The organism is Pedobacter sp. AJM, from assembly GCF_002197755.1.
GTDB lineage: Bacteria > Bacteroidota > Bacteroidia > Sphingobacteriales > Sphingobacteriaceae > Pedobacter.
On sequence record NZ_NHOT01000002.1, the window covers coordinates 1 to 57,671 of the forward strand.

Sequence of the window (57,671 nt, forward strand, 5' to 3'; positions counted from 1 at the left end):
GCACCATTGTGCCAGCGTCTTCTCGACTGGAGCGTAGCGAAATGGAGAGATCTTTGAACCATACCATTCTTCAACCTGAAAAGATTCCTCCACTGCGGTCGGAATGACAACGATGCTGATAGCGGAACTACAACCATCGCGCCACCGTCCTCTCGACTGGAGCGTAGCGAAATGGAGAGATCTTTGAACGTATTATTAATTGATCATTACCAGCAAAGTATCTCTGGAGATAAATCTTTCCATTCAGCATTTTTAGCATGAATCAATGTTTCTTTTTTTGATCGGTTCCACTTTTTTAACTGCTTTTCTCTGGAAATAGCCTCTTCTATTGAAGGGTAAATCTCATAATAAATACAAACTGAAAGATGGTATTTAGCAGTAAACGAATTTGGATTAAATTTATCGCGATGCTGAACAATTCTAACAGCTAAATCAGATGTGACACCAATGTATAATGTTGTTCTTTGATAATTGGTCATAATATAAATACAACCTCCTCTTTCCATTAGCTTTTTATTTCAAGATACGAAAAACTATAATTTTGGGATTAGGAAATAAAAATTGTTATCGTAATTAGCACTTTTCGAAATCATATGAACTAGAGCATTTGCCTCTTTTCAAGGCCACAGCGAAACGGAAGTGATATTTAAGACTAGGTTTAATGTTCAAAGATTCCTCCACTGTGGTCGGAATGACGAATAAGTTAATGTTGGCATAATGATAACAGTATAACTTTATGAACAAATACCCCCCTAATTCCTGATATTCAAATTCGATAAAATTACCGCGCAGGCACCCGCGCCGATCACCAGCATAATCACCGAAACCAAAATCAACATTAAACCAGGTTTTAGCGGTTCATTCTTGACCGACTTAACGATCACCAGAATAACACCAACAACAAACAGCACGGCAACAGCAAACCAATAGATTAGAATAAGTCCCATTTTAAGAATTTGCTAACATAACCGCACAGGCACCTCCGCCAATCACCACCAAGACAACTGAAGCAATCAGCATTTGAACCCCAAGTTTCACAGGCTGACTATTTGATGATTTTACGATAATGGTGATGATCCCTGCAATGAATAAACCTACAATGGCCAGCCCGTAGAGAAAAAACAAGATGACAATCATACTAATTCATATTTAATTTTTCCCTGATGGCATCAATTTTATGGTCACGATAAAAAATATTCATCGTTTCAAAAGGCACCATCTTATATTGATCACTCACAATATGAACACAGGACTTCTTCACCGCCCGAACATCAAAATCAAGGGGATCCATAAAGTTCATAATAATAATGCGAAACAGGTTATCATAGCTCAGATTATCCGATTTCACCCTCGGCAAACAGCACATCAGTTCACCAAAAGTATCTTCAGCACAATCAACAGAAACGCCGGTGCTAAATAAATTAAGCATATGTTCTTTCAATTTCTCGTCATGCTCAAAAACAATGGTATTTTTAGAATTATTCAGCAAATCTTCCGGATTGATCAAATGTGTCATCGGAATAACCTCCTCCCCGATCTTTAAGGCGTAAGCCATACAAAGCGCATCGGGATTGCAGGGTACCGGGATTAAGTCCTGCGGTGTAAAGGTTGGGTATTGTTCGTAAATTTTGCGTCTCACCTCAGTTAAGGTAATCCGCCCCTGCTGGTCATTGTAATCATCATTTCTGCCGGCTACCTGTGTAGGCTGAAAGGTTACCCCGCGAACACAACGTTGCTTCAAGGCATAATCCAGGATATCACCAATTTCATGATCATTTAAACCGTTTTGCAGCGTCACTACCAATGTAGTTGATACATTAAACTGATTTAAATGGTCAATGGCTTTCTTTCTCACTTCAGTCAAATCCTCACCCCTCATTTTGGTTAATACCTCCGGACTAAAACTATCGAACTGCAGATAAATCTCAAAATCAGGCATGTACGAAGCCAGTTTCTCTACGAAGTTGATGTCTTTGGCCATCCTGATGCCATTCGTATTTACCATCAAATGCTTAATGGGCTTCGTTTTAGCCAGATCAAGTATTTTGAAAAATTCAGGATGAACGGTAGGCTCACCACCAGACAGCTGAACCACATCAGGTTCTCCTTCATTGGCTACCACCACATCCATCATACGCTCAATTTCAGTTAAGGTCCGGTGTCTACCATAATGAGGTGATGACATGGCATAACAGGTGGGGCAGGCCAGATTACAGCGATCAGTCACTTCAATCACGGTCAGACAAGAATGCTGTTCATGATCGGTACAAAGCCCGCAATCATACGGGCAACCGTAATGCACTTTGGTATTAAACTTCAGTGGCATTTCTGATTGCTTATTGTAATTGCGGATTTGTTTATAATACTCCACATCATCAGCAATCATTACTTTGCTATCGCCATGCGTTCTGCAGTTTTTTAACATAAACACTTTTGCATCCTGAAAAACAATTTTTGCATCGCAAAGCAGGAGGCATTCCGGACAAAGGCTTTTTGTATAATCGTAGTATATGTAATCTCTTGTGTTGGCCATATCCTTTTAAATGAAAATAGTTCTTGTTAACCTGATCATGAAGGTATAATAATACGCAAAAATTAGCATTGCCGACCAATGAATGCTGCTTAAATTTAAAAATAAGGATTGATATGGTTTAATAAATTCGATCAGAAAACGGAACAAAAAGTACAGTACCATAAATAACTTGAAGCGGTCACCATTGATCAGTGTTTTGTTTTTAATTGCTATAAAAAAGCAAAACAGCAACACCAGATAAACCATTTCATATAACATAATCGGATGTCTCAAGATACCATCGCCCAAATCCATTCCAGAAAACAAAGTAGTTGGGATCCCATAGGTGGGCTCATCAATTCCCATTGAAAAACAACCGATGCGTCCGATAAACAAAGCTATGATGATGGGAATCACATAAATATCGCCCGACGCAATGTTAACACCGATGATCTTTTTAATGATTTCCACGCCGAACAAGCCTCCCAGCAAACCACCTATAATGGTTTTACTTTGATAAAGCACCGAAAAACTCAAATGATGCAATACCTCAGGTGTTTCCAGTACGGCAACCACACGCGAGCCAATGAGTGCACCAAGCATGGCCCCCAGCATAATCCACAAACGGTGTTCATCAGAAATGGGATCGGCAATGCCTTTCTTCAAGTAATAATAAACCCGCACACCCATAATAAAAGCAAGCGTTTCAAAAATATAATGGTAATGATATAAGTTACCAAAAAGTTCAAACTGAAACGGAAACGGACTATCCGATTTTGTGATCATCGATATTAAAACCAAAGCCTGGCGAAAACCGGCAGGTGATCAGAAAAATACCTCTTATCTTTACTATCGGTGAGTACCGCAAATTTCTGCACCTTAAAACCTTTATTGACAAAAATATAATCGATCCTGTTTGGAAGATCACTGTTAAAATCGAAATCATTAAAGGTCCCATTTGGTCCGTAAGGAGTTTCCCGGCTGATTTCTTTCGCATCTGTCAGAAATGATTTGATGGTGCTAATGGCCTCAGTTTCGGGCGTCACATTTAAGTCGCCTGTAAAAACCACCGGCAATGCCGGTGCAATCTGCTGTATTTTTTGTTTGATTAATTTCGCAGATTCGATTCTGGCTTTAACGCCTTTGTGATCATAATGTGTATTAAACACCAAAAATTCCTTCTTATTCAGCTGATCATATAACCTTACCCAGCTACATACCCTGTTGAGCGCAGCATCCCAGCCTTTCGACGGAACATCAGGTGTTTCGGAAAGCCAGAAAGTTCCGCCATCTTTTTTAGTAAAGCGGTCTTTATCAAAATAAATGGCCGCAAATTCACCTTTCCGCTTCCCGTCTTCACGACCTACCCCTACTACATCGAAATTGGAATTTTTTAATAAGGCATCAAATTGTTCAGGCAACGCCTCCTGTACACAAAGCAAATCGGCATCATGAAATTTCACCAGGGCTTTTACATTTTGCGCCCGGTTTGGCCATGCATTTACCCCGTCATCCGGATTGTTATACCGGATATTGTAAGTGATGATATTGATAGGGCTTCCCTTCGACTGGGCAAAGGCTAAGGTAGAGAGCAGCAATAAGGAAAAAATAAGCTTAACAGATTTCATGGAATAATAATTTTCAATTTGTCAATATTACTCATTTCATGTTAAATGAATTTTAAGTATTAAAGTTGTTATACAACACAATCCAATAGAAGCAAATTCAAGCAAAAACCCGCAAACTATTTACACTGCTCTCATTTACTCGCTTTATAAGCGATTACAGATTTAATTGCATTACCTGTAAATGCTATCAAACTTAAGAATGCTACGCTACAAACCTGTATCCTGCACATCCAGCTTTAAATCATGTCTTCGTCTTTATAACTGAAATAATGGTTCCGGGCAAAAATTAAATGATCCACCACGTACAATCCCAACATGAGTCCGGAGGCGACTAAATCCCTGGTCAGTTTGTTATCACTTTCACTGGGTTTCAGGTTTCCTGAAGGATGGTTATGTGCCAGCACGATATTGGCGGCATTGTGTTCAAGCGCAATTTTAAAAATAATCTTCGGATCAGCCACTGTTCCTGCCTGCCCGCCTTTACTGATGAGGTGCCGGCCAATAATGTGATTGGAGCGGTTAAGCAGTAAGATCCAGAACTCTTCATGATTGAGGTCTGCAAAAGTGTTGTAAAGATAATTGTGAACATCACTGGAAGCGGTAACCTGCAATACCTGTTCGTCCTGTGTTTCCTTTCTGCGCAGCCCAAGTTCTAAAGCGGCAATGATGGTGATGGCTTTTGCCTGACCAATGCCCTTAAACTTGGAAAGCTCCTGAATGGATGCTTTTCCGATGTTAGATAAGTTGTGCCCGTAGAAAGATAAAATCCTTTTACTTAAATCCACAGCCGTTTCATTCCTGTTGCCAGAGCCGATAAGGATGGCAATCAATTCGGCATCTGTTAAATGCCTGCGGCCATGCTGCAGTAATTTTTCCCTCGGGCGGTCTTCTTCCGCCCAACGTTTAATACCCAATTTCTGATCGTAATTTTCCATTTTTTCGACAAAAAAAAAGCATCCCAACGTTTGGTTGGGATGCCTGGTACTAATATCGTAAAAAAAATGGATTATGCTAAACCGTTAACGAATTTCGTTAATTTTGATTTATTATTAGCCGCTTTATTTTTGTGGATGATGTTCTTTTTAGCTAAACGATCTAACATAGAGATTACTTTAGGCAATAAATCTGAAGCAGATTTTTTATCTTCTGCAGCACGTAATCTTTTAATAAAAGTACGTGTGGTTTTTGCCTGATATCTGTTACGTAAACGTTTTGTTGCGTTTGCTCTAATTCTCTTTAATGAAGATTTATGATTTGCCATTTCTATTTAGCCTTTTATTTTTCTTAATCGTTTCCTTTAATTCGGGTTGCAAATATAGAGTTTATCTTTTTATAATACAAAAGAATTTTAAATTTTTATTCACTCACATCTGCTATCGCTTCCGAACTGCGAAAATACGATAAATTTATTCATTAACAACACGTTAACGGCAAAGAATAAAATTTAACTTCCATACAGAAAACATACGTAAAAATACTATTTTTGGGGAAATACATTCTGAGTGAAAAAACGAATAGCCATCTTTGCATCCGGTTCTGGCTCCAATGCCCAAAAACTAATGGAGCATTTTAAACGCAGTAACGACATTGAAATTTCGCTGGTGCTGACCAACAATGCCGATGCTTATGTGCTGCAAAGAGCGGATAATTTTGAAATCCCCAGTCACATTTTCGATAAAAATGAATTCTATAAAACGGATGAGGTGATTGACCTGCTTAAAAACCTCGACATCGATTTTATAGTACTGGCCGGTTTTCTCTGGCTCATTCCTCAAAATTTAATTGCGGCCTATCCCGGCCGAATCGTAAACATCCACCCAGCCATTTTACCCAAATTCGGCGGCAAAGGCATGTACGGCGACCATGTGCACCATGCCGTAATGGCTGCCGGAGAAAATGAAGGCGGCATCACCATCCATTATGTGGATGAGCATTATGATGAAGGGGAATACATTTACCAGGCGAAATATAAAATTGAAAAGGATGATCACCTCGAAATGATTAAATTTAAAGGCCAGCAGCTTGAACACCAGCATTACCCCAGGATTGTAGAAAGCCTGGTTAAGAAAATTAAGAAATAGGAATCCGCCTGCTCATCCATTTAAACACCCTGTTGCAGGGCCTGGCAGCCTGAAGCATGAATGTGGATTTGTCGCGTTTACTTACACCAGCATAATGACGAAACATTTGTTCCGGCTTTATTTTTTATTAAACGGCAGAAAATAAATATTACATGATAAAATTTATTTCTATGCCATCAACATCATCCATGAAGTGGGTGCTCTGCCGGAAAAATCAAAACCAATCTAGCGTAAAAACCCGAAACCATTCCTGGCCGCATCGTAATATGTGAAGAGCCAAATCATGAAAGCGCTGCCTCAGCTTGCCATAGAGAGAAAACCTCCACAATCCCTGCTTGCAAAAACCATGCTGCGCATTGCAGGCGAGATTAATCATGATTTACAGATCTCCACGACCTGAAATTTTATTTAGACAATCGGAGCGGATTAAGTGCTCTTGGAACCAGGCCAAATTTCTTTTTAAAAGAATGAGAGAAATGCGACAGACTTTCGAAACCTAAATCTAAATAAATGGCGGAAGGCTTTTGATGCTTATTTTCAATTAAAAACTTTGCAGCATCCAGCCGTTGCGAGAGCAACCATTGGCGAGGTGGGAGGTGGAAAGTTTTTTGAAAATCGCGTTTAAATCCTGCCAGACTGCGACCGGTGAGTTGCGCAAATTTTTCAACCGGAACATTAAAATGAAAGTTATTGAGCATGAATTTTCTCAAATCAATTTTATGGGGTTCTGAATAGTCGAACAAAAAGCTTTCCAATGCCGGAAGTGCAAGAAGTAATAGCTTAACGCCCTCTTTTACTTTCAGGATGCCCATTTCATCTGTCATGGTTGCGCCTGAACTTCTGGCATACGGAACAATAGACTGAAAGTAGCCCTGCAAAAATTCATTGGAGGGAATCAGCAGGTTGGGCAAGCCCATATACTTCTTCGCGGATTCAAGCTTTTCCTCCAATGCAATTTTACGCATCAAATCTTCCTGGAGTGAAATCACAATGGTTTCGTAGCTGCCCCCGGCACCAGGTGTTTTGGTCAGCATCCCCAGCTGATTTTTACCAATCAGCAGCATTTCCCCTGCACCCATCGAAATCGTTTGAGCAGAGGTTTCCATGGTAAATTGACCTGAAACCTGCAGCACCAGGGTATGGTGGTTCCAGAAGCATGCTTTCTGTTTCCTTTCGGTAGACAGGTAGGAATAAAAGATGACACCAGGAAGAATTTCTGCCGGACTTTCCATTTATCGTGCTAGGTAGGTACCACCTTTAATGGCGCCTATCGCAAAAGTAGTATTTAATGCGCTCATTTCTGCTGTGGTAAACTCAATTTCTGTCGCTGCGATATTTCCGGGCAGACGTGATCTCTTGCTCATGCTCACTAAAGGCATGATTTGATCTCCCTGCTGTTTTACCCAGGCAATGGCAAGCTGTGTGGGTGTACAACCCTTCTCTGATGCCAGCTGCTTTAAAAGCGCCACTTTTTCAAGATTATGGACTAAATTTTCATGTTGAAAACGGGAAAAATGGTTCCGGTAGTCATTGTCGCTAAGTGGTGCGGTCATTTCCCCGGTCAGTAAACCCTCAGCAGTATTGGCGAAAGCGACAACGGCAATCCCCAACGCCCTGGCTGCAGGTAGCAATTGGTCTTCTATTTGTCTATCTGCCAGTGAATAGCCAATTTCTAATGCACTTATAGGGTAAACGGCATGGGCTTTTTGAAGCTGCTCAGCAGTAATTTCAGACACACCAATGTGACGGACTTTGCCTTCCTTCACTAAATCGGCCACCGTTCCGATGATCTCTTCCACAGGAACGCTATTGTCCATTCGGCTCGGCTGATAGAGATCAATCGTGTCAATGCCAAGACGGGTGAGGGAGTAATTGATAAAATTCTTAATGGAATTCGGTCTGAGGTCCAACCCGATCCATTGACCATTATGAAAGATGGCGCCAAACTTAACGCTGATAAAGGCATCATCACGCCTTCCCCTGATGGCTTTTCCGATCAGCATTTCATTGTGTCCGGCACCGTAAAAATCGCCGGTGTTCAAAAAATTGATACCAAAATCCAAAGCCTGGTTGATCGTTGCCATACTTTCTGATTCATCAGGCGTTGGCCCGCCCCAGATAGATGACATCCGCATGCAACCCAGCCCAAGACTGGATACTAAAGGGCCATCATGGCCTAACTGAATTTGTTTGATGTTTTTCATCCTACAAATATCCGTTTCCAAAGAACAGTTAAATTGCCTGCACAGCTCAATTAATTTGCTTATACGGCTCTTTTAATGGTTTTTCTTGCGAGTTCTGTGTACGTCGGCCATGTTTAAATAACATTTTAAGCCATCATATGTTGTGATTCAATTAGATAGATCATTATCTTCTTTATGTGTCTTTTAAGATCAGTATTTAAAAACATTCTCCCGATGCCACTCCACTGCTTCCGCCCCGGGAAAATGAATTCTTTTATTTGGCAATAAAATCTTTCTTCCTGCCAATCCTTTCAAGGTATATGCATGGGTTTCCTTTTCAATCACATGATCAGAAACAAGAATGGAGTAGTCAGCAGAAATACTGACAAGTCCACGGTCAAAAGCCCTGTGTAAATTAGGGCATAAAGCTATGCCATTGGTGACCTGATCATCATGTGTTTGGCTAAAAGGCACAATGTGGCAGGCATCAATAAAGCTATGCCCGAAGGTACTGCTCAATTGCATGCCCGTAAAACTGCATTGGTTACCATAAATTTTCGGCACTAGTTTTTTGAACAATCCGTTTCTAACGAAAACATCCTCTTCTGTATTGATAGAGATGCGCTTATATTTAGCTTCGGGTTCATTTAATACAAAATCCTCCTGATCATGCAGGTAACCATCGCCATGTTTTTTGGCTGCAATAAAACCGGCCTTGCCTTCGGCAAAATAATTATCGAGCAATACTGCAGTAGCCACTGACCTGTTGTTGGCATCACTTAATAATAGAAATAACTGTGGATCAAAATAGCCGAAGGCACAGGTTTCGCTTAATCGGGTTACCGATTTGATATGTGCGTTGATTTGCATGCCCAAATTGGGTTGCAACATCCAATATGGCTGCCCTTCTGTTTTTTCGCTTTGCAGATAATAAAAAGGCTGGGTAAAATCAGGTTGGTGCAAAGTGGATACAAGCAAAAGCCAGTTCTCTTTAAAAGTAGCCACTAAATCGGCATTGACTTCAAACTGGTTATTAATGACCAAACCTTTTTCAATGAGCTCGATCAGGCTCAGCAATAATATAGGCTTATGCGGAGCTGGGCCATATTGCGTTACACCTTGTTTAAGGCGGCTAAAAGCTTTGAGGTATTTTTGAAGGGATGAATTCAAGAGGGCAAAATATTTCCGAAGCTAATCAAATGATGGGGGTTTTGGAAATTTAATCCTGCATAAACTGATCTCTTTTATGCCATAGGCGATAAAATACTTCGGGCTATACAGCCAGCACAACCCGAAATAATAAATCAAATGATGTGACATTCACCAGATTCAAATCATTTAGAATCACCCGGCTTATGTTCATGAGGTTTTAGCTCAGGTAGCTTTTTATGCGTCTTCAATAGATATGTCCATAATAAGGAATAAGTGGCAGCGGTCACAACCATGCAAACCAATATGGCGATGTCACGGAAAAGGTCTGCACAATCTGATAGAAAAGTATTCAGGTGATAACCAGGCTGATCGCTGCTCATGAACCACATGGCGAAGATCACCACCACATATTCAAACACGATGGTGCTTAAAAGGATGACCATTAATTGGTTAAAACCCTCTTTACGGTGAACGACAGGGGATAAAATAAGGGTCCAGATGATAAAAACACCAATAAATACCGGACTCAGGCCTATAAAAAACAGCCCTGCATATCCTGATTGATCTGGCAATGCCACAAAGGAAGCGATTAAAGCGGTGAATGTGGTCGATACCGAGATCAGTAATAAAGATTTAAATTTGAGTTCCATTTCAATAAGTGATTGATTTAATGCCTCCAGGCTTGGATCAACATGATCAGGCCTTTCAATTTTAAGAGGGAGATTGCTCAAGGTCGTCAGAAAGCCCTGACGGAGCGGCTAAGGTCCAGCTGATCCCCGCTTCCGCCTCCTGAACAGGAGCACTCACTTGGGCAACTGGCGGAATAAACGCCACTTCAACCCCATCCTTTAAGTGGCGGCAATAGGCCAGCTGGCAGGCAAAATAGCGGCGGTCGGCCTTCTGCACTTCCCGGTGCAGATAAGAGATACCCATGGCCACCAGCATCAGGCGGTCGCCCTGATGCGCAAAAGGCACCTGCAGTTGAGCACCGGGAAAATCCGCTTGTTCAAAAGAAAGGCGAAGATCGTTAATGCTGATAATTTCATACTGACCGCTGTCCACATCAAAATTGAACAACATCACCTGCAATACGCAGGCATCCGCTTTCGGAATGCGTTTAACCAGCTGCAGGATATCGGTTTTGGGCAATTGCAACACCATCGTATCAGGGCCTGCTAACCTAAACTGAGGCTTTTGCAGCAAAAGGTGGTCAAGCCGTGTGGCTGCATTAAATTCAAAACCCTGCAACAGGCTGACATTGCCGTCTTGCAGTTTCTTTTGGCCGGCAAAGGCAGCAGGTATGGTTTTAAACACGTCAACAAGTTTTTTATTGAGTCGGTTATGCAGGTCACCATAGCCGTAACGCTTCACCATCGGTGCAAAAGCCTTTCTGATGTAAGCACCATTTCTGCTGGCCGCCCCAAAATCTGCAGCACTTTTCCGGCTGTTTTCAGAAAGTGTGTATGCTGCCGCCTTTTGCCGCACCACATCTGTCCTACCTCTTCTATAAAAAACAAGTTCTCCGAGTTGCCCGGAAAATCGCATCATTCCGTTTAATGTGGCCATAATGTTGTATATTAGCGTAATCTGAAGATTATACTTCTAAAATAGCAAATTTCTGCTTCCCATACCAATCAAACTTCCGGTAAAGTCCACCATAAGTCTGCCTTTAGTCTACCACTAGTCCACCTTTTGCCCGGGCTTGCATTACACTTGCCCTGAGCCTGCTTCGACCCTGCTTCGAGTCTGCGTTTACGATCCTGTCCCCGGCAAGAGAAAAAAGCGAGGATCTGTAGACTAAGTGACGAATGGAGAGTGCCTGATATAGACTGGAAAAGCTAAAGCGGAACAAAACAACTGGTAAACTGGCAAGTAAACTCCTGTTTACCTGTCCCGGGCAGTAAATATGTGTTATACGCCATTCAGACCAACAGGATACCTCAAGATTTTTTGTGTATCGGGTTATTCTATTTTTACCTTTCCAACATAACAAAAAAACCATCCGCTTTTACTACCTTTGCGGCTCAAAATTTACAGTAGAATGAGTCAGTCCATTAAAATTAAAAACGCTTTAATTTCAGTATATTATAAAGATGGTTTGGAGCCATTGGTAAAGTTATTGGCCGCTCAGGGCGTTCAGTTATTCTCTACCGGTGGAACAGAGCAATTTATTAAAGATTTAAATTTACCGGTTACCGCAGTGGAAGATTTAACAGGTTACCCCTCTATTTTAGGCGGGCGTGTGAAGACACTGCATCCAAAAGTTTTTGGCGGAATTTTAAATCGCAGGGGTTTATCCGGCGATCAGGAACAAATCGCTGAATATGAAATCCCTGAAATTGACTTGGTTATTGTAGATTTATATCCTTTTGAAGAAACGGTAAAAGCCGGCGGAACAGCAGCAGAAATCATTGAAAAAATTGACATCGGTGGTATTTCACTCATCCGTGCTGCTGCGAAAAACTTTAATGATGTGGTGATCATTGCCTCTAAGCACGACTACCCTACTTTACAGGCGCAACTGGAAGCACAAAATGGCGAAACCACATTGGCACAACGTAAATCATTTGCTAAAACAGCTTTTCATACTTCATCACATTACGATACGGTCATTTTTAATTATTTTAATCAGGAAGAACCATTAGACGTTTTTAAACAAAGCGTAACGGAAGCTAAAACCTTGCGTTATGGCGAAAACCCGCACCAGGGAGCCGTATTTTATGGAGACCTGGATGCCATGTTTACCAAACTGAACGGAAAAGAACTTTCCTATAATAACCTGGTAGATGTGGATGCTGCTGTGGCACTGATCGATGAATTTGAAGACCCCACTTTTGCCATCTTAAAACACACCAATGCCTGTGGTATTGCTTCCCGCCCTACCGTAAAACAGGCCTGGATTGATGCTTTGGCATGTGATCCGGTTTCGGCTTTTGGCGGCGTTTTAATTACCAATGTAGCAGTAGATTTAGCAACCGCAGAAGAAATTAACAACCTGTTTTTTGAGGTCCTGATTGCACCTTCCTATCAGCCGGAAGCGGTGGAGTTATTCAGCAAAAAGAAAAACCGCGTAATTTTACAGCGCAACGATGTTGAATTAAGCAAAAAACAATTTAAAACCTTATTAAACGGTGTGATTGAGCAGGATAAAGATTTAATTATCGAAGGTCCGGAGCAAATGACTACCGTTACTGAAAAGGCTCCTACTGCGCAAGAATTAAAAGACCTGTACTTCGCCAATAAAATTGTGAAGCATACTAAATCAAACACCATTGTTTTGGTTAAGAATGATGTATTGATTGCCAGTGGTGTGGGCCAGACTTCACGTGTGGATGCCTTAAGACAAGCCATCGACAAGGCCGCTTCATTCGGTTTCAGTGTAGCAGGTTGTGCCATGGCATCAGACGCCTTTTTCCCTTTTCCTGATTGTGTGGAGATTGCTGCCGATGCCGGAATCACCGCTGTTTTGCAACCAGGCGGATCCATTAAAGATGCAGATTCTGTGGCAAAAGCAAATGAAAAAGGCATTGCAATGGTCACTACCGGTGTAAGACACTTTAAGCACTAGGTGGTTTGGTTGGCTGGTTGGTTGAGATTGAAGACTTAAAAATTTAAAATCTACATGGGTTAAACAGGCAAGACTGAGCAACTAAATGCCATCAAACTAAAAAACCAACGAACTAAACAATAAAAAAGCTATTTTTACATTAGGAATAGTATAGATTTAACAATTAAAGAAAATAAAACTCATACATGGGATTATTCAATTGGTTTACGCAGGAAGTGGCCATCGATTTAGGTACTGCGAATACCCTGATTATACATAATGATAAAGTTGTGGTAGACGAACCATCTATCGTAGCTTTTGATCGTACGACAAACAAGGTCATTGCCATCGGCCGTCAGGCGATGCAAATGGAGGGTAAAACCCATGATAACATCAAGACTGTTCGCCCATTAAAAGATGGTGTAATTGCTGATTTCAATGCTGCTGAAGCGATGATAAAAGGCATGATCCGCATGTTGAACGGTGGTAAAGGCTGGATGTTTCCCTCTTTAAGAATGGTTATTTGTATTCCTTCCGGGATCACTGAAGTGGAAAAACGTGCGGTACGTGACTCTGCTGAAATTGCAGGCGCAAAAGAGGTTTACCTCATCCACGAACCCATGGCTGCTGCCGTAGGTATCGGGATCGACGTGGAAGAACCTATGGGTAACATGATCATCGATATCGGTGGTGGTACTACTGAAATTGCAGTAATTGCCCTATCTGGTATTGTGTGTGATCAGTCCATCCGCGTGGCGGGTGATAACTTCGATTCAGATATTGTGAATTATATCCGTCGCCAACATAACATCATGATTGGCGATCGTACTGCAGAGAAAATTAAAATTGAAGTGGGTGCAGCATTACCAGAGTTACAGGATGCTCCTGCTGATTTCGCTGTTCAGGGTCGTGATTTAATGACGGGTGTTCCAAAACAAATCACCGTATCCTATACCGAAATTGCCCACTGTTTAGATAAATCAATCTCCAAAATAGAAGAAGCGATTCTTAAGGCGTTAGAGATTACCCCTCCGGAGCTTTCTGCAGATATTTACCAGACGGGTATTTATTTAACAGGCGGAGGTGCGTTATTAAGAGGTTTAGATAAACGTGTAGCAGCAAAAACAAAATTACCGGTACACGTTGCCGAAGATCCGCTTCGTGCCGTAGTTCGTGGAACAGGTATTGCGTTGAAAAACATTGGCGGATATAAATTCTTAATGCAATAATTACAGTTACGGGTTATAGGTTACGGTTTAAAGGCCCAGACTTATAACCTATAACTCATAACTTACAACCCGAATGCGTAACCTTTGGATTTTTGTCAGCAGATATAACGCATTTTTCCTGTTTATTATTTTTTTCCTGATCGGGATTTACCTCACCGTAAAAAATAATGCCTACCAAAGGAGTGTTACGCTCAACTCCTCGAATGAGGTGATCGGAACGGCTTATGAAAGGCTGAATGTTTTTAAAAGATATTTAAACCTCGGAATGGTGAATGACAGTTTAGCCGCTGAAAATGCTAAACTTAAAAGTGAATTACTCGCTTTACATACCATAGATACTGCTAAAGATGTTAAAGTAGTGGATACCTTAACTGATCAGCAATACACTTATCTGGCGGCCAAAGTGGTTAAAAATTCAGTGACATTGCGCAATAACATCATGACCATCAATAAGGGAAGTGTAGATGGAATTAAAAACGGGATGGCCGTAATTGCACCTCAGCGTGGGGTAGTGGGGCTGATCAGGGATGTTTCTGAACACCTGGCCACCATCCAGTCTTTGCTGCATAAGGATACCCGGATTAGTGTAAGTTTAAAGAAAAATCATGCCCTGGGCTCTTTGGTTTGGGGAGATGGTAATTTTGATATCAGAAAAGCTTTTATTAAAGAAGTGCCCAACCACATCAAAATGTATGTGGGTGATTCGGTGATCACATCAGGATATGGCTCCTTCCCTGCCGGCATTTTTGTAGGAAAAATCATCAAGCCCAATGTAGCCACCAATGATAATTTCCTGTCGGGAGAACTGAATCTGGTGACTGATTTTAGTACGTTACAATATGTTTACGTAATAAAAGATAAAAAAGCAGAAGAACAGAAAGCTTTAGAAAGTTTAGTTAAACCAAATGAATAGCAGAATTATAATCGTAAATATAATCAGGTGGTTTGTATTGCTTTTTGTGCAGATTTTTCTGCTGAAGAACATGGGCTTTTATGACCTGTCTACGCCATTTATTTATATTCTTTTTTTATTGCTCCTGCCATTCGGCATGCCAAATATTTTGCTTTACCTGCTGGCTTTCGGAACAGGCTTAACATTAGATGCTTTTTACGACACCATGGGCGTACATGCTACCGCCTGTGTGGTACTGGCATTTGTCAGGATTTCTTTTATTTCCATTAGTTTAAACCGCGACGCCATTGATGACCCTGAACCTTCGTTAAGCTATATGGGCTTCCAGTGGTTTTCGCTTTATGCTTTTCTTTGTGTGATTGCACATCATTTGGTACTGTTTTTTTTAGAAACATTCAGGTTAACAGAAATTGGTTACACCTTAATGAGATGCGGCATAAGTTGTATCTTTACACTGCTTATTATTTTATTGGTAGAGTTTATATTCTATAAAAGAACATCGCGCTAAATGGATCAGTTATTTAACCGAAAATATATCATTCAGGGATTATTTATTGTTATTGCCCTGATTTTGCTGGGGAAGTTATTCTATATCCAGGTGGTGAGTGATAAATATTTTCTTTCTGCGGAGAGTAACGTTTTACGCAAGCTTTATAAATACCCTGCCCGGGGTGCCATTCTGGACCGGAACATGAAAGTGATCGTTCAAAATGAGCCGGTATATGATTTGATGGTAACCCCAAGCGAGGTTAAACCATTTGATACCCTCGCACTGGCACAGGCACTGGAAATTTCAGTGGCTGATGTACGTAAGAAATTAAAAAAGGCCAAAGCGCAATCTGCTTATCAGGCTACCTTTTTTGACCGTCAGATTTCTGTACAATCCTATGCCCGTCTTCAGGAAATTATGTACCGTTTTCCAGGTTTCAGAACGCAGGACAGAACCATCAGGCACTATCCGGATAGCATTGCCGGACAGCTTTTTGGTTATGTTAAAGAGGTAAGTCCGGATGATATTGAAAAATCGGAAGGCTATTATAAACCAGGTGATTTTATTGGCAAAAGTGGACTGGAGCGCTCTTATGAAGATTTTCTGCGTGGGGAAAAAGGTGTAATCAATATGCTTTACGATGCTAAAAACATTGCACAGGGAAGTTATTCGGCAGGTAAATATGATATAAATGCAGTTTCCGGTGATCGCTTAATCTCTTCTCTGGATATTAGAATTCAAAAGCTTGGCGAAGAACTCATGAAAAATAAGGTGGGTGCGATTGTAGCGATAGAGCCTTCAACAGGTGAAATCCTTGCTTTTGTAAGCAGCCCGGGTTATGATCCGAATCAGCTTGTTGGAAAAGACTGGGGTAAAAACTACATGGGTTTACTGGCCAATCCTTATCGTCCGCAAATTGTGCGCCCTATTGCCGGTCAATATTCACCCGGATCATCATTTAAACCGGTAGATGCTTTGGTGGCCCTGCAAGATGGCGCTATCGATCCGAATACCACCTTCACTTGCCCCGGTTATTACCAGGCCGGAAACCATCGGGTAAAATGCGAACACATTGATGGCACCATTAACATGCAGCGCGGAATCGCCAGAAGCTGTAATACCTATTTCTGTCACGTTTTTCAGAATATCATCACCAAAAACGGGATGAAAAATCAACGTCAGACTTACGCGCACTGGCATGATCAGATTTCGAAATGGGGTTTTGGCCAAAAACTGGGCATCGACATGCCTTTCGAAAAGAAAGGCATATTTTATACGGCAGATCATTACGATAAAATTTATGGCAAACGCTGGGGATATACGACGGTGATCTCTCAGGCCATTGGCCAGGGAGAAATTACCTCTACACCCCTACAGATGGCAAATGTTATGGCAGCAATCGCCAATCGCGGTTATTACCTCAAACCTCATTTAATTAAGGGGATTGGCGATAAAAAGGTAGTCAAAAAAGAATACCTTGAGAAAAACTATGTAGGTATAGATGAAAAATACTTTCAGCCGGTGATTGAAGGCATGAGAGATGCGGTAAATAGTTCATGGGGAACAGCAAAGGAATCCAGAATTCCAAATATCCTGATGTGTGGAAAGACGGGTACGGTACAAAATCCGCATGGTAAAAACCACTCGGTGTTTATAGGCTTCGCGCCAATGGATAACCCAAAAATTGCCATAGCTGTGATTGTAGAAAATGGTGGTTTCGGGGGCTCGTATGCAGCACCTATATCCAGTTTTATAGTAGAAAAATATTTAACGGATTCCATCAAACCAAAGGCAAATGGTTATACGGTTAAAGCCTTTGCAGAAACCAATCTATTGCCAGCCATCATTGATAAAACGAAAAAACCAAAACCGGTAAAGGCAGATAGCATTTCAATTAAAAAGCTTGATTCCATCAAAAGATTAAAAGACAGCCTTAAACTGAAATCTGCAGCAACAAAAACTGTTGCAACCAGGCCAAAAGGTTTAACCACAGTGTTAAAGGATAAACCTGTCATCCAAAAATAATATGCAGCAACAACAGGGAAATCGTTTCTTTTTTAATGTAGACTGGATTACAGTTTTAATTTATATCGCCCTCTGTGCAGTTGGTTTTATTAATATTTTTGCTTCCGTTCCTCCTGAAAAGTCTTCTATATTTAGTTTCAATACCCTATACGGCAAGCAATTAATTTACGTGCTAACAGGGTTGGTGCTTGGCCTGTCGATATTACTTTTCGATGGGAGAATATTTAACGTGTTTTCTCCTTTTATTTATGGCGGTACTTTACTGCTTTTACTGGCCGTTTTAGTCATTGGAAATAAAGTAGCCGGGAATCAGGCATGGATTGCCATAGGTTCCTTTAAGCTGCAACCGGCAGAGTTTGCCAAATTTGGCACGGCATTGCTTTTAGCCAGGTATGTAGGGAGCTTTAATCCAAAATTCAGGGATTTAAAATCCATCGCCATCGCCGCATTAATTGTTGGCGCACCTTTGGTATTGATTATGCTGCAGCCCGATACAGGTTCTGCACTGGTTTTTTTAGCCTTTATGTTTCCCCTATACCGCGAAGGTTTATCAGGCTACTTTTTATTAATCTTCCTGGGCATGATTGTTTTGTTTATTGCTGATTTCCTCGTACCAACATATATTCTTATCATCATCATTACCGCAGTTGCCGGCCTGTTTATCTACAATAACCGCAGGAAACAGAAAATAATATTCTCCACTGTTCTGGTTACTGTACTGGCCATTGGTTATTTATTTCTGATCAAGGTAGCTTATGAAAAGGTATTGGCCCCACACCAGAGAAGCCGGATTGAGTTGATGTTAGGCCTTAAAACAGATAACCGGGGTGCCGGTTACAATGTGATTCAATCGCAAATCGCCATTGGCTCCGGACAGGTAACAGGACGTGGTTTCTTAGAAGGTACGCAAACCAAATATGGCTATGTACCGGAGCAAAGTACCGATTTTATTTTCTCTACCATTGGTGAAGAATGGGGTTTTCTGGGTTGTTCAGTGGTGATTGCCTTATATATTTTTCTGTTATTAAGGCTCATCAATCTCGCTGAAAGGCAAAGATCTACCTTTTCACGGGTTTATGGTTACAGTGTAGCCTGTATTCTTTTCTTCCACGTATTTATCAATATCGGCATGACGATTGGCATCATTCCCGTAATTGGCATTCCTTTGCCGCTGATTAGCTACGGTGGTTCCTCATTATGGAGTTTCACCATATTGCTATTTATCTTCCTGAAACTGGATTCGAACAGAATGGGCTTTTTTTAAGAGATAGAAAGAGCAAGGAACAAAGATAAAAAGAACAAAGAGTAAAGAGCAAAGATATATATTGCTAAACAAAACTATTGTAGTTCAATAAAACCTCATCATGTATTGCATGTTGTGCTTACCGCAAGATCATGTTCCACACGATGCGGCAGGACTTATCACTGGTAAGCCGCAACTGTAACACACAAAGATCTACACCTTATTTACTAAATCTCCTGTTCAACAATTCATAAAACTGATCTACTGTAGCTTGTTTACTTGCCCAATCATACTTCATGGCATAATTGCTTTGTAAAAAGTTATTGGCGGTTTCAAAATTGTTCATTTTGTTAACGATATCGATTGCCTCTGAATAAGCCAGGTTATACCCTTTAAACAGATCTTTAATAAAAAGCATTTTCTCATTCAGGTTAATGGCCTGTTTCAAATCGGCAATTGGTGCCTTTACCGGTTCGTCGCCCTGTGCATTGGTTTTAGCCAGCAAATCATTTAAACTTTGGGTAGGTTTAGCTGCAGCAATAGGCTGCTCTGCCGGCTTAACCGGAATGGCTTCAGGAGTAAAAATCGGTTTTTCATATACCGGTGGTGAAATGATGGGTTCATCCATTTCCACATCCCGCAATGAAGGTATTGGTGCTGATGGCGGAACGACCCTTTCTTCAGTTACAGGTGCTTCCGTTGAAACATCTGGTTTAATGGCTTCCGGATTCTCCGGTTCAGGGGCCTCATCTTTTGCAATCAAGAAAGGTTCCGGACCAATTTCATCTTCTTCGTTCGGTACCGTTTCATCCTCCGGCGCCAAAGGTGCCTCTTCCTTTTCGTGTATTTTCTTTTTCTGTGCCAGAATCTCCTCTTCTGCCTCACTTAAAGGCCTGTCGAAAATTTCTGCTACCGATTTTGCTTCGTAATCAAACTGTTCATCAGCACTGTGATTCCCTAAAACAAACTCAAAACTGTGGTCATCCTGGTCTGGTTTAAAAAAATCGCGCTCCAGTACTTTTTCAGCAGTATCATTTTTGATTTCTTCGTCATCCTGCAGTTCTTGTTCCGGTTTTACATCAATCCGCTCCTCCTGCTCTTCTGCGGTGATTACTTCTTCCAGTTCCTGAGGTTCAAAAGCCTGGTCATCCGCCAAATAACTTTGCGGCGTTTCAGGCAGAATAATCGTATTCTGTTCTTCCAGCAGCGGCTGATGAATAATGGCTGATGGCTTTTCATTCACCACATTCAATTTCTGAACAATCCGTACATGATCTGCAAGAAAATCTGCATTGGCTAAAAACAACTCCAGCTCCAGGTGATTCAGCTGTTGTGGATTTTGAGCAAGAAATTCATATTGCTCATTTAATTCTGTTAAAATACTGCCGACTTTTTTGAAGATATTCTGTTGGTTCATCATAAACTTAAAACGGATTTTGTGCTGATTTATGTTGGTAACTAAGTACCCAAAAATAACACATAATTCTCATATTTGTTCGGTTTAAAATTAATAGAGAACACATCAGGGCACAACAGATCGGACATGTTATTTAGCGAACAAAATTTTAGAAGAAGAGGTGAATTTTCAGGAAGTATTGAAGTGGTTTGTGGTTCCATGTTTTCCGGCAAAACGGAAGAACTGATCAGAAGATTGAAGCGTGCCCAGATTGCTAAATTAAATGTCGAGATTTTTAAACCAAGAACTGATACGCGCTACCATGAAACGGCAGTGGTTTCTCATGATTTAAATTCCATTAACTCGACCCCTGTCGACAGTGCTTCGGCCATTTTATTACTGGGCACCAATACCCAGGTGGTGGGCATTGACGAGGCACAATTTTTCGACAATGAACTTCCGGATGTTTGCAATAAACTTGCGCTGAGGGGAATACGGGTAATTGTAGCTGGCCTGGACATGGATTTCACCGGCAAACCTTTTGGTCCGATGCCGGCCTTAATGGCCATTGCAGAACATGTAACCAAGGTAAATGCCGTTTGCGTATGCTGTGGTAATCCGGCACTTTTCAGTTACAGAACAGTGGCCAATGATTCGACCGTATTATTGGGCGAAAAAGAAAGTTATGAACCGCGTTGCCGGGCTTGCTATCACCTGGATAATGGATAGAAATTTCCTATCTTGAAGTATAAAAATAAAGCCTTAAACTTCCATCATGGATAATACCATACACCTGAATCATTTACGCTGTGAATTAAAAAAATTTGTTTCCTTCAGTGATGCAGAATGGGAAATTTTTAAGCAATACCTCGAATTCAGGCACTACGACAAAAAAGAATTTTTTGCTGTTCCGGGCAAGGTTTGTGATCATATGGGATTTATTTTACATGGTGCCATGCGGTATTTCCATGTGCGGGAAGGTGTAGAAATTACCGGATATTTCAGCTTTGAAAATGAGTTGGTAAGTGCTTACAAAAGTTTTTTAACCCGACTGCCCAACACCAATTATATCCAGGCAATAGAAAAAACCACCCTGATCCTGATTGCTAAAAAGAACTTTGAGCTTATGGAAAACAATCCGGCCATTGCCTTTAAAATTGAACAGTTTGGCCGCCGGATTGCAGAATATTACATCTGTTGTTACGAGGATAGAGTAGCCAGCTTTATCATTCAAAGTCCGGAAGAACGTTATCTGGATATGCAAAAGAATGCCGGTGAAATATTTCTGCGCATCCCTCAGCATTATGTGGCTAATTTTTTGGGCATTACCCCTGTATCGCTTTCCAGAATCAGAAAGAGAACACTAAAGGTGCATGCCTGAATTCAGCATTAAATCAAAACCTTATCTTTTGTTAACGTTTTAAGCCTGCATACCTGCCTATTTTTGATGGTCATTAAAACACAAAAATATGTACGTGATATTAGGAGCCGGCGGACCAAGTGCCCATGCGCTTACATCAGAATTATTAGCCCATCAAAAAACCGTTCGACTGGTAAGCAGGAAACCCATTGCAGTTTCCAATCCAAACCTGAGCTGGGTTCAGGCAGATTTATTAAATGAAGCTCAGGTATGCGAAGCGGCTAAAGGTGCAACTGTGGTTTACCTTTGCGCAGGTATCATTTATGATGCTAAAATCTGGCAGCAACAATGGCCGTTGATCATGAATAATGTGATCAATGCAGTGAAAAGTGTTGGCGCACGACTGATTTTCCTGGATAACATTTACATGTATGGACTGGTAAATGGTCCGGTTACCGAGCAAACGCCCTATCATCCCTGCAGTGTTAAAGGTGAAATTCGTGCCAGGGTAGCCAACAGCTTAATGGATGAAGTGTCTACCGGAAATATCCAGGCCAGCATAGCAAGGGCAGCTGATTTTTATGGTGCCAGTTCCATGAATAGTTTTATTGATATGATGGTACTTGATAAATACTCAAAAAACCAACGTGCACAATGGGTTGGCAATCCGAAGATGCTGCATAACTTTTCGTACATACCCGATGTGGGCAAAGGCTTGTATATGCTGGGGCAGGAACCAAAATCAGACAATCAAATCTGGCATCTCCCTACCGCCAAACCCATTACAGGTATTGAATTTATGCGTTTGGCTGCAGAAATCTATCAGGTTCAGCCAAAATATACGACCATCAACAAACTGATGCTCCGCTTATTCGGGCTTTTTAAAAAAGTGGTGGCCGGTACGGTAGAAATGTATTACCAATATGATCACGACTATCAGTTTGATTCCTCAAAATTTGAGCAATACTTTAATGTTAAACCAACCAACTATGTGGATGGGATTACAAACATTTCGGAAACGATGTATAAAAAGCAAAATATTTAGCCATTCGCCCGTCCGTTAAATGCAGATGGACTATCTTTGATGATGTTGAAAAATCAGAAATTTGCGCCAGAAAAAAACGTCTCCATTTTAGGCTGTGGCTGGTTTGGTCTTGCTTTTGCCAAAAAACTTATTGAGCAGGGTTATCAGGTTAAAGGTTCTACCACTACTCCTGAAAAACTCTCCATACTTGCTGAGGAAGGCATACAGCCCTTTCGTGTTCATTTCAGTGCAGATCAGATGGTTGCAGATCTGGAATTTTTTGACGCAGCTATTTTGTTTATCTGTATTCCACCGAAGCGAAATTCTCCTGAGTTAAATGATTATGCGCAGAAGATAGCATCGATCATCAACGCTGCAAAGGGGAAAGTAGAAAACATTATTTTGATTAGCTCTACCAGTGTTTACGGCGATGAAAATCAAATTGTAAACGAATTGAGTGACACCAATCCGGATACCGACTCGGGTAAGGTGGTATTGGCGGCTGAAAAAGCGTTGGCACTGGCAATGCCAGAGGGATTTACGATTATCCGTTTTGCAGGATTAATCGGACCTGAACGGAATCCCGGAAGATTTTTTGCCGGCAAAATGGATATTCCTAACGGTTTGGCACCGGTGAACCTGATTCACCAAACGGATGCTGTAGGGATTGCAATGGCCATCATAGAAAAACAGGCTTTTGGCAGAATCTATAATGCCTGTGCTCCTGATCATCCCAACAGAAAAGAATTTTATAGCGCTGCCGCTAAAAATACAGGTTTGGTAGTCCCTGGATTTATTTCGGAGAAACAAACCTGGAAGATCGTAGAAAGTGTAAACGTTCCAAAATACCTGGATTATAAATTTCAGGTTGAAATAGTGTAAGCATTCCGCTTTGCGCGCATGATACCTCTCGCCGTCATTGCGAAGCTGATTCTTCATCAGCTGATGCCATCTATCTTGCCATGTGCGCTTAGCAAAGATAGATGGCTTCACGCGCCAGCACCAAACCCTGCCCTTCAGTTGGCAATAACGATTTATAAATCATTACCCCAACAAACTCAACAATTCTTTTTTACTTAAACCTTTAAAAAATCCACCATCGGTTTGGATGAGGTTTTTCACCAGATCTTTTTTTGAAGCCTGCAGTTTCATGATCTTTTCTTCAATTGTGTCCGGACAAATCAATCGAACCGCCATTACATTTTTATGCTGCCCGATGCGGTAGGCCCGGTCAATGGCCTGATTTTCTACTGCAGGATTCCACCATGGATCAACCAGGTAAACATAATCAGCTGAAGTTAAATTCAATCCGGTTCCTCCGGCCTTCAAACTGATTAAAAAAACAGGAATATCCTCACTTTCCTGAAAAGACCTGACCACCTCTTCCCTGTTTCGGGTTTGACCTGTCAGGTATTCATATCTGATATTTTTTCGCTCCAGCTCCTTTTTAATCAGCTCGAGCATACTCACGAATTGTGAAAACACCAAAATCTTATGATGCTGCGACTTGCCTTCAATCTGCTCCATTAATACCTCGATTTTTGATGAAGCCTGGAGATATGATTTCCCGTCAGCCAGCAGTGCGGCGGAATTACAAATCTGCCGCAGCATGGTGATGCTTTTTAGCACATGCATGGCACTTTTGGGCAGTTCATCTTCCGTTTTACCCAAAATATAATCCTGAATTTCCTTTTTGTTGGCTTCGTAAACCTCCCGTTGTGCTGTACCCATCTCACAATAAAGTACAATCTCCGTTTTATCCGGAAGTTCTTTAGCCACTTGCTCCTTGGTACGCCGCATCATAAAAGGCCTGATTTTCCTTTGAAGTTCCTCAGCCCTTTTCTTGTCCTTAAACTGATCTATCGGCGTAGAATACAAATCGGCAAATTGCTGTTTACTCCCAAATAAACCCGGACAAGCAAAAGACAGTTGCCCGTAAAGATCGAAAGTATTGTTCTCTATCGGTGTACCGGTCATCACTACTTTATTCCTCGATTTTAACATCCTCACTGCTTTATACCGTTGTGATTCCGGATTTTTAATGTGTTGAGATTCATCCAGAAAAATATAATTAAAGCGATAATCCTTCAGGTAGCGAATGTCAGAAAGCAGGGTGCCATAAGAAGTAATGACCACCTCAAAACCATCGAAACGATCTGTCGTTTTAGTCCGCTCCGTACCGTAAATGGTTTTAACCTTAATGGATGGTGCAAACCTTTCAATTTCTGCTTTCCAGTTGAAAATCAATGATGCAGGAACGACGACGAGGTTAGTATTGTGCCCCACTTTCCTACGTTGTGACAAAATAAAGGCCAGAATCTGGATGGTTTTACCCAGTCCCATGTCATCTGCCAAACAGGCCCCGAAATTAAAATCGTCCAGAAAGTTTAACCAGTTTAATCCGTCTTTCTGATAAGGACGTAAGGTAGCTTTCAAATCTTCAGGAACCTCAACTTCCTGTATGGCTTCTGTACCCTCAAACTTTTGCCGGTAGCGTTTTAACTCATTTTTTACCTCTCCGTCAAGAAGTGCATCTTCGTAAAGGTCATTTAGCGTGGCAAACTTGATTTTTGGAGTTAGAATGGCTTCGTCGGTTACCTCTCCGGCATTAAAATAATCAGTGAATTTCTGAATCCATTCATGTGGTAAAATGCCTTGCGTCCCATCATCCAGGGTAATGAATTTACTTTTATTCCGGATGGATTTATGCAAATGCTTTAAAGCCACCTGTTGTTTACCGAACTTCACCTTCACCTTGGTTTCAAACCAATCGGTACCACTTAAGACTTCGATATTAATCTGCGCCTGGTATGGATTGAGCTTGTTATTTTTAAGTTGATTGAAACCTAATAGCTGAATGCCCTTATTGCGCCACACTTCAAAGGCTTCTAAAAACCATCCTTCTTCTAAAAAACGTTTCCGGTGTAAATAGAATGAATCATTGGTTTCCTGATCATAGAAATAGGGATGTTGCTTTAAAATGCTGGCAATAAACTGCAGTTCAGCTTCCTCATCACGGTGCAGGGTAAAAACATTACCGAGTTTATCCTGTGCCTGAATCTGCCGCTTGGAAAGTACCGGAATCTCCAGGTTTCCATAACGCATCACGGGTGTGATTAAAATAAAATCTTCAGATTCTGATAAATAAATTAACTTTTCATTTTCAAGATCAAAGCCCTTTTCTTCCAGTTGATCTGCCGTAGCAGGTTTCAGATAAGTATAATCAACCTGAATACTGCCCTCTAACGGAATTAAGATAAGCTTTTGAAACGCCGGATACTTGGTTTTGTGTAAAATTAAACGGTTACTTTGCTTCTGGAAAAAGCCTATCACCCGCAAAAAATCAGGTTTGGTGATTAAATAAAGCTGGTCTTTCAGTTTAACGAAATATTGATGAACCAGCAGCAGCTGATCCAGCGCGTAGGATTTACCTTCAATAATTAACCGCCCGGTAATTTCATAAAAATCATTCAGCTGGTTTACCGATAATCTTAAATCAAGATCAAGAAAATGAACATTTACAGGAATAATGGCAGACGCCTGAATAGTGGTTTCCTTCGGATTTTGAAGATAGAAAGGAATCTTTTGCGGATTCTTCACAATGGCTTTTAACGCCTCAATTTCTTCCCCCGTTTGATCATTATTGTAATTGGCCTGAAAAGTAGCAATGCCACTGAAGAATTTCAGTTCATCACTATCATCCGTTTGAAATAACAAACTGTTCAGGTTGATCCGTTGCAGCGGATTTTTAATCTTCCCGGCTTTTGTTTGATCTGCCTTGTATAGTTCAATGGATAGGTTACTGTAATACCGATGCTGGCCAAATACCAAAATGGTTTTACTCAAATCAATTACAGGTTTTCCAATCTTGGGCTTTTGCCGGGGCAATAAAATATTGGCCATTTGTTTACTGGCCTCCTTATCAAAAGGCTGCAGCGCTTTCATTTTAGGATTAATTTGCAACTTTCCATCCTGATGGCTCAATACAAAAACAGCATCCAGATTTTGCTCCTTCTCCAATCCATAATCCAGCGCAATGGCATGCAGCTTTTGCCGGCGTAAACGCTCATCAAAAAAAATAGCGAGATCTTCCCGGTTTAGAATATTATACAATACCTGCGCCTGGTGTACACATAATTTATTTTTTGGTGCCGTACACCGGCAGGATAATTTTACCGCATTTGCCGTTTGCTGTACCTGAACAATTGGAAATACCGCATCAGATTCCGGATGACTAAAGGCGGCAAAATCAATTTCAATCTGTTCGGGATGAAGACCAAAAAAGCCTTTGCCATGTGTGTGAACTTCCTGGCTGAGGTGTTTAAGAATGAAGATGCCGTTTAAATCTTTCAGGTTGAAATCAGGCAATACATAATCGTACGGATTGTTGAATACTGATGATGTTCCTGCCTTTTCTTCGCTCATTTAAACAAATTTGTAAAGTGTAAAAATAGCATAAACCTTGCAGGTTTAAAATGATCAGCACTAATGATTAAAGCGAATTTCTCAGGTTAAGATAAAATGGAACGGCAAGCTTTTCTGTTTTTCCGTTCAGCACAAACTCAGCAGCCTGGGTACCCAAACGGCTAAAATCTGTCGATATGGTGGTAATCCCATCCAAAATGAGCTTTTTTAGGGGTGTTTCATTATAAGAAATTACGCCTACGTCTTTTCCTATTTTGAGATTTAAAACAATCAGCCGCTCAATTAAAGTCACTAAATCATCCTCCATTAAATTGATATAAACCTCGCCGGGTTGAATTTCCTCTTCTTTAATATTATGGATCACCTTGTGCGTGAATGCATACTGCTGACAAAATCGATAAAAACCACTTAAAATTTCATGCGGGAAATAGCTGTTTTTAGGGAAGATGATTTTCAATGTAGTATAATGGGAGAGCCGGTTGAGGGCTTGCTCCAATGCCGCGTAAATATCTTGTGCAAAATTTTCATAGGCCGCAGCATACTCTCCGGTTACGCCAGGCAAAAGCTTATCTAAAATAATCAGTTTCTCTTTCGGAATGGTGTTGATGATTTCATGGGCATTTTCCCCTCCTTCTAAAAAATGTGGAATAATGACAAAGTGCGTATAATCATCTTTTTTACTGATGATCATTTTCTTGAAGAAAACATAATCATTGTTGTAGATGTAAAAATCAATGGCCGCATGTTCTCCAATGGCTTTGGTAAAGGAATCGTAAATAATTTTTTTGTGGGTACTGAGTTTATTAAACAGCAAACAAACCTTTAGTTTTCGGGTAAAATCGGTATTAATGATGAAATATCCTTTTCCTGGAACAGAATCTACCACACCAAGTTTACGGAGATTACGATAGCCCTTTTCTGCAGTATCTCTTGACATTTCCAGACTAAAACTAAGCTCATTGATCGAAGGGAGCAAACTCCCCTTTTGCAGCTTACCCATATCAATCCCATTCAAAATCGCATTGGTTAACTGCTTATATTTTGGAGTGGAGGAGTATTCATCAATTTGAATATAACTAAGGATATCTTCTGGCTTCAAATGCTTTTTTGCTAGGGTTTCCAATATATAAAAAAATCTGCTATGAAATTCGGTTTTGCCTTATAAGGTTCGCTGAATGGCGGAATAATACTTTAAGTTAATCATATCCGCTGGTGCGGGATTTTCATTCCATACATCATTAATGGCGAGTGCAGTTCCAATGGCAGTGGCCTGAGCTACAGAAGAGGCATAAACTTCAATATCGGGCACGGCACTGGCCAGCAAATGCATATAGATGGCATTTTTTCCAAAGCCCCCATCGACGAAAACTCGCCTTATGCCATCATTCAGAATGAGTTTAAGCGAGTAAACCTGCTGCTTAATTAAATCGATAACTAACTGATGATACGCTTCTTCTGCCGTTTGGAAGATGTTTAAATCCCGTTCCGGAAAAGCAGAGGTTAATGAAAATTCGGTTTGTACCTGCTGATTTCCGGGCACTTTATTAACCAGCTTCAAAACCAAAGCAGGATTAAACTTTAAATGTTTAAAAAGATAGGCTGCGCGATCAAAATGTAAGGCGATTCGTTTAAGCTGCACTTCATGTTCATGACCTGCAAAAATTCGGGAAGCCTTTACGGCCTTACCTTTAAAATGCATGTAGCACAGGCAATCTTTCTTTAATTCATCTGCCTGAAGTGGCTCCTGATTAAAAGGATTAAGGCTGATGCACCAGGTTCCGGTAGAAATAAGTACAAAAGGCGAGTTAAAATTGGCCAGATAAGGAATTAAAGCTGCAGAGCTATCATGCAGGCCCACACCTACGCGTACTTCCTTACCCTGAAAGCTGCTTTTTATAGCAGTATCTGCAGCTGTAAATTCACCAAATTTTTGATCTATCTCTTCTGCTTTAACCCAATGGTGGTATTCATTCTTATTAAAATCCCAAAGCTGGGTATGGCAACCAATACTGGTAATATCTGCCACGGCTTTTCCGGTAAGTAAATAACTGAGGTATTGCGGTAAATGTAAAGCATACCTGATGCGATTAAACAATTCAGGCCTTTCACATTTCAGGCGGTAGAGCTGCATACCAGAATTTAAGCTACCCAGAACAGGAGATGCCGTTTCGAGGGAAATTTTTTCTTCCCCTCCGTATTGAGCATAAAATGCTGCTTTAAGCCCTTCGGGATAGGCCTTTAAATAATTGTAAAGCGGTGTTAAGGGCGTTCCTTTTTCATCAAGATAAACGAAACTGGCACCATAAGTAGAAAAATTGATGGCCTTAATATCGAACTCCTTTAACTGCATCACCTGGTTTAACGAATCATATACAGAAGAGGTTAAGCTTTCGAGGTTCTCGCAGATTTCGCCATCCTCGTCCATAGTTTCTACAAAACGTGCCGACCTTTCATACACAATGCTATAATTTTCATCAATTAAAAACAGTTTTTTATTCGTTTTTCCAACATCAAATATGGCAATAACAGGTTTAGGCATTTTTTATTTCCCTTTCGATTATAAACCTGTAGCTACCGTATTTCCACGGTGGCTAACCAATTGACTTCTAATATCTAAATCCCGGTATAAAGCAATTGGTGATAATGCTGCACCAGCCCTTAACCTTGCCTCGGCTAGCAGAGGCCTTAGATCACTCCGAAAGGTATTTTGCAAAATCTCCTGTGCTTTAACCACATCGTTGTTATCCTGAGCAGCTTTTAATGCTTTTCTATCTACCAGCAAGGCTTGCGCATAAGCAATCATAATCGCTTCTACCGATTGCAGTAAATCTTCTAAAGGGTCTTTTACATTGTGCGATGCATCAATCATCCAGCCTAAATCCTTGGCATGGTTCATGCCTTTTGCGTCCATGCCTTCCACCAGTTCATTAAAGATTAAGAACAATTGATAAGGCTTTATACTTCCGGCAGTTAAGTCGTCATCGCCATATTTGGAATCGTTAAAATGGAAACCGCCCAGCTTACCTTCCATCAATAATAAAGCAACAATCTGCTCGATATTGGCATTGGGCAAATGGTGACCTAAATCGACCAGCGTATAGGCTTTCTTACCCAATTTACTGGCATATAATAAAGATTGCCCCCAGTCGCCAACTGTTGTAGAATAGAAATTAGGCTCGAAAGCTTTATATTCTACAAACATTTTCCAGTTTTCCGGCAATGCCGCATAAATTTCCTGCAAACTTTCTAAGGTATTTTCAAAGGCCTGGCGAAAATTCAACTGACCCGGGAAACACGATCCATCGGCCAACCAAACCGTTAAAGCATCAGACCCTAAGGCAATACCATGTTTAATTACCTCGATATTGTGTTCGATGGCCTGCTTCCGAATGGCTTTATTTACATGCTGAAGGGAGCCAAATTTATAACTATGCGGAGCACCTGCCTGATCCTGAAAAGTATTGGAGTTCATGGCATCAAACTTTAGTCCGTAGCTGGAAGCCAGGCTTTTTAAGCTTTCTGCGTGTTGAGGGATATCCCAGGGAATATGTAAGGATATGGCACCACTGGCGCCATTCAGGCCGTGTAATAAACCCACATCTTCAATTTTCTCTTCAATGGTTCTGGGTTCACCACCCGTAATGGCAAAACGGCCGAAACGTGTTCCACCTGTGCCTAAGGCCCAACTTGGAATGGCAATCTGAAAATCTACCAACTTCCGGATGATACTTTCCAAATCAACATGCGACCAGTCTGCTTTTAAAAAGTCAATCTTGCGCTGATGTGAGCTAAAAAGGGAATCGTTATGTTTTTCGATCTGGTTCTGTTCGATATTCATGGTTATACTTGGTTATTTAGGCTGATGATTATGGCGATTAATCGCCTTTCATACCATCCTCGTTTATAAAGGGGCATGATTTTAACTATAATCTTCGCACATTAAGGTCATTTTCAGCCTGTGGACATCACAGACCAGGAAAACAACCTGCTAAACTACATTTATTTATATTTCAAAATTTTATGACCGATATAGAACCGATCATAAAATTAAATGCTTCACTATATTTATCTGACAAAGGCCATGGCCACACCACCATCTACATTTAGCACGTTACCTGTAGACTTTTGCAATAATCCACCAACGAAAACAAAACATGCATTGGCGATATCATCAGGTAAAATAATCTGGTTTAACAAGGTGCGTTTGGCATAATAAGCCGGCAATTCAGCAACGGTAACACCATATGCTTTTGCCCTGCCTTCAGCCCATCCACCGGCCCAGATGTTGCTGTCGCTGATCACTGCATCCGGATTCACTACGTTAACACGGATATGATCTGCACCCAACTCAGCTGCATTTAAACGGCTTAAATGAAGTTGAGCAGCCTTTGCACTTCCATAACCAGCATTATTTGGTCCGCTTACCAATGCATTCTTACTTACAATATTAATGATATCACCACCAACATCTTGCTTTTGCATCATCTTTGTTGCAGCCTGGGTGATAAAGAACTGGCCTTTTACCAAAACATCATACAACAAATCCCAATCTTTTTCCGAGTGATCGCCAATGGTTTTAGAAATGGATAAGCCTGCATTATTGACAACAATATCAATTCCGCCAAAAGCCAGCGCCGCAGCATGAAAAGCACCATCAATATCCTCCTGACTGGTGACATTTAAAAGTGTTGTACTGTAAGCATCTTTACCAAACTGTTTGGCAAATTCAGCTCCGGCTTCTTCCAAACGTGCTGCATTCATATCATTTAAAATAACCACACTGCCTTCTGCAACGAATTTCTTTGCAATGGCTTTACCAATACCGCCGGCACTGCCCGTAATTAAAGCAATTTTACCGGTAAGTGGCTTTGGCTTAGGCATACGCTGCAACTTTGCTTCCTCAAGTAGCCAATATTCAATATTAAAAGCTTCCTGATGAGGTAAAGATGTATAGGATGAAATGGCTTCTGCACCTTTCATCACATTAATGGCATTGATGTAAAATTCTGCCGCCACTCTTGCCGTTTGTTTATCCTTTGAGAAAGTAAACATCCCTACACCCGGATATAAAATCACCACCGGATTGGTATCGCGAATGGCTGGGCTATTAGGATGTTTGCAAGTTTCATAATAATCTGTATACATGGCCCTATATGCTTCAAACGAAGGCAACAGTTTTTCTTTTAACGCTTTGGTATCAGACAGGTCTTCATCAGCCGCCAAATCTAAAACCAGCGGACTGATCTTGGTTCTTAAAAAATGATCCGGACAACTGGTTCCCATGGGTGCCAGGCGAGCGAGATCATTGGAGTTTGTAAATTCCAATACCCTGGCATCATCGGTAAAATGTCCGATCATGTGTTGTTTTGAAGAACATAAACCCCGAAGTAATGGTGCTAAAGTTGCTGCTTGCTTTTTACGGCTGGCCTCATTTGCACTTTCCATTTTTTGGCCCCCGAAAACCGGTCCTTTTTTACCGTAGTTTTGCGCCAGGTAATCGGAACAGATTTCAATCACACCTAAAGTATTCAGATAACTTTCGTAAGCGGTATCACCCCAGGTAAATAAGCCGTGAGCGCCCAGCATGATGCCTCGAATACCCGGATTCTCATCCAAACATTGTTTTAACTGTAAACCTAATTCGAAACCCGGTTTCTTCCATTCTACCCAGCCAATGGTTCCGCCGAACAGCTCTTCCGTAATCTTTTTGCCATCAGCAGCCGCAGCAATGGCAATAGCCGCATCCGGATGCAGGTGATCAATATGTGCAAAGGGCAGAAAACCATGTAATGGCGTATCAATTGATGGGGCTTTAGAACTCAAATCAAAAATGCAGTGGTTAAAAAGTTCCACCATTTCATCTTCGTAAGCTACACCGCGGTAAATATTTTTTAAACTGCGCAGGCGATCTACATAAAGTGCCGCTAAACCACTCTTCTTTAATGTGCCTAAATCACCACCAGATCCCTTTACCCACATCACTTCAGTTTCATTACCCGTAAGCGGATCCTTTTCCATTAACTTGCATGAGGTATTACCGCCACCATAATTGGTCAGGCGCAAATCAGCACCTAACAAATTAGAGCGATAAATGAGCAGTGCAACTTCATCTCCAGCCAGTTTTGTGGCCTCTTCTTCATCCCATAAGTAGCTGACGTACTTATAATTTGTTTCTTTAACAGACATGTATATTAATGATTACTTTTCTATTTATGATTTAATTGAATTGCCATAACCTACAATCAGTACTGATATGATAATGGTTAATATGCCCGCTATAATGGTGGTTAATGTTTTTCCTGATACACCTTTCCATTCTTTCAAAATCAAACCCCACACGTTGGCAATCAGGATGATAAAGGCCATATGCAAAATCCATGAACTGGCGCCATTACCCATTTTGCTTTCTCCCATTCCGTAAAAAAAGAACTGTAGAAACCAGGTGGTTCCGGCAAGTGCAGAAAAAATGTAGTTCTTTAATAAGGGGGTTGATTTTTTCGTGTAATCGCCAAAGGTTTTATTGCGGGCATTCAAAATCATACACCAAATAAAATTAGTGGTTAATCCGCCCCAAAGTACTACCACATAAGTGACATTGTTTTGGAATAGAAAGTTACCCGTTTCAGATGGGTGGGCAACTTTCCAGATCTGGTTGGCCGCATCGGCCATGGGTTTTCCGGCCTCTAAGCCAAAATTAAAACATGCACTTAACACTCCTGAAACGATCCCTACAAATAAGCCCAGGCCAAATTTGAATTCTGTTTTAACTTCCAGTCCATGTGGATCGGTAAGATCTGAATTGATTTCTCTTTCTTTCATTACCCCTGCCTTACCACAGATGATGATGCCAATGACACAAACAAAAAGCCCAAGCATGACCATTCGGCCCCAATCGGTTTGCATAAACATGGTGAAGGTATCTTTTCCTTCCTGTGGAAAAATGTCGAAATAAATTGAAGGTAAAACGGACCCGATCACCATTGATAATCCCAGAATAATGCTACTGCCCAGTGATACCCCCAGATAACGAACACCCAGTCCATAGGTTAAGCCACCAATCCCCCAAAGTACACCGAAAAAATAAGTGAGGATTAAAATATGACCATTGGTAGTAGCAATAATATCACTGAAATTCGGGATGGTTAAATAAGCGGCCAATGGTGGTACAATAAGCCAGGAAAAAATTCCACCAACAATCCAGTAGCTTTCCCAGGCCCAACCTTTAACTTTTTTAAATGGGATATAAAAACTTCCTGATGCGAAACCACCGAAAAAATGAAAAATTACGCCTAAAATTGCCTGCATGCGCTATATTGGATATTTGGTTGGTCCAAAATAGAAATTAAGGCATATTTAACTGTCATGCACTGTTATGCCGATAAATTTCATTTACTACCGAAGTGATTTAATTTTAGTAAAGTTCTCCCGCAGATTACAGGGATTACCGCAGATGCTTATTAAAACATAGTCAAAATGAAAGTACACCCCTTAATGCTCTGCCAGGAAAAGCCAATCACATATAACTCTCCTTAAATCTGCGGGATCCCCGGAATCTGCGGGAAATAATAAAGATTATATGAGTTAAAAGACAACTTGAAGTGATTTAACTTTGTAAAGTTCTCCCGCAGATTACAGGGATTACCGCAGATGCTTATTAATAGATAGTCGAAAGTAAGGTACGCCCTTTAATGCTCTGCCAGGAAAAGCCAATCACATATAACTCTCCTTAAATCTGCGGGATCACCGGAATCTGCGGGAAATAATAAAGATTACATGAGTTAAAAGACAACTTGAAGTGATTTAACTTTATAAAATTTCTCCCGCAGATTACGGGGATTACCGCAGATGATGATTAACAGATAGTTAAAAGAAAGGTACACCTTAACTAGTGCTATGTTAGGAAAACCAATTACGCTCAACTCTCCTTAAATCTGCGAGATCCCCGGAATCTGCGGGAAATAAAATATTCACAAGGAAGGGCTAAATAGTAGATAAATCGTCCTGGCGAGGAGAAATGATGAAGCAGTCTAATCCGCTCAAGATTGCTTCGTCGGCTGAAAAAGCCTTCTCGCAAAGACGATCACTCGGGTTAGAAGACGATAAAATCATGAAGTGAATAAAAAAAGCCGGCAAATCTGCAGCTATCAAATCACTTTATTAAAAAAATTAAAGCAGGTGGGATTTTAAATCAGCCGGAGAATAATTTACTGACTTTAATGTCTTATCATCTGCCTTTCTGAAAACCAGAAACAATCCATCTACTTCCTTATAATATGCTGCTGTCTGATCTTTATCGAAATAATGTTTGATGGTTAATTCTGCTTCTTCTACTGTTTTGCAGGCCTTACTCATGTTAGAGCGGTGCACCTCATCAAAAAGTGTTTTAAATTTGCGCCCTAAACCAAATTCGTGTATTGCACCAGCCAACACATATTGCAAATCACACAGCGCATCAGCTACTTCAATCAGATCATCATTTTCAACTGCTTCCTGCAATTCCTTTAATTCTTCAGCCAGAAGTGCTATTCTTAAGTTTGCCCTTTGTTTTGATGGAATAACAGGCGAATCTAAAATGGGATGTTTAAATGTGTGATGAAATTCTGCAACCTGATTAAGTGAATTTGTTTCCTGCATGGTGGTTTGGTTTAACTTACGCCAGCAAAAGTAAAAAAACACCTGTACTTATCTAAACATAATTTAAACATTGACACGAAAGGGGCAATATCCTCAATGGCGTTCCCTGATTATTCTGAAAAAATCTTCCTTGTACGTATCACCTACTGGCAACGACTGATCATTGATATAAACGGTGTTTCCGTCAACCATTTTAATTTTATCCAGCGAAATGATGTATGATTTATGTATACGGTAAAAAGGTGGCTTCGGTAAATCATTTTCCAGTTCTCTTAAGGCCTGGTAAGTTACAATCCTTTGAGCTGAGGTGTAAACAGATACATAATTTTTCAATCCCTCAATGTAGAGAATATCAGTATAGTTAACCTTAATGAATTTATTTTTTGTATCACCCTTGATAAAAATGAAATCAGGGATGGCTGTTGATAGGGGCATAACAATTTCCTGCTGCGCCGGATGAATCATCTGCTGTGCTTTAACAGCGGCCTGGTAAAATCGTTCATATGGAATCGGTTTTAACAAATAATCAACCACATCCAGATCAAAGCCTTCCAGCGCATATTCAGGATAGGCTGTGGTTAAAATCACTTTACATTTGCCCCCTAATATTTTCAGAAATTGAATGCCGGTAAGCTCGGGCATCTGAATATCCAGAAAAACCAGGTCAACCATTCCCGCCTGCACCTGGTTTAAAGCTTCAAAGGGATTAGTAGTTGTACCCACCAATTCCAGAAATGGCGTTTTATTGATAAAGGCAGCAATGATGTCTGATGCGTAGGCTTCATCATCAACAGCTAAACAACGGATCATAATTGGAAGTTAAAAGTGATAAAGATATAAAGATTCTCTGGTACTACATATGGATCACCAAGGTGGTTTTATAGGTATTACCGTTGTTCGAAACCAGGAGTTCATGCTGGTCAGGATAAATTAAATCCAGTCGCCGGTGAATATTAACCAAACCTACACCACTGGAATGATCTTTTTGCGCATGGCTGATTTTATTGCTGACTTCAAAACTCAGGCGCTTTCCGTTTACTTTAAGTTTTATCCTCACCGGATGTTTTTCATCATTCACCACACCATGCTTAAAGGCATTCTCTACAAAGGGGATTAGTACCAAGGCTGCAATTTTTTGAGTGGTAATGCCTTCGGTATTAAAATCCACATAAAAGTTGGGTTCGAAGCGCATCTTAAAAAGGGCAATATAACTCTCCAGATAGGCTACCTCCTTTGAAAGCGACACTTTACCATCGGGACTTTCATTCAGGGTATATCGCATTAAATCAGATAGTTTCAAAACAGCATTTGCCAGCTGATCAGAAACCGGAATGGCCAGTGCATAAATATAATTCAGGGTATTATACAAGAAATGTGGATTGATCTGTGATTTTAGAAAAGCCAGTTCAGACTTTACTACCTCGTCCTTTAACTTCCTGTTGGCCAGCTCATTTTTAAAATTTTGCTGCACACCGTATACTGCTGCAGGTATAATAATATATGAAATTCCATAGTAAATATTGTCAAGTATGTAACTTAAGGTGGTTGTCTGATCATTATAATTATGAAAACCAAATACCTTCAGGTAAATCACTTCTTCAATCAGATAACGCAGGCTAATAAAAAATATCAGTGTAAATATGATGCCTAACACCAGCTGGGGAATTTTACCCCGTTTTAAATAATGGGGATAAAGCCAGGAATAACAAATATAAAACTCTGCTATCCGGATAAAAGATAAGGAAATACCAAATGCAATGAGGGGAAAACTCACCGATTCGACAAAATATCCCAGATATTGATAAGTCAGGATTAATACCCAACAAAACACATGGATAGCGATCACTTTAAATTGCTTCATGCCATAAAGCTAGATAAAGCTTTTCAATAGATCAATCTTGTTATTCCAACTCTCAAAAATTTTATCCCAACACCCGCTTTCGGCAGACAAACACCTGTTAAACGGCTTTACTGGTTTGGGATAATAATCCGGTGGTTTGGGATCATTTAATTTAGAACCCGCCGCATCATCTGCAATTTTGGAACATCAAACAAATAACAATGATGATGAAAACTACGACAACAATTCTGTTTACCATTTTATGTGTATCCCTCTTTCAATTTACAGCCAGTGCCCAAAAGCAGGAAGTATTGCTTATTGGAACATTTCATTTCGCCAATCCAAATCTGGACGCGATTAAAACCGAAAGATTTGATGTCTTAGCCGCTAAGCCTCAGCAGGAACTGGAAAACATCGCCGAAAAAATTAAAGCCTTTAATCCTGACCAGATTTTTGTGGAATGGCCTGAAAACAAACAAGCCGGATTGGATTCCCTTTACCAGATGTACAAAGCAGGCACCTACAACCAGTATATCAATACAAAATACCAGCACACCAAACAATTTGCATCCTTCAAGGAAGATGAAACCTTTCAGCTGGCCTTTCGTGCAGGAAAAAAAGCAAACCTAAAAACCATATACGGCATTGATTACAACATAGATATGCCTTTTGATACGGTGATGAATGCCATTCAAAGTGCAAAACAAACGCAACTAAAAAATGAAATTGATAGTGTCATCCAAACCAATGGTGCCGCAACCAATCATAAAAGAAAAACCATGGGCCTTACCGATCTCATCCTGGATTTAAATACGGAAGCCTCCAGAAATCAAAATGCCGGTTTCTATTTGCAAAGCATCAACCGTGCAGGAAGCAGAGAAAATTTTGCAGGTGCCTATTCGGTATCAGAATGGTATCGCCGTAACCTTTACATGTATGCTTTGGTTCAAAAGATCACACAGCCTGCTGATAAAAGGATTGTCATTCTTCTGGGCGCGGGCCACATCTCCTTAATTAAACAGTTTATTGCACTGGAAAACAGGTTCAAAATTGTAGAATTAAAAGACATTCTTTGATGCACGATTCTGCTGTATGACCTCCCCTTTGGATACTTTGTTCATTACAAAATGAGCAGCATCCAAACGTTGCAGGCAAAATGGCCTGACTGACCTAAAGGTGCTGAAAGTTTTTTAAAGCCTGCTTTTTCATACATCGCAACAGCGGTAGATAATTCAGGGAATGACTCCAGGTAAATTTGATGATAACCAAATTGCTGTGCAGAGGAGATACTTTTCTGCATCAGCATTTTGCCTATGCCCCTCCCTCTGGCAGCCGCTGAGGTATAAAGCTTTACAAGCTCTGCGCAACCTTCCGGCAAGCCTGATGTGGGATAGATTCCGCAACCACCGATAATTTTGCCTTCCTCCTCAGCAATCCAATAAACAGATTGTTCCACTTTAAATACTTCGGATAAATGATCAGTAGTGGGATCTGTGTAAACGGTTCCAGGTTTATCGACTTTAAACTCTCTTAACACAGTCCTGATTAATTCAGCAAGTTCTTGATTATCCCCTTCGTTTATTTCTCTGTAAGTGATGGCCATGCCGCATTTTTCTTCAAAGTTAAAAATTGCACCCATAGCATTGAAGAAAATTCAAACAAAATCAGGGTTGAATCCCTTTATTAAAGAAAAGATAATACCATGGAAAACGATAAAATAACGAACGAAAACAAAAACGCACATCCAAAACCAACTGATGAGGTTCAGAAAGAAATCGAAACCGTTGTTCCATCTGCGCATCAGGCGGAAGTTACACCTGGCAAATCTGAAACTCCCGTTGATATTAAAGAAGACCAACCGACAGACGAGCCAACCAAGGGAGAAGGAAATAAAGTAACAGAAGGCGAAGAAGGTGCCGAAAAAGCAGCTACAGCTACGGATCAATCTGGAACAGACGAAGCGTCATCTCCGGAAGAAAACACGCCTGAAGAAGAGGAAACAAATGATGCAGCAAACGCTGGTGAGGATGACAATAAGGATTCAGACCATGAACATAATGGAATTGAAACCGTAACACCATAGCACACTATGCTAATTTTTGTTAAAGCTTGATTACTGCTGAAATAGTTTTACTAATTTGCCGTTATGATTAACATGAAAAACACAATATGGCTTTGCCTTTTTACCCTCATCGTATGTAGCTGCGGTATAAACAGGCAGGCACAGCAAATTAAAGCACTGGAAGATTGCACCTATAAAATTACCGGAGTGAAACAGGTATCAATTGCTGGTGCAGATATCAAACAATTAATGGAACAACAAACCTTTAGTTTAACCAGCTTACCTGGTGTGGCACTTGGCTTACTCAGAAAAGATATTCCATTAAGGGCGAATCTGAACCTGGAAATCACCAATCCCTCCAGTAACCTGGCTGCCATCAATCAGTTTGAATATAAAATTCTGGTGAACAATACCGATTTAGCACAGGGTATTGTCAATCAGAATGTGAGCATCGCACAAGGGCAAACCGTTACTGTTCCGGTGCAATTGGTCAGCAATATTTACGGACTGGTATCCAACGGAAACGTTTTTAATGATATTATTAAAGCAGCACAAAGAGGATCTTCATCAAAAGACGAAAAACTTGGTTTGCTGACGATTAAGATCAAGCCTACCTTTATGTTAGGGAATACTCCGGTAAAATATCCCGGATACATCACCATCAATAAAGATATCAGCAGCAAAATTTTGTTGTAAATAAAAAACCCTCGCCAAATCAGCGAGGGTTTTTTATTTAAAATTTCTTTCCAGGTTTAAGCAGCATGCCCTGAAAACTGTGTTGATCAAGACTTTTGGATACCTGCTTTAGTTCTGCAGCAGATAATTTTTCAGGCATTACCGTCGATGAAGCTTTTAAACTAGCAGTCTTCGCAGAGGTCGTTACAAAACTTCCGGTTCTGGCATATAAAAGCGCATAGCTTAACAAGGTTTCCGATTCATCACCCCAGGATTTCGTTAAATCTTCGTTAGCTTCTTTATCAACAGTTAATCCACTGTAATATCCGCCTACACCAGCCTGATTTTTAGTTTCAAATTCCGGGACATACATGTCTAGTTTATCAATCCTGATCGGGAAGAATCCAACAGGTTTGCCATAAGTTGTTTCACCGATAAGCTTCACATCCATCACAGGCTTTAAACTATTGATGGTCAGCTCACTGGCCGATGCTGTAGATCCGCTCACAATAAAATATATTCTTGACAATGTTAAAGATCCTGATTTGGCAAAACGCTCTATATTATCAGTTGAAGCAGAAGTGTAATCCAGATCGGCATATGTGGCATACTTTCCATTTACACCAGTGGTAAATGGCTGAAGCTTATCATCCCCATCTAATAATGGCTGATGCGCAAGAACAGAGGCCTTTCTTTGTGCCGTTGTGATGTTTTGTAAATAATTGTTATAATAAGTGGTGTACATGATATTGCCATTCTGAGCAATTGGAGCAGCAAGATTAATCATCTCCGTTGCAGTAGAAACATAACCACCTCCATTGTACCTTAAATCTACCACCAGCTCCGTTACGCCTTGAGATGCAAAATTGGCAAAAACCGTTTTTAATGCAGATGAAACGTTATTGGTAAAGCTGTTAAAAACTACATAACCCACCTTTTTGCTGCCAACATTATAGGTATTAGTGTAAAATATAGGATTAACGGTATAGCTGGAGGAAGTAATAGTCACTGATTTGGTTACGTTATCAAGTCCCACAAAGGTAAGTGCAACAGATGCATTGCTGCCAAAAATAGCATCATTTAAAAAGTTTATAGTAGCACTGCTATAGCTTAAATTGGTTCTTCCGTTGATGCTCGTGATTCTGCATCCTCTGGCTAAACCCTGCTGGGCAGCAGGGGAATTTGGATAAACATATTTTACCCTTAAATCTGATGTGGTTTGATAGTTTACGGAGAAGCCATAATCATTTGATGTTCCATTCACATCAGCTTTGAGGGCTGAAACCTTAGCTGTTGTAGCCACATAGTCGAAAAAGGAATATTTTGGATTGCCGGAACCATTGACATATTCATAAGGTTTCCCGGTAGATGGATCTGAAGAATACTGGGTTAGCGCATAAAGTTCAGCTTCATTAGAACTGAAACTACGTGGCTTAAAGACATCATAAGTGGGCAACGAAGTATTCCAGTAATAAAGCTCTTTCGTATAAAGAAAAATCGAATCTTTAGTCAGTTCATCCCTGCTCGCCGCAACAGGTGTAACAGGTTGTTCGGGTGTTGCGTTCTCTTTTTTACAGGCCATAAATAAGCTTACCCCCATCAATATCATAGCGGTGAGGTAACTGTATTTGTAATATTTCATATTTTCGTTTATAGTGGAATTGGTAGATATACGAGGCTTACTATTGAAAAGATGCTAAGCAATAACATTAAATTCTTTCATGAACTAAATTTATTCTTAATTATTGTAAATAATTAACCTGCTATGAATAATTAACAACAATTAACTGATTAAATTACTTTTAGCTGAGAATATCGCTTGAAATAAAGATGATCCCATCACTAATATGAAGATGGTCAATACCTTAACTTTTAGCGATCAAACAAGGATGAATTTTGGCTATCGTACAAAAAAATAAAGCCCTTCATTGCTGAAGGGCTTTTGGAAGTGGTGCCACCTGGATTCGAACCAGGGACACAAGGATTTTCAGTCCTTTGCTCTACCGACTGAGCTATGGCACCATCCGTTTGGGATTGCAAAGGTAGTATTATTTTTTAAAGTTGCAATTCTTCTTTAATTTTTTGTTAATTTTTTCAGCGTACTTCATCATGACGAATATGCTTTAAAAAAATATATTCCAAACCATCTCTTTCATCCATAACCTCACCGATCTTTTTAAAACCTAAGCCTGAAATCAGTTTAAGTGAATCTTTGTTATCTGGTGAAACCGATGCAATAAAATTGACAACGCCAAATGTTGTCTTTGCCCAATCCATCAGGGCAATAACAGCTTCTGTTGCATATCCATTCTTTCTGTAATCCTTAAATATCTGATAACCAAACTCCACCGCATGACTTGCATAATCTTTTAAATATTCTGGATTGGGCTGACTGTGGAATCGTACCAAACCCACCATTTGATTCGCTTCGGGAAGAATAATAGCCCTGGCTGCCCAAGGCAAATAAGATTCATCTGCTTCAAATTGTTTTAAGGCATACTGCAAGCTACTGGGGTAATCCAACAGCTCTACAGGAATTTGTGTTTTTAATAAATGCGCTGCCTCTGCCAGATTTTTGTTCAAACAATTGGAAATAACTGCCTTATCCATTAAACGAAGAATCAGTCTTGACGTCACAATATCATTTGTGGGTTTTTGCATAAAAGCAAAATTGGGAATTACGGAATGAGAAATACATTGCTACCCAGAAAAAATTTAAAAATAAAAAAGCCCTTCATTGCTGAAAGGCTTTTGGAAGTGGTGCCACCTGGATTCGAACCAGGGACACAAGGATTTTCAGTCCTTTGCTCTACCGACTGAGCTATGGCACCTCCCGTTTGGGATTGCAAATGTAGCGTTCTTTTTTCAAAAGCAAAACTTTTTTTCAATTATTTCAGCCTTGAACTGATTATCAATCAATTAAATTTTATTGAGCTTATTAAGCCAGGCTGAATAAACATTAGAATGAATACAAACAAATCATTTTAATATTTTTTTTATGCATGCATAGCAATTTATTTAGATTATTATCATAATTTAGCATAAACAATCTAATATTGCATGGTGGCTCAGATCATTTTTCTAGTAATAACACTGGCAGCAATTGTGCTGTTTACCATAAACCTGCGTAAAATTATTCGCAACATCCGGCTTGGAAAATCTGCCGACCGGAATGACCAGCCTCAAAAGCGGTTAATGACTATGCTCAGGGTGGCATTTGGGCAATCTAAAATGGTTGTAAGGCCGATCCCTGCTTTTCTGCACTTTTTTGTGTATATCGGTTTTGTCATTATCAATATTGAGGTAGTAGAGATTATGATCGATGGAATTTTCGGCACACACCGGATTTTTCATGGTCTTAGTGGACTTTATGATTTTCTGATTGCTTCTTTTGAAATATTGGCCTTTACGGTATGGGTTGCCTGTGTGATTTTCCTCATTCGCAGGAATGTGATGAAATTAAAGCGCTTCAGCGGTGTAGAAATGACCTCCTGGCCAAAATCGGATGCCAACTATATTTTAATTACGGAGATATTACTGATGTCTGCCTTTTTAATGATGAATGCTGCTGACCTTAAACTGCAGGTTTTAGGCGCAGCACACTACACCACGGCAGGTGCATTTCCAATCAGTCAGTACCTGATTAACCTTTTACCTGCTTCAGAAGGGGCTTTGATAGCCATAGAACGTGGCTGTTGGTGGTTTCACATCATTGGTATCCTCGCATTTTTAAATTATTTACCTTATTCAAAACACTTCCATATCCTTTTTGCTTTTCCTAATACGTATTTTTCCAATCTGGAACCTAAAGGAGAATTTACCAATATGGCATCGGTAACCAATGAAGTTAAAGCCATGCTTGATCCTTCTTTTGTTCCGGCGGAAGCCGATCCGGGCAAATTCGGAGCGAAAGATGCAACCGATCTTTCATGGGTGAATTTAATGAATGCCTATACCTGTACGGAATGTGGACGATGTACAGATTCTTGTCCGGCGAACATTACCGGGAAATTATTGTCTCCAAGAAAGATTATGATGGATACCCGCGACCGGATTACGGAAATCGGGAAAAACATCGATAAAAATGGTCCGGATCATCAGGATGGCAAATCACTTTTAGATGATTACATCACCAGAGAAGAAATTTGGGCCTGTACCAGCTGTAATGCTTGTGTTCAAGCCTGCCCGGTAAATATTGATCCGCTTCAGATCATTATGGAACTTCGCAGATTTGCGGTTATGGAAGAATCGCAGGCACCCGGAAGTATTAATACAATGCTTGGCAATATCGAGAATAACCAGGCACCCTGGAAATATTCGCCGGCTGACCGCTTCAATTGGGCAGAAGAGGGATAGTTGGGCGTTTGGATTTGGAGTCTTAAAGGCTTAATACCTGTTATCCGATACCTATCATCTAAAGCAATTAAATAACCTCAAGTCTTGATACTTGATACTAAATACTTGATACAAGAAAATGGAATTTAAAGTACCTACAATGGCCGAGCTAATGGCCGCAGGTGAAGAACCGGAAATATTATTTTGGGTGGGATGTGCCGGAAGTTACGATGAACGGGCACAAAAAATTACCCGCGACATTTGCAAAATCCTGCATCATGTAGGCATAAAATATGCGGTTTTAGGTACCGAAGAAAGCTGTACGGGAGATCCTGCCAAACGTGCAGGCAATGAATTTCTTTTCCAGATGCAAGCCATGACCAATATTGAAGTCTTAAATGCTTATCACATTAAGAAAATTGTTACGGGTTGTCCGCATTGTTTCAATACGATCAAAAATGAATATCCGGGCCTGGGTGGAAGCTATGAGGTGATCCACCACACACAACTCATCCAGGATTTGATCAACGAAGGAAAACTGAAGGCGGAAGGCGGCGAGAGTTTTAAAGGTAAAAAAATCACCTTTCATGACCCTTGTTATTTAGGTCGGGGAAACGGCGTTTACGAAGCACCTAGAAAAGCACTGGAGGTTTTAGATGCACAATTGGTGGAGATGAAACGCTGCAAAAGCAATGGTTTATGCTGCGGTGCCGGCGGGGCACAAATGTTTAAAGAACCGGAAAAAGGTAAAAAAGACGTTAATGTTGAGCGCATTGAAGAAGCGCTGGAAACAAATCCTCAGGTAATAGCAGCTGGCTGTCCTTTTTGCATGACCATGTTGAGTGATGGCGTGAAACTGAAAGATAAAGAACAGGAAGTTAAAGTACTTGATATTGCTGAAATTACGGCGAGAGCAAATGGTCTTTAATATCTAAACCTTACAGGTTTTAAGCAATCTGTAAGGTTTCCTAAATGGTCATTGCGGGATTAACACGGCTGGTAAACCACAAATTTTGGTCAGGTTTTCCCTGATTGCATTTAAATCCTCTGCCTCTATATTTTTAAGGGGAATTACCACTTGTGTTGCCATAGAATCCACATCTCCTCCCCTGTCTTTATAGGTTTGTACAATCACATCATCACCCTTGGTATGCAAATATAATTTACCCGCTGAAGTAGTACCATAATATTCCATATCCTTAAATTTCGCCAACTTAAATGCGAAATACTCCGTTTTACCGTTATTATAATACCGCTTATAACGACAAAATCCATTGTTAGTAATATTAAGTTCATAACGCTTAATTTGCTTAACCTCCTGGCTGATATCATAATGATCAACTAAGGATTTTTGCAGGTAATTCACGTATTGCGCCATGGATTCTGGATCTGAAAAAGCACATAGAAGTGTTGCTATGGCCGAAATAAGGGCTATTATCAAGCACAAAGTAAACTTTTTCATAAGGGGATTATTTTAAGGCAAACTAATTTAATTAAAATTATAAATTTGTATATGAGTTTTTCTCCACAATCAAGAGTCTGGATCTATCAGAGCGATCGTAAATTTACAGCTGCAGAAGAAACTGCGATATTAAATAAGTTAGCTGCTTTCACCGGTCAATGGAAAGCGCATGGAAATGAACTATTGGCAAAGGCAGAAATCCGCTATGGTTATTTTATTATTTTGACTGTGGATGAAAGCCAGGCTGGCGTTACCGGCTGCTCCATTGATAGCTCGGTAAGATTGATTAAGGAAATGGAACAGGAATATCATATAGACCTGTTTAACCGGTTCAATATTGCCTATAAATTAGACGGTGAAGTAAAGGTTCAGGGTAAAGAGGATTTTGAAACCCTGGTCAATATCAAGCAAATTACACAGGATACAATTGTTTTCAATAACATGGTGCAAACATTAGCCGAACTGGAAACGAAATGGGAGGTTCCATTTAAAGACAGCTGGCACTCCACCGTGTTTTCACACTTATTATAGTTCAATAAGTTTTTTAATCAGGTTTGCGGCCAGCCTTTACACCTGACATTTGTTATTTTTAGTTAAGCCTGAAACAATTAGATCAAAAAAGCATTATATTGCTATAATCAAATCCTGTTTATGAAGCGCTGGCTCAAAATTTCCTTAAAAATACTTTCTGCAATTATCATTCTCATTATTTTAACCTGGCTGGCGGGTGCTTTTTACATCAGCAGGAACAAAAAAGAAATACTGTCATCCATATTAGCCCAGCTGAACAAAAACTTAAACGGGCAAATCACAGCAGGTAGTATGGAACCTACGCTTTTAAAAAGCTTCCCGGGTGTTTCTGTATCTTTACATGATGTTTTGCTCCGGGATAGTTTGTGGGCACAGCATCAGCATGATCTGCTTAAAGCCAAAGAAATTAATGTTTCTCTAAATATACTATCCTTAATTGTTGGCCATGTAAATATCAACCGAATCGCCATTAATGATGCCGCCGTATATATTTATACCGATTCTACCGGATACAGTAATACCAGTATTTTTAAAAGTAAGCCTAAAACAGAAGAAAAAAAATCTGCTCCGAAATCTTCGGCACTTGAAGTGGGTAAAATAGATTTCAACCGGGTGAGTTTAATCCTCGACAACCAAAAGCGATTTAAGCTATTTAATTTTAATATTGACCAGATTCAGGGCAGAATGCAGTATCCGGATAGTGGCTGGACAGGTAAAGTAAAAATCAAAACACAGGTTAATAATTTCGCCTTTAACACCAGAAAGGGTAGTTTTTTAAAAGATAAATCATTAGAAGGAACTTTATCCGCACATTATAGCAGAAAACTGGATGCCGTAATTTTAGCTCCTGAAATGCTGAACATTGGAGGCCATCCTTTTAAAATTGGTGCCAAGATAGACCTGGATAAAGCAGCATTTGCCATCAGCATCGCTGTAGATAAGATTTTATTCCGCGATGTTGCGCTCCTGCTATCACCTAATATTTCTTCCAAACTTTTAAAATTTGGCATTGAGAAACCGATTGACATTCGCGGGAAGATTATTGATGATGGTTCCGGAAAGTACGGAGATCCCTTAATCAGAGTGGGCATTAAAGTTCGCGATAACACCATCTCTATTCCCGCAGGAAAATTAACAGCCGCCAGTTTTAATGGTTCCTTTACCAACCAGGATACCGTAGGAGGAATTATTGGTGATGAAAATTCTGCAATAAAGTTTCATACATTAACAGCCAAGTATTATAATGCTCCCATTCGGATCGATACGTTTACAGTCACTAACCTGGCCAGACCCATTGCTACGGGGCTGGTGACATCACAGTTTCCACTGACGAACCTGAATAATTCGTTGGGTACGCAAGATTTTGAATTCAAAGCCGGAACTGCAGATTTAAGGCTATACTGTCAGGCAGACATCGATAATTTCCGTTTTACTAAACCCGTAATTTCTGGGGGTATTAAAATTGCGAATGCAGATATCACCTACCTTCCGCGCAAACTTCACCTGGTAAAAAGTGCGCTGAATATTATTTTTAACCAGAATGATCTGTCCATTCAGGATGGTCATTTTCAACTCGGCAAAAGCGAATTAAATGTAAGTTGTAGCATTGCCAATTTTGCGAATTTATATTATTATGATCCGGATAAGATTTTAGTGAATCTGAAAATGCATAGCCCTCAATTGTATCTGAATGAGTTTATGCCATTCTTAGGACCAAGAAGCACTAAAAAGAAAACGGCGTCAGGTAACTCAATGAAAACGGCTTCAAAACAATTGAGCAATGTACTGGAGGTTTCCAAAATGAATATAAACCTTACCGTTGGTAAGGCCATCTATGATAAATTTCTGGCGAAAAATCTGGCGGCAGACATTTCACTTCGCGCCAATGGCATATTCTTCAACAAAATAAGTGTGGAACATGCTGGTGGTGCCCTTTCTTTAAATGGGAGTATCCTTCAGCAAACCGGTTCAAATACCTTTAAAATCAACTCGAAAGTGAGCCATGTCAGTGTGAAAGATTTCTTTTATTCTTTTGATAACTTCGGACAGAATACCATTACCAATAAAAATCTGAAAGGTTATTTATCTTCACTGGTTGATATATCCGGCAAAATATCGCATACTGGTAAAATTCTTCCCCGCTCCATAAACGGAAAGGTGATTTTTAATTTAAATAATGCCGCCCTCGTGAATTTCGAGCCTATGGTGAAGGTAGGGAAGTTTGCATTTGCAAATAGAAACCTATCTAATGTTGAAATCAAAAAGCTAGATGGCATACTGAATATCCAGGGCGATAAAATTAACATTAGTCCGATGCAGATCAATTCAAGTGCCTTGAATTTTAATGTAAAAGGTATTTATGCCTTAGGCGCAGGAACCAATGTTGAAATGGATATTCCATTAAGAAACCCTAAAGGTGATGAAAACTTAACCCGTCAGGAAAAACGCGAGGCGAGAATGAAGGGAATTGTGCTTCACCTGAAAGCCATTGATGACGAAAAAGGTGGAATAAGGATCAGATGGAATAAGGATCATGATTAGTTAGTCTGGAGTCCAAAGTCTTGAGTCGGGAGTCTTCTACCCTGATTTTATACCATACGACTAGGCTTCTGACTAAAGACTATTGACTTAGGACTACTGACTAAAAGCCTAAAAATCCAGCGGTCCCAGCCTGTTCATATTTCTTAAGATCAGATATTGGCGATGGCGAATATAAGGTGTTGCATTTCGGGGTGTCCACCTTCTTGGATTAGGGAAACAGGCTGCAATCAGTGCAGCTTGCTTTTTGGTTAACTTGGTGCAGGATTTACCGTAATATTCCTGCGCAGCAGCTTCAGCACCATAAATCCCATCACCCATTTCAATGACATTGAGGTAAACCTCCAGAATCCGTTCTTTGCTCCAAAAAATCTCAATCAGCAAGGTAAAATAAGCTTCGAAGCCTTTTCTGATCCAGGATCTTCCCGGCCACAAGAAAACATTTTTTGCCGTTTGCTGTGAAATGGTACTTCCACCTTTAACTTTTTTGCCCCTGGCATTGCTGGCAAAAGCTTTTTCTATCGCTTTCATATCAAAACCAACATGTGTTAAAAAAAGCTGGTCTTCAGCTGAAACGGCAGCCCGTTTCATGTTGTTAGACATATCTTCAAAATCAACCCACTTCTTTTCTGTTTTAAATGGCTTCCCGTCAGCCTTTCTTTCAATGTTGCGAAGCGCCATTAATAAGGTTAATGGTGGATTAATAAAACGGTAGGCAATAACCCAGATAACCGAAACAAATAGAAAATAAAGAAAAACCTTACTCAGAATGTTAATGATTTTCTTCGATAGTGATTTTTTTGAGCTTAATTTAGAAGGTCTTTTTTTGGCCATGATACAAAGGTATAAGAATTTAATATGGTTTTATAGCCAACATGAGCAAGGAAGCACATCACTTGCTGCGTTTTTTGTATTTTGCGTTAAAAAATTGACATGAAAAACCTGTCCTACCTTACCTTATTGATCATCTTCACCGGATGCATGGCCAAACGGAATCACATTTCCAATAAAAGTGAATGGATATCACTCTTCAATGGAAAAGATATCAAAGATTGGAATGTGAAGATTCATCACCATCAATATCACGAAAATTATGGAAATACCTTCCGGGTGGAAGATGGGATGATTCGGGTCAGTTATGATCAATACGGAGATTTTAATGATCAGTTTGGCCATCTCTATTATAAAACACCCTTTTCCAATTACCATTTAAAATTAAAATACCGCTTTGTTGGCCAGCTGCAAAAGGGAGCGCCGAGTTATACCCTAAGAAATAGCGGCGTGATGTTCCACAGCCAGGACCCTAAAACAATGCCTGAGGCGCAAGACTGGCCAATATCCATTGAAATGCAATTTTTAGGTGGTTTAAGCGATGGCCGGCCACGTCCTACCGGCAATATGTGTTCTCCGGGAACTGAAATTTTTTATCAGGGAAAGTTATACCCGGAACATTGCCTGGACTCAAAATCAAAAACATATGATGGTGACCAATGGGTGTCTGCAGAACTGATTGTATTAGGCGATTCCCTGATTAAACATATCATTAATGGAGATACTGTTTTAAAATACAGTAAACCCCATATTGGTGGCGGGGTGGCTAATGGATATGATGCTAAAATAAAAATTGATGGAAAAGCGCTCAAAAGTGGTTTTATAGCATTGCAAAGTGAAGGACAACCTGTTGACTTTAAAGATATTTTCATTAAGCAACTTTAAAAGTTAGGATAAACATTTTATAAATGAATACGTTAATAGGATATGAAAGTAGCATTAATAACAGGAGGAAGTAAAGGGATTGGATTTGGAATTGCCGAATCACTCCTAAAAAGCGGTTATAAAGTGGCCATAACCAGCAGAACAATAGAAAGTGCAAACCAGGCGGCATCTCAATTGGTCGCTCATGGTGATGTTCTAGCTATTGAAGCTGACGTAAAAAATTTCCAGTCGCAGCAGGGAGCTGTTAATTTAGTTGTTGAAAAATGGGGGCAGTTAGACATTCTAATTGCAAATGCCGGTGTGGGTGCTTTTGCTCCTATTGATGAAATTGATATTGAGCAATGGAATGACATCATTGATACCAATTTAACCGGTGTTTTTTACAGCATTAAAGCGAGTGTGGATGAAATTAAGAAAAACCAGGGTTATATTTTCACCATTTCAAGCTTAGCCGGAACCAACTTTTTTGCGGGAGGAGCGGCGTATAATGCCAGTAAATTCGGTTTAACCGGCTTTACACAATCAGTGATGCTGGACCTAAGAAAATATGGCGTGAAAGTAAGTACAATCATGCCGGGTTCGGTGGCGACTCATTTTAATGATCATAGTCCAGATGCTGAAAGCGATGCCTGGAAAATCCAACCAGAAGACATGGGAAAACTGATCGTAGATTTATTAGCGATGCCAGCGAGAACATTGCCGAGTAAAATTGAAATCAGGCCAACTACGCCTAAAGGATAGTGGTTAAGTAAAATAAAATAATAGTTTTTAATATTCTAATAAAAAAAATGCCTTTTGATTTGCATCAAAAGGCATTTTTATAATTTCTATAAAGAAAATACTTATTCAGCAATCACTTCGAAAGGAACCTGAACTTTAACTTCTTTGTGTAAGTTTAAGTTAGCCACATACTCGCCAACAAATTTTGGTTCAGTTTCGAAAGTAATACGACGACGATCTACATCAAAACCTTGAGATTTTAATGCTTCAGCAATCTGGATGGTGTTAACCGCTCCGAAGATTTTTCCGCTTTCGCCAGCTTTCGCACCGATAGAAAGTTTAACAGCTGTTAAACGCTCAGCGATACCTTCAGCATCTTTCTTAATTTTATCTTGTTTAAATGCAGCTTGCTTTAAGTTCTCAGCTAAAACTTTTTTAGCAGAAACGGTAGCCAATGCTCCAAATCCTTGAGGGATTAAATAGTTACGACCATAACCTGGTTTTACTGTAACTACATCATCTTTCTCACCAAGGCCTTTAATATCTTGTTTTAAAATAATTTCCATATCTCTGAGCCTCCTATTTTAATTGATCTGCAACGAAAGGTAACAAACCGATGTGACGGGCACGTTTAACTGCCTGAGCCACTTTACGCTGAAATTTTAACGAAGTACCAGTTAAACGGCGTGGTAATAATTTACCCTGATCGTTAATGAATTTCAACAAGAAGTTTGCATCCTTGTAATCGATGTATTTAATTCCGTTTTTCTTGAAACGGCAATATTTTTTACGGTTATCCTCTACTTTAGGGGCTGTTACGTATTGAATTTGTTCTCTTGCCATTACGCTGCAACCTCCTTAGTTTTTTTGTTAAAAGCACCACTACGCTTTTTCTCATTGTAAGCAACCGCGTGTTTGTCTAAACGGATAGTTAAGAAACGTAACACACGCTCGTCGCGTTTTAATTGAAGCTCTAATTTTGCGATCAAATCACCTGAAGCTTTATATTCAGTTAAGTTGAAGAATCCGTTTGATTTTTTCTCAATTGGATACGCTAATTTTCTCAAACCCCAATTATCCTCTTGGATAATTTCGGCACCGTTATCAGTAAGAACTGCTTTAAATTTAGCTAATGCCTCTTTTGCAGCTTCTTCAGATAACAATGGGGTTAGAACGATAACAGTTTCGTACTGATTCATTGTTATAAATTATGTTTTTAATTTTTTAATCCCGAGGTATATTACGGGGATGCAAAAGTAACAATATATTTCTTAAAATCAAACCTTTAATTAAAAAGACTAAAGTAGAAAGAGGAAAGCCAAAAGACTAAAGAGCAAAGAACATCAGCCATATTTAAATATACCTGACATAAATGCCTAACATGACTGAGGTGGTTAAAAATAACATCAATCTTAATGTAAATAAAAAAAGAGATCACCCTCAGGCAATCTCTTTATCAATTAGCAATATTTAACCTTAATATAATTCTATTGTTTTAGTAAATTGTTTGCCTTTGGCATTAATAATGAATGTAAGCGATTGCGAATCAGTTTTGCTGATATTGAATTTCCGTTGTAAAACAGATTTATTTTTGAAAACCTCTGTGTATACGCTGTCGTTATATTCGTTCATCACCTGAACTTCAATAGGTTTGCCTTCTTCATTTTCCACTTTAAGAACAATAAAATCTCCCTCTTTTTTAATTAACGGATGGAACACATCAGAAAACACAGGCTCGGAAACAGTTGCCTTGCCATTGTATATCCCAACTTTATAATTCGCCAGCTTGGTATCTGATTCTATTTTAACAATATATTTTCCATCTGGTAACGCATTTAAATCATAAAGTTTACTGGTAGCTGTCTGAGTCTGAATATTCTCCTGAAACAACACTTCATTATTATTTCCGATAATAGACAGGGTTACATTTTCATTTCCTTCAAAAGAAAAGCGAAGTGATTTTTCTTTTTCATCTTTAACTTTCAGGGTAAAATCACCGTCATTTGCAGAAGCAACAGTTACATTAAAAAATAACGCTGCAATTAAACCGATTTGTAAGAACTTTTTCATAATTAAATAGCTTAAAGAGTTAACAATTAATTTATACGGCTAAATTACAGGTGTTTTAAAAGCTAAAAAGAAAGCATATTCTCCAATATATATGCTAAATTAACCTGAGCTATTCTTTTATACCTATTAAATATCAATACAGTATATTTTATGCTTATTTTTATTGATATGAAAACTTTAAAACCAAGCTTTGAAGTTGTAGAACCTTCTTTTGGAAGTTCCTTCTATTATTCTAAATACATAGAAAATGAAAATAATAAGGCCCATATGTGGCATTATCATCCGGAGATCGAAATGGTTTTTGTAAACGGAGGGGCAGGTAAGCGACAAATCGGAAGCCATGTATCTTACTATACCGATGGCGATCTGATCTTAATTGGAAGTAATTTGCCTCATTGTGGCTTTACTGACACACACACCGGTAATAAAAATGAAACGGTTATCCAGATGAAGCCAGATTTTTTAGGCAGCGGTTTTATGTCACTCCAGGAGGCCAAATGGATGACAGCGCTATTTGACAAAGCCAAAGGTGGCATTGCTTTCGGCGAGCAAACCAAAAAAGAGGTAGGAAAGTTGATCGAAGACATGGAGTTTCAACAACCTTTCCATAAATTATTAACTTTGCTCGGCGTACTTAAGTCACTGGAAGCCACAACAGATTTCAAGATTCTGAATGCTTCCGGATTTTCCCTGGAAACGCAAATACAGGATAATGATCGCATCAACATGATTTTCAATTATGTAAAAGATCATTTTCAGGAACAGATCAGCCTGGAAGATGTGGCAGAAATGTCGGCCATGACGGTACCTTCATTCTGCCGTTATTTTAAAAAAATAACCAAGAAAACCTTCACCCGCTTTGTAAACGAATATCGTGTGGTACACGCCTCCAAGCTTCTGTCTGAAAAACACCTGGGCATTACCGCCATTTCCTACGAAAGCGGATTCAACAATTTCAGCCATTTCAATAAAATCTTCCATGAGTTTACCGGAAAGAGTGCGTCTGAATATCGAAATGAATTAAAATCCATTATTAAATAATAAGGTATCAGGCACCAAGACTAAATTCAAATTCAGCTTCTAAAATCCTCATTCATCCGTTCTAAATTTAAACAGCTGTCTGGCAGCTTATCAATACGCCTACTTTTCAACATTTAAACTTTTCAACCCAACAACATCCAAAATTTTCCTATTTTCGTGCCGATGGAAAATTTTATTGTTTCTGCCCGTAAATATCGTCCGGCCACGTTTGAAACCGTAGTGGGGCAGCAGCATATTACAGGCACACTAAAAAATGCCATTAAAAATAATCAACTTGCTCAGGCATTTTTATTTTGCGGTCCAAGAGGTGTAGGTAAAACCACCTGCGCCCGGATCCTGGCTAAAACCATTAACTGTACCAATCCTACAGCAGAAATGGAAGCTTGCGGACAATGTGATAATTGTCTGTCATTTCAAAACGGGCATTCATTTAACGTTCATGAGCTGGATGCGGCTTCAAACAACTCCGTTGATGATATCCGTAGTTTAATTGAACAGGTTCGGATCCCGCCACAAGCCGGCAGATATAAAATCTATATTATTGATGAGGTTCACATGTTATCACAAAGTGCATTTAATGCCTTTTTGAAAACATTGGAAGAACCACCTTCTTATGCCATTTTTATCCTGGCAACCACAGAAAAGCATAAAATCCTGCCAACCATCTTATCCCGTTGTCAGATTTTTGATTTTAACCGCATTCAGGTAGAAGATATTTCCAGGCACCTGGCTACGATTGCACAACGCGAAAACATTGCCTTTGAAACGGATGGCTTACACATCATTGCCCAAAAGGCGGATGGCGGCTTACGTGATGCACTCTCGATGTTTGATCAGATTGCCAGTTATGCAAACAAAAACATCACTTACAAAGCTGTAATCGACAATCTGAATATTCTAGACTATGATTATTTCTTTAAACTTACCTCCTATTTAACGGCTGCTGAAGTGAGCCAAACCCTGCTTCTGTTCGATGAAATTTTAAACAATGGCTTTGATGGCAATAACTTCATTAATGGTTTAGCTACACACTTCCGTAATTTACTGGTTGGTAAAGACGCCGCAACCATCAAATTGTTAGAGGTTAGCGAAAACATCAAACAGAAATATTTGGATCAGTGCAGGCAAACAGAATTATCATTTTTGTTAACGGCTTTAAATTTAGCCAACAACTGCGATTTAAATTATAAAAATTCTAAAAACCAACGCTTACAGGTAGAGTTGGCGCTCATCAAAATGTGCCATATTCGATCCGTCGTCCAATTAGCCCAACAGCCTTTAAGCCCTAGTAACACAGCAACTGACGCAGATCAGGATAAAAAAAAAACTGATGTCATAATTGAAAAAGCGGAAAGTCCGAAGATTAAAGCGGAAAGTGAAAACCTGCCGCCTAAAACGGAAACACCTGTTTTGCCACCTGTAGAAGAAAAACCAAAAACCAGTCCCCCTTCTTCCGCAACGTCGATCAGCATTAACATTCCTAAAAAAAATGTAGGCACTTTAATTCCTTCTTTAAATGATTTGGAACGACTGGCCAATGGCGAGGAAGATAACGGACCTAAAAAAGCTACAGGCGAGGCCCGAGAACCTTTTACCTATGATCAATTGCTGGAAGTTTGGAATAAATATATTCAGATTTTAAAAAGTGCTGATAAAATCAACCTCTTTACCATCCTGAATAATTTTGCGCCAAAACTTATTAGTCCGGTGTTGATTGAAATATCAGTCGAAAGTAAAACGCAGGAACAATTTGTGGTGCAGGAATCAGTAGAGCTGATGAATTTCTTAAGAAATCAGTTGCAGAATTTTGCCGTTGACATTACCTTTAAACAGGTAGAACGCAAAATTGAAAACAGATTGTACGGAAACCGGGAAAAGTACGATTATCTCGTAAATAAAAACCCCAAGCTGGACGAGTTGCGCAAGAGATTTAATTTAGATATTAACCCGTAAAAACATGACAGCCGATACAAAAGCAAAGCTGAAGAATACAGTTATAGCTGCCTTATTTTTTGCCATTATTTTCGGAACAATTGAAGCATTTATTTACGGCATTGCCTATGCCGCAGTTGCTGCACCCATCGCAGGTATACTTTTTGGCTTGTTTATGTACCTTTTTGTAAACTCAAGAAAAGTTAAACAACAAACTGCACTGACTGAAGAAGATCAGGATGGGGTTATTTATTCGGGAGCGGCTAACCATTTCAAAAATGCAGAAGCTGTGGGCGGCAAACTTTATCTTTTAACAGATCGCCTGGAGTTTAAATCGCATGGCTTTAACATCCAGAACCATGCTTTTAATATCTATCTGACGGAAATTAAAGAATTGGTTTTTTATAAAACTTTAGGTATGGTTCCAAATGGCCTGCAGATTGTTTTATACAATGGCGAAATGGAAAAATTTGTGGTCAATAACAGAGAGATCTGGAAAGCCGAAATTGAGAAATTAACTAAAATGGTATAAAACAAAAGCAGGATCATACTGTAATGTATCATCCTGCTTTTCCATTTATAATGGTTTTGTCTCAAATCGCCATCTTACAGACGGGAATCTTTTACCTATTTTTCGGGTGCATCGTTAATTGGGTAACCTTCCTCGTCTAAATCGTCGCGGTCATCTTCAGGTGTACGCGCTAAAATTTCATCTTCCGTATTTAATTTCACACTCTCACCATTGTCAACATGCATACCTAATTCTTCTAAATTATCTTCTGCAATGTCTTCATTACTGGCATATTCGTCACCTACATATGGATTAGCCTCATCATAAGTAGAATCATCATCTTTAGCTCCCGCAGCCACCGTTTCATATCCCATCGGATGATCATAATCCTGATCA

56 protein-coding genes and 2 tRNA genes (1 of these 58 running past the window's edge) are annotated in these 57,671 nt (G+C 39.9%); 23 read left to right on the forward strand and 35 right to left on the reverse strand.

What is annotated here, in order from left to right:
• Positions 1–206 precede the first annotated feature (206 nt).
• From CBW18_RS03895 to rpsT, 8 genes are all read right to left on the reverse strand, one after another.
• Positions 207–506 (reverse strand): GIY-YIG nuclease family protein, encoded by a 300-nt coding sequence (locus CBW18_RS03895; RefSeq protein WP_088299970.1) that lies wholly within the window; start codon positions 504–506, stop codon positions 207–209.
• A gap of 246 nt (positions 507–752) precedes the next feature.
• Positions 753–947, reverse strand: a complete 195-nt coding sequence (locus CBW18_RS03900; RefSeq protein ID WP_088299971.1) for a hypothetical protein — start codon at positions 945–947, stop codon at positions 753–755.
• A 1-nt stretch (position 948) separates the two neighbouring features.
• Positions 949–1,137, reverse strand: a complete 189-nt coding sequence (locus CBW18_RS03905) for a hypothetical protein (protein ID WP_088299972.1) — start codon at positions 1,135–1,137, stop codon at positions 949–951.
• A 1-nt stretch (position 1,138) separates the two neighbouring features.
• On the reverse strand, positions 1,139–2,533 hold the full coding sequence (locus CBW18_RS03910; protein WP_088299973.1) for a radical SAM protein: 1,395 nt from the start codon (positions 2,531–2,533) through the stop codon (positions 1,139–1,141).
• Between the two features lie 6 nt (positions 2,534–2,539).
• On the reverse strand, positions 2,540–3,298 hold the full coding sequence (locus tag CBW18_RS03915) for a prolipoprotein diacylglyceryl transferase (RefSeq protein ID WP_088299974.1): 759 nt from the start codon (positions 3,296–3,298) through the stop codon (positions 2,540–2,542).
• 5 nt (positions 3,299–3,303) lie between these two features.
• Complete coding sequence (locus CBW18_RS03920; protein WP_088299975.1) at positions 3,304–4,140, reverse strand: endonuclease/exonuclease/phosphatase family protein; 837 nt, start codon at positions 4,138–4,140, stop codon at positions 3,304–3,306.
• Between the two features lie 236 nt (positions 4,141–4,376).
• On the reverse strand, positions 4,377–5,075 hold the full coding sequence (gene radC / locus CBW18_RS03925; protein WP_088299976.1) for a DNA repair protein RadC: 699 nt from the start codon (positions 5,073–5,075) through the stop codon (positions 4,377–4,379).
• Positions 5,076–5,146: 71 nt separating this feature from the next.
• The gene (gene rpsT / locus CBW18_RS03930; RefSeq protein ID WP_010603296.1) at positions 5,147–5,401 is read right to left on the reverse strand and encodes a 30S ribosomal protein S20; all 255 of its coding nucleotides are present in this window, start codon (positions 5,399–5,401) and stop codon (positions 5,147–5,149) included.
• A gap of 241 nt (positions 5,402–5,642) precedes the next feature.
• On the opposite strand from rpsT, the gene purN reads away from it, so the two are divergent.
• Positions 5,643–6,221: a phosphoribosylglycinamide formyltransferase gene (purN, locus tag CBW18_RS03935; RefSeq protein WP_088299977.1), complete on the forward strand. Its 579-nt coding sequence runs from the start codon at positions 5,643–5,645 to the stop codon at positions 6,219–6,221.
• A gap of 404 nt (positions 6,222–6,625) precedes the next feature.
• On the opposite strand, the gene CBW18_RS03940 is transcribed toward purN, so the two are convergent.
• The 5 genes from CBW18_RS03940 to CBW18_RS03960 form a co-directional block, all read right to left on the reverse strand.
• The gene (locus CBW18_RS03940) at positions 6,626–7,453 is read right to left on the reverse strand and encodes an AraC family transcriptional regulator (RefSeq protein ID WP_088299978.1); all 828 of its coding nucleotides are present in this window, start codon (positions 7,451–7,453) and stop codon (positions 6,626–6,628) included.
• Positions 7,454–8,425, reverse strand: coding sequence for an aldo/keto reductase (locus tag CBW18_RS03945; protein WP_088299979.1), 972 nt, complete (start codon positions 8,423–8,425; stop codon positions 7,454–7,456).
• A gap of 189 nt (positions 8,426–8,614) precedes the next feature.
• Entirely contained in the window at positions 8,615–9,574 is a 960-nt protein-coding gene (locus CBW18_RS03950) for an HNH endonuclease (protein ID WP_088299980.1), read from the reverse strand.
• 164 nt (positions 9,575–9,738) lie between these two features.
• Positions 9,739–10,206 (reverse strand): hypothetical protein, encoded by a 468-nt coding sequence (locus CBW18_RS03955; RefSeq protein WP_140418624.1) that lies wholly within the window; start codon positions 10,204–10,206, stop codon positions 9,739–9,741.
• Positions 10,207–10,267: 61 nt separating this feature from the next.
• Positions 10,268–11,101 carry a hypothetical protein gene (locus CBW18_RS03960; RefSeq protein ID WP_172406439.1) on the reverse strand — a complete coding sequence of 278 codons (834 nt, stop codon included), beginning with the start codon at positions 11,099–11,101 and terminating at the stop codon, positions 10,268–10,270.
• A gap of 496 nt (positions 11,102–11,597) precedes the next feature.
• On the opposite strand from CBW18_RS03960, the gene purH reads away from it, so the two are divergent.
• The 6 genes from purH (at position 11,598) to rodA (ending at position 19,024) form a co-directional block, all read left to right on the forward strand.
• Entirely contained in the window at positions 11,598–13,124 is a 1,527-nt protein-coding gene (gene purH / locus CBW18_RS03965; protein ID WP_088299983.1) for a bifunctional phosphoribosylaminoimidazolecarboxamide formyltransferase/IMP cyclohydrolase, read from the forward strand.
• A gap of 185 nt (positions 13,125–13,309) precedes the next feature.
• The gene (locus tag CBW18_RS03970) at positions 13,310–14,332 is read left to right on the forward strand and encodes a rod shape-determining protein (RefSeq protein WP_010601761.1); all 1,023 of its coding nucleotides are present in this window, start codon (positions 13,310–13,312) and stop codon (positions 14,330–14,332) included.
• A gap of 73 nt (positions 14,333–14,405) precedes the next feature.
• Positions 14,406–15,245: a rod shape-determining protein MreC gene (mreC, locus tag CBW18_RS03975; RefSeq protein ID WP_088299984.1), complete on the forward strand. Its 840-nt coding sequence runs from the start codon at positions 14,406–14,408 to the stop codon at positions 15,243–15,245.
• Entirely contained in the window at positions 15,238–15,753 is a 516-nt protein-coding gene (locus CBW18_RS03980) for a rod shape-determining protein MreD (RefSeq protein ID WP_088299985.1), read from the forward strand. Before mreC ends, CBW18_RS03980 begins: the two co-directional genes overlap by 8 nt.
• Entirely contained in the window at positions 15,754–17,760 is a 2,007-nt protein-coding gene (mrdA, locus tag CBW18_RS03985; RefSeq protein WP_088299986.1) for a penicillin-binding protein 2, read from the forward strand.
• A 1-nt stretch (position 17,761) separates the two neighbouring features.
• Positions 17,762–19,024 (forward strand): rod shape-determining protein RodA, encoded by a 1,263-nt coding sequence (gene rodA, locus CBW18_RS03990; RefSeq protein ID WP_088299987.1) that lies wholly within the window; start codon positions 17,762–17,764, stop codon positions 19,022–19,024.
• 199 nt (positions 19,025–19,223) lie between these two features.
• Here the strand turns inward: rodA and CBW18_RS03995 are convergent, their stop codons facing one another.
• Positions 19,224–20,423, reverse strand: coding sequence for a hypothetical protein (locus tag CBW18_RS03995; RefSeq protein WP_088299988.1), 1,200 nt, complete (start codon positions 20,421–20,423; stop codon positions 19,224–19,226).
• A gap of 123 nt (positions 20,424–20,546) precedes the next feature.
• On the opposite strand from CBW18_RS03995, the gene CBW18_RS04000 reads away from it, so the two are divergent.
• The 4 genes from CBW18_RS04000 (at position 20,547) to CBW18_RS04015 (ending at position 23,665) form a co-directional block, all read left to right on the forward strand.
• Positions 20,547–21,128: a thymidine kinase gene (locus tag CBW18_RS04000; protein WP_088299989.1), complete on the forward strand. Its 582-nt coding sequence runs from the start codon at positions 20,547–20,549 to the stop codon at positions 21,126–21,128.
• Positions 21,129–21,174: 46 nt separating this feature from the next.
• Positions 21,175–21,780, forward strand: coding sequence for a Crp/Fnr family transcriptional regulator (locus CBW18_RS04005; RefSeq protein ID WP_088299990.1), 606 nt, complete (start codon positions 21,175–21,177; stop codon positions 21,778–21,780).
• Positions 21,781–21,868: 88 nt separating this feature from the next.
• Positions 21,869–22,804, forward strand: a complete 936-nt coding sequence (locus tag CBW18_RS04010) for an NAD-dependent epimerase/dehydratase family protein (RefSeq protein ID WP_088299991.1) — start codon at positions 21,869–21,871, stop codon at positions 22,802–22,804.
• 39 nt (positions 22,805–22,843) lie between these two features.
• Positions 22,844–23,665 (forward strand): SDR family oxidoreductase, encoded by an 822-nt coding sequence (locus tag CBW18_RS04015; RefSeq protein ID WP_253248960.1) that lies wholly within the window; start codon positions 22,844–22,846, stop codon positions 23,663–23,665.
• Positions 23,666–23,827: 162 nt separating this feature from the next.
• Here the strand turns inward: CBW18_RS04015 and CBW18_RS04020 are convergent, their stop codons facing one another.
• The 9 genes from CBW18_RS04020 to CBW18_RS04060 all read right to left on the reverse strand — a co-directional run bounded on the left by CBW18_RS04020 (position 23,828) and on the right by CBW18_RS04060 (position 37,703).
• The gene (locus CBW18_RS04020) at positions 23,828–27,208 is read right to left on the reverse strand and encodes a DEAD/DEAH box helicase (protein ID WP_088299993.1); all 3,381 of its coding nucleotides are present in this window, start codon (positions 27,206–27,208) and stop codon (positions 23,828–23,830) included.
• Positions 27,209–27,275: 67 nt separating this feature from the next.
• Positions 27,276–28,307: a GntR family transcriptional regulator gene (locus CBW18_RS04025; RefSeq protein ID WP_088300371.1), complete on the reverse strand. Its 1,032-nt coding sequence runs from the start codon at positions 28,305–28,307 to the stop codon at positions 27,276–27,278.
• Positions 28,308–28,367: 60 nt separating this feature from the next.
• Positions 28,368–29,747 (reverse strand): FGGY-family carbohydrate kinase, encoded by a 1,380-nt coding sequence (locus CBW18_RS04030; protein WP_088299994.1) that lies wholly within the window; start codon positions 29,745–29,747, stop codon positions 28,368–28,370.
• Positions 29,748–29,765: 18 nt separating this feature from the next.
• Positions 29,766–31,046, reverse strand: coding sequence for a sugar isomerase (locus CBW18_RS04035; RefSeq protein ID WP_088299995.1), 1,281 nt, complete (start codon positions 31,044–31,046; stop codon positions 29,766–29,768).
• A gap of 227 nt (positions 31,047–31,273) precedes the next feature.
• The gene (locus CBW18_RS04040) at positions 31,274–33,394 is read right to left on the reverse strand and encodes a bifunctional aldolase/short-chain dehydrogenase (protein WP_088299996.1); all 2,121 of its coding nucleotides are present in this window, start codon (positions 33,392–33,394) and stop codon (positions 31,274–31,276) included.
• Positions 33,395–33,418: 24 nt separating this feature from the next.
• Positions 33,419–34,513 (reverse strand): L-rhamnose/proton symporter RhaT, encoded by a 1,095-nt coding sequence (gene rhaT, locus CBW18_RS04045; RefSeq protein WP_088299997.1) that lies wholly within the window; start codon positions 34,511–34,513, stop codon positions 33,419–33,421.
• An 861-nt stretch (positions 34,514–35,374) separates the two neighbouring features.
• On the reverse strand, positions 35,375–35,842 hold the full coding sequence (locus CBW18_RS04050; protein ID WP_088299998.1) for a nucleoside triphosphate pyrophosphohydrolase family protein: 468 nt from the start codon (positions 35,840–35,842) through the stop codon (positions 35,375–35,377).
• A 93-nt stretch (positions 35,843–35,935) separates the two neighbouring features.
• Positions 35,936–36,652, reverse strand: coding sequence for a LytTR family DNA-binding domain-containing protein (locus CBW18_RS04055; protein WP_088299999.1), 717 nt, complete (start codon positions 36,650–36,652; stop codon positions 35,936–35,938).
• A gap of 43 nt (positions 36,653–36,695) precedes the next feature.
• Entirely contained in the window at positions 36,696–37,703 is a 1,008-nt protein-coding gene (locus CBW18_RS04060; protein ID WP_088300000.1) for a sensor histidine kinase, read from the reverse strand.
• Positions 37,704–37,903: 200 nt separating this feature from the next.
• Between CBW18_RS04060 and CBW18_RS04065 the strand changes: the two genes are divergently transcribed.
• Complete coding sequence (locus CBW18_RS04065) at positions 37,904–38,758, forward strand: DUF5694 domain-containing protein (protein ID WP_088300001.1); 855 nt, start codon at positions 37,904–37,906, stop codon at positions 38,756–38,758.
• Between the two features lie 44 nt (positions 38,759–38,802).
• On the opposite strand, the gene CBW18_RS04070 is transcribed toward CBW18_RS04065, so the two are convergent.
• Positions 38,803–39,321 carry a GNAT family N-acetyltransferase gene (locus CBW18_RS04070; RefSeq protein WP_253248961.1) on the reverse strand — a complete coding sequence of 173 codons (519 nt, stop codon included), beginning with the start codon at positions 39,319–39,321 and terminating at the stop codon, positions 38,803–38,805.
• 63 nt (positions 39,322–39,384) lie between these two features.
• On the opposite strand from CBW18_RS04070, the gene CBW18_RS04075 reads away from it, so the two are divergent.
• Positions 39,385–39,765 (forward strand): hypothetical protein, encoded by a 381-nt coding sequence (locus tag CBW18_RS04075; protein WP_088300002.1) that lies wholly within the window; start codon positions 39,385–39,387, stop codon positions 39,763–39,765.
• Positions 39,766–39,837: 72 nt separating this feature from the next.
• Positions 39,838–40,440: a hypothetical protein gene (locus CBW18_RS04080; protein WP_088300373.1), complete on the forward strand. Its 603-nt coding sequence runs from the start codon at positions 39,838–39,840 to the stop codon at positions 40,438–40,440.
• A gap of 37 nt (positions 40,441–40,477) precedes the next feature.
• Here the strand turns inward: CBW18_RS04080 and CBW18_RS04085 are convergent, their stop codons facing one another.
• The 4 genes from CBW18_RS04085 to CBW18_RS04100 all read right to left on the reverse strand — a co-directional run bounded on the left by CBW18_RS04085 (position 40,478) and on the right by CBW18_RS04100 (position 43,250).
• Complete coding sequence (locus CBW18_RS04085; protein ID WP_088300003.1) at positions 40,478–42,061, reverse strand: S41 family peptidase; 1,584 nt, start codon at positions 42,059–42,061, stop codon at positions 40,478–40,480.
• Positions 42,062–42,368: 307 nt separating this feature from the next.
• Positions 42,369–42,441, reverse strand: a tRNA-Phe gene (locus CBW18_RS04090).
• A gap of 72 nt (positions 42,442–42,513) precedes the next feature.
• Positions 42,514–43,080, reverse strand: coding sequence for a GNAT family N-acetyltransferase (locus CBW18_RS04095; protein ID WP_088300004.1), 567 nt, complete (start codon positions 43,078–43,080; stop codon positions 42,514–42,516).
• 97 nt (positions 43,081–43,177) lie between these two features.
• A tRNA-Phe gene (locus tag CBW18_RS04100) sits at positions 43,178–43,250 on the reverse strand.
• Between the two features lie 229 nt (positions 43,251–43,479).
• Between CBW18_RS04100 and CBW18_RS04105 the strand changes: the two genes are divergently transcribed.
• Both CBW18_RS04105 and CBW18_RS04110 read left to right on the forward strand, forming a co-directional pair.
• Complete coding sequence (locus CBW18_RS04105) at positions 43,480–44,775, forward strand: (Fe-S)-binding protein (protein ID WP_088300005.1); 1,296 nt, start codon at positions 43,480–43,482, stop codon at positions 44,773–44,775.
• A 118-nt stretch (positions 44,776–44,893) separates the two neighbouring features.
• On the forward strand, positions 44,894–45,682 hold the full coding sequence (locus CBW18_RS04110; RefSeq protein WP_088300006.1) for a (Fe-S)-binding protein: 789 nt from the start codon (positions 44,894–44,896) through the stop codon (positions 45,680–45,682).
• A gap of 48 nt (positions 45,683–45,730) precedes the next feature.
• Here the strand turns inward: CBW18_RS04110 and CBW18_RS04115 are convergent, their stop codons facing one another.
• Positions 45,731–46,216, reverse strand: coding sequence for a hypothetical protein (locus CBW18_RS04115; protein WP_088300007.1), 486 nt, complete (start codon positions 46,214–46,216; stop codon positions 45,731–45,733).
• Between the two features lie 51 nt (positions 46,217–46,267).
• Between CBW18_RS04115 and CBW18_RS04120 the strand changes: the two genes are divergently transcribed.
• Both CBW18_RS04120 and CBW18_RS04125 read left to right on the forward strand, forming a co-directional pair.
• Positions 46,268–46,747, forward strand: coding sequence for an ABC transporter ATPase (locus tag CBW18_RS04120; RefSeq protein ID WP_088300008.1), 480 nt, complete (start codon positions 46,268–46,270; stop codon positions 46,745–46,747).
• A 120-nt stretch (positions 46,748–46,867) separates the two neighbouring features.
• Complete coding sequence (locus tag CBW18_RS04125) at positions 46,868–49,288, forward strand: AsmA-like C-terminal region-containing protein (protein ID WP_088300009.1); 2,421 nt, start codon at positions 46,868–46,870, stop codon at positions 49,286–49,288.
• 108 nt (positions 49,289–49,396) lie between these two features.
• Here CBW18_RS04125 and mtgA read toward each other — a convergent pair whose 3' ends face one another.
• Positions 49,397–50,119, reverse strand: a complete 723-nt coding sequence (gene mtgA, locus CBW18_RS04130) for a monofunctional biosynthetic peptidoglycan transglycosylase (RefSeq protein WP_088300010.1) — start codon at positions 50,117–50,119, stop codon at positions 49,397–49,399.
• 99 nt (positions 50,120–50,218) lie between these two features.
• Here mtgA and CBW18_RS04135 point away from each other — a divergent pair, with 99 nt between their 5' ends.
• Both CBW18_RS04135 and CBW18_RS04140 read left to right on the forward strand, forming a co-directional pair.
• Complete coding sequence (locus tag CBW18_RS04135; RefSeq protein WP_088300011.1) at positions 50,219–51,001, forward strand: DUF1080 domain-containing protein; 783 nt, start codon at positions 50,219–50,221, stop codon at positions 50,999–51,001.
• A 42-nt stretch (positions 51,002–51,043) separates the two neighbouring features.
• Positions 51,044–51,742 (forward strand): SDR family oxidoreductase, encoded by a 699-nt coding sequence (locus tag CBW18_RS04140; protein WP_088300012.1) that lies wholly within the window; start codon positions 51,044–51,046, stop codon positions 51,740–51,742.
• Positions 51,743–51,843: 101 nt separating this feature from the next.
• On the opposite strand, the gene rplI is transcribed toward CBW18_RS04140, so the two are convergent.
• The 4 genes from rplI to CBW18_RS04160 form a co-directional block, all read right to left on the reverse strand.
• Positions 51,844–52,287, reverse strand: a complete 444-nt coding sequence (rplI, locus tag CBW18_RS04145; RefSeq protein WP_088300013.1) for a 50S ribosomal protein L9 — start codon at positions 52,285–52,287, stop codon at positions 51,844–51,846.
• A gap of 13 nt (positions 52,288–52,300) precedes the next feature.
• Positions 52,301–52,564, reverse strand: coding sequence for a 30S ribosomal protein S18 (gene rpsR / locus CBW18_RS04150; protein WP_010599582.1), 264 nt, complete (start codon positions 52,562–52,564; stop codon positions 52,301–52,303).
• Complete coding sequence (gene rpsF / locus CBW18_RS04155; RefSeq protein ID WP_029283098.1) at positions 52,564–52,920, reverse strand: 30S ribosomal protein S6; 357 nt, start codon at positions 52,918–52,920, stop codon at positions 52,564–52,566. Before rpsF ends, rpsR begins: the two co-directional genes overlap by 1 nt.
• Before the next feature lie 277 nt (positions 52,921–53,197).
• Positions 53,198–53,791 carry a hypothetical protein gene (locus CBW18_RS04160; protein WP_088300014.1) on the reverse strand — a complete coding sequence of 198 codons (594 nt, stop codon included), beginning with the start codon at positions 53,789–53,791 and terminating at the stop codon, positions 53,198–53,200.
• 168 nt (positions 53,792–53,959) lie between these two features.
• Here CBW18_RS04160 and CBW18_RS04165 point away from each other — a divergent pair, with 168 nt between their 5' ends.
• The 3 genes from CBW18_RS04165 (at position 53,960) to CBW18_RS04175 (ending at position 57,296) form a co-directional block, all read left to right on the forward strand.
• Entirely contained in the window at positions 53,960–54,832 is an 873-nt protein-coding gene (locus CBW18_RS04165) for an AraC family transcriptional regulator (protein WP_088300374.1), read from the forward strand.
• Positions 54,833–54,994: 162 nt separating this feature from the next.
• Positions 54,995–56,785: a DNA polymerase III subunit gamma/tau gene (locus tag CBW18_RS04170; protein WP_088300015.1), complete on the forward strand. Its 1,791-nt coding sequence runs from the start codon at positions 54,995–54,997 to the stop codon at positions 56,783–56,785.
• Positions 56,786–56,789: 4 nt separating this feature from the next.
• Positions 56,790–57,296: a hypothetical protein gene (locus CBW18_RS04175; protein ID WP_088300016.1), complete on the forward strand. Its 507-nt coding sequence runs from the start codon at positions 56,790–56,792 to the stop codon at positions 57,294–57,296.
• Positions 57,297–57,391: 95 nt separating this feature from the next.
• On the opposite strand, the gene CBW18_RS04180 is transcribed toward CBW18_RS04175, so the two are convergent.
• A protein-coding gene (locus CBW18_RS04180; protein ID WP_088300017.1) for a hypothetical protein crosses the window boundary here: on the reverse strand, positions 57,392–57,671 show its 3' portion. It continues 128 nt past the right edge of the window; the window shows 280 of its 408 coding nt (coding positions 129–408); its start codon lies off the right edge, out of view — the gene reads right to left on this strand; the stop codon is at positions 57,392–57,394.

Bases quoted from the DNA above. Each gene is read 5' to 3' on its own strand.
- CBW18_RS04140 (WP_088300012.1), top strand. From the start codon at position 51,044: ATGAAAGTAGCATTAATAACAGGAGGAAGTAAAGGGATTGGATTTGGA.
- CBW18_RS04055 (WP_088299999.1), bottom strand. From the start codon at position 36,652: ATGATCCGTTGTTTAGCTGTTGATGATGAAGCCTACGCATCAGACATC.
- CBW18_RS03900 (WP_088299971.1), bottom strand. From the start codon at position 947: ATGGGACTTATTCTAATCTATTGGTTTGCTGTTGCCGTGCTGTTTGTT.
- CBW18_RS03895 (WP_088299970.1), bottom strand. From the start codon at position 506: ATGGAAAGAGGAGGTTGTATTTATATTATGACCAATTATCAAAGAACA.
- CBW18_RS04065 (WP_088300001.1), top strand. From the start codon at position 37,904: ATGATGATGAAAACTACGACAACAATTCTGTTTACCATTTTATGTGTA.
- CBW18_RS04170 (WP_088300015.1), top strand. From the start codon at position 54,995: ATGGAAAATTTTATTGTTTCTGCCCGTAAATATCGTCCGGCCACGTTT.
- CBW18_RS03970 (WP_010601761.1), top strand. From the start codon at position 13,310: ATGGGATTATTCAATTGGTTTACGCAGGAAGTGGCCATCGATTTAGGT.
- CBW18_RS04165 (WP_088300374.1), top strand. From the start codon at position 53,960: ATGAAAACTTTAAAACCAAGCTTTGAAGTTGTAGAACCTTCTTTTGGA.
- radC (WP_088299976.1), bottom strand. From the start codon at position 5,075: ATGGAAAATTACGATCAGAAATTGGGTATTAAACGTTGGGCGGAAGAA.
- rpsR (WP_010599582.1), bottom strand. From the start codon at position 52,564: ATGGCAAGAGAACAAATTCAATACGTAACAGCCCCTAAAGTAGAGGAT.
- CBW18_RS04000 (WP_088299989.1), top strand. From the start codon at position 20,547: ATGTTATTTAGCGAACAAAATTTTAGAAGAAGAGGTGAATTTTCAGGA.
- CBW18_RS04060 (WP_088300000.1), bottom strand. From the start codon at position 37,703: ATGAAGCAATTTAAAGTGATCGCTATCCATGTGTTTTGTTGGGTATTA.
- mrdA (WP_088299986.1), top strand. From the start codon at position 15,754: ATGGATCAGTTATTTAACCGAAAATATATCATTCAGGGATTATTTATT.
- rodA (WP_088299987.1), top strand. From the start codon at position 17,762: ATGCAGCAACAACAGGGAAATCGTTTCTTTTTTAATGTAGACTGGATT.
- mreC (WP_088299984.1), top strand. From the start codon at position 14,406: ATGCGTAACCTTTGGATTTTTGTCAGCAGATATAACGCATTTTTCCTG.
- CBW18_RS04075 (WP_088300002.1), top strand. From the start codon at position 39,385: ATGGAAAACGATAAAATAACGAACGAAAACAAAAACGCACATCCAAAA.
- CBW18_RS03945 (WP_088299979.1), bottom strand. From the start codon at position 8,425: ATGAAAAACATCAAACAAATTCAGTTAGGCCATGATGGCCCTTTAGTA.
- CBW18_RS04095 (WP_088300004.1), bottom strand. From the start codon at position 43,080: ATGCAAAAACCCACAAATGATATTGTGACGTCAAGACTGATTCTTCGT.
- CBW18_RS04120 (WP_088300008.1), top strand. From the start codon at position 46,268: ATGAGTTTTTCTCCACAATCAAGAGTCTGGATCTATCAGAGCGATCGT.
- CBW18_RS04030 (WP_088299994.1), bottom strand. From the start codon at position 29,747: ATGCCTAAACCTGTTATTGCCATATTTGATGTTGGAAAAACGAATAAA.
- CBW18_RS04115 (WP_088300007.1), bottom strand. From the start codon at position 46,216: ATGAAAAAGTTTACTTTGTGCTTGATAATAGCCCTTATTTCGGCCATA.
- rpsF (WP_029283098.1), bottom strand. From the start codon at position 52,920: ATGAATCAGTACGAAACTGTTATCGTTCTAACCCCATTGTTATCTGAA.
- rhaT (WP_088299997.1), bottom strand. From the start codon at position 34,513: ATGCAGGCAATTTTAGGCGTAATTTTTCATTTTTTCGGTGGTTTCGCA.
- CBW18_RS04160 (WP_088300014.1), bottom strand. From the start codon at position 53,791: ATGAAAAAGTTCTTACAAATCGGTTTAATTGCAGCGTTATTTTTTAAT.
- CBW18_RS04080 (WP_088300373.1), top strand. From the start codon at position 39,838: ATGAAAAACACAATATGGCTTTGCCTTTTTACCCTCATCGTATGTAGC.
- CBW18_RS03960 (WP_172406439.1), bottom strand. From the start codon at position 11,101: ATGCGATTTTCCGGGCAACTCGGAGAACTTGTTTTTTATAGAAGAGGT.
- CBW18_RS04135 (WP_088300011.1), top strand. From the start codon at position 50,219: ATGAAAAACCTGTCCTACCTTACCTTATTGATCATCTTCACCGGATGC.
- CBW18_RS04175 (WP_088300016.1), top strand. From the start codon at position 56,790: ATGACAGCCGATACAAAAGCAAAGCTGAAGAATACAGTTATAGCTGCC.
- CBW18_RS04105 (WP_088300005.1), top strand. From the start codon at position 43,480: ATGGTGGCTCAGATCATTTTTCTAGTAATAACACTGGCAGCAATTGTG.
- CBW18_RS04015 (WP_253248960.1), top strand. From the start codon at position 22,844: ATGATGTTGAAAAATCAGAAATTTGCGCCAGAAAAAAACGTCTCCATT.
- CBW18_RS03995 (WP_088299988.1), bottom strand. From the start codon at position 20,423: ATGATGAACCAACAGAATATCTTCAAAAAAGTCGGCAGTATTTTAACA.
- rplI (WP_088300013.1), bottom strand. From the start codon at position 52,287: ATGGAAATTATTTTAAAACAAGATATTAAAGGCCTTGGTGAGAAAGAT.
- CBW18_RS04050 (WP_088299998.1), bottom strand. From the start codon at position 35,842: ATGCAGGAAACAAATTCACTTAATCAGGTTGCAGAATTTCATCACACA.
- CBW18_RS04070 (WP_253248961.1), bottom strand. From the start codon at position 39,321: ATGGGTGCAATTTTTAACTTTGAAGAAAAATGCGGCATGGCCATCACT.
- CBW18_RS04020 (WP_088299993.1), bottom strand. From the start codon at position 27,208: ATGAGCGAAGAAAAGGCAGGAACATCATCAGTATTCAACAATCCGTAC.
- CBW18_RS04010 (WP_088299991.1), top strand. From the start codon at position 21,869: ATGTACGTGATATTAGGAGCCGGCGGACCAAGTGCCCATGCGCTTACA.
- CBW18_RS03955 (WP_140418624.1), bottom strand. From the start codon at position 10,206: ATGGAACTCAAATTTAAATCTTTATTACTGATCTCGGTATCGACCACA.
- CBW18_RS03940 (WP_088299978.1), bottom strand. From the start codon at position 7,453: ATGGAAAGTCCGGCAGAAATTCTTCCTGGTGTCATCTTTTATTCCTAC.
- CBW18_RS03920 (WP_088299975.1), bottom strand. From the start codon at position 4,140: ATGAAATCTGTTAAGCTTATTTTTTCCTTATTGCTGCTCTCTACCTTA.
- CBW18_RS04085 (WP_088300003.1), bottom strand. From the start codon at position 42,061: ATGAAATATTACAAATACAGTTACCTCACCGCTATGATATTGATGGGG.
- CBW18_RS03905 (WP_088299972.1), bottom strand. From the start codon at position 1,137: ATGATTGTCATCTTGTTTTTTCTCTACGGGCTGGCCATTGTAGGTTTA.
- CBW18_RS04110 (WP_088300006.1), top strand. From the start codon at position 44,894: ATGGAATTTAAAGTACCTACAATGGCCGAGCTAATGGCCGCAGGTGAA.
- CBW18_RS04035 (WP_088299995.1), bottom strand. From the start codon at position 31,046: ATGAATATCGAACAGAACCAGATCGAAAAACATAACGATTCCCTTTTT.
- CBW18_RS03915 (WP_088299974.1), bottom strand. From the start codon at position 3,298: ATGATCACAAAATCGGATAGTCCGTTTCCGTTTCAGTTTGAACTTTTT.
- rpsT (WP_010603296.1), bottom strand. From the start codon at position 5,401: ATGGCAAATCATAAATCTTCATTAAAGAGAATTAGAGCAAACGCAACA.
- CBW18_RS04125 (WP_088300009.1), top strand. From the start codon at position 46,868: ATGAAGCGCTGGCTCAAAATTTCCTTAAAAATACTTTCTGCAATTATC.
- CBW18_RS04005 (WP_088299990.1), top strand. From the start codon at position 21,175: ATGGATAATACCATACACCTGAATCATTTACGCTGTGAATTAAAAAAA.
- purH (WP_088299983.1), top strand. From the start codon at position 11,598: ATGAGTCAGTCCATTAAAATTAAAAACGCTTTAATTTCAGTATATTAT.
- CBW18_RS04040 (WP_088299996.1), bottom strand. From the start codon at position 33,394: ATGTCTGTTAAAGAAACAAATTATAAGTACGTCAGCTACTTATGGGAT.
- mtgA (WP_088300010.1), bottom strand. From the start codon at position 50,119: ATGGCCAAAAAAAGACCTTCTAAATTAAGCTCAAAAAAATCACTATCG.
- CBW18_RS03910 (WP_088299973.1), bottom strand. From the start codon at position 2,533: ATGGCCAACACAAGAGATTACATATACTACGATTATACAAAAAGCCTT.
- CBW18_RS03980 (WP_088299985.1), top strand. From the start codon at position 15,238: ATGAATAGCAGAATTATAATCGTAAATATAATCAGGTGGTTTGTATTG.